Below are 54727 nucleotides of genomic sequence, written 5' to 3'. Positions count from 1 at the left end.
CCGGCCGCGGATACGACGAGCAGCGCACCGCCGAACGCGCCGCGCAGGCGCGCCGGCTGCGCGACCTCGCGGGCCTCGCCGACTGAGCCCCGCCGACCGGTCCGCTGCGCCCGCGGCACCGGTGCGCCCGGAGCACCGGCGCACCGGCGCTCCCGGTCGGCCTAGAAGCCGTGCCGGGAGCCGCCGTCCACCGGGAGCATGACGCCGGTCAGGTACGACGCCGCCGGCGAGAGCAGGAACGCCGCCGTGCGGCCGAACTCCTCCGGAGTGCCGTAGCGGCGCAGCGGGATGCGGGACTCGTTGGAGGCGCGGGCCGCCTCCGCGTCACCGGACAGCGCGTCCAGCTCGCGCACGCGGTCCGTGTCGATCCGGGCCGGCAGCAGGCCCACCACCCGGATGCCGCGCGGCCCCAGCTCGTCCGCCAGGGACTTCGCGAAGCCCGCCAGCCCCGGGCGCAGCCCGTTCGAGATCGTCAGCCCGGGGATCGGCTCGTGCACCGATCCGGACAGCACGAAGCCGATGACCCCGCCGTCGCCCAGTTCGGCGGCGGCCTCGCGGGCCAGCCGGACCGCTCCGAGGAACACCGACTCGAACGCCGCCGCCCACTGCTCGTCCGTGTTGTCCGCGGCGAAGCCGGGCGCCGGGCCGCCCACGCTCACCAGTACGCCGTCGAACCGCCCGAAGTGTTTCCGCGCGGCCTCGACCAGCCGCCGCGCCGACTGCGGGTCGGAGTTGTCCGCCGCGACACCCACCGCGTTCGGGCCGAGCTTCGCCGCGGCCTCCGCCGCACGCTCGGGGTCCCGGCCGCTCAGCACCACCTTCGCGCCGTCGGCGGTCAGTTCGCGTGCGGAGGCGTAGCCCAGCCCCCGGGTCGCCCCGGTGACGACGTAGACACGGTCCTTCAGTCCAAGATCCATGCCCTACACGCTAACGGGCGCGGCTCCGCTCTCCGCGGCGGCCTGCGCGGCAGCCGCCTCCCGGTCGCGCTTCTCCCGGCGCACCAGCACCAGCCACCCCACCGGCACGCCCGCCGCGAACAGCCACCACTGGACCGCGTACGCCATGTGCGCGCCGATGGAGTCGTGGTCCGGGGCGCCCACCGGCTCGGGGCTGCCGTCCGGCGGGACCGGCCCGGTCAGCTCGACGTACCCGCCGAGCACCGTCCGGCCCAGCGCCTGTGCCTGCTGCCCGCTGTTGATCAGCATGACCTGGCGGTCCGGGAGGCCCTTGCGGTCCTTGATGCCGCTGCCGCCGCTGGTCTCGTCCGCCTTGAGCCGTCCGGTGACGGTGACCTGTCCGGCGGGCGGGGCCGGCACCGGGGGGTAGCCGCGCGGGTCGCCGCCGCCTTCCACCCAGCCCCGGTTCACCAGCACGGCCCGGCCGTCCGCCAGGACCAGCGGGGTCAGCACGTGGAAGCCGACCCTGTCGTCCTGGTTGGTCCGCATCCGGACCACGACCTCGTGCGCGGCGTCGTAGGTGCCGGTGGCGGTGACGGCCCGCCAGTAGTCGGCGCGGGGGACCTCGTGCCCGGGGGAGGTGAGCCGTGTCACCGGGACGGGCGCGGCGTCCAGGTTCGCCGCGATCAGTTCGTTCTGTGCGACCCGGCGCTCATGGCGGTGGAACTGCCAGAACCCCAGCTTGACCATCGCGGGGATGAGGACGAGGGCGACGAGGGTGAGGCACACCCACTGCCGGGTCAGCACGAAACGGTACACATCCCCGACGGTACCCCCAGCGCCGGGGACGGTTGCGCGCGGGTCTCGAACCGGCCCCGCGCCCGGGTGTCAGACGCGGTCGACGATGCCCACCTTCCCTTCCGAGCGGGCGCAGTGCGCCCCGCAGTACCAGGAGCCCTCGACCTCGACGCCCTGTCCGATGATCTGGACCCGGCAGTGCTCGCAGATGGGCGCCATCCGGTGGATCGCGCAGGAGAAGCAGTCGAAGACGTGCACCGCGCCCTGCGCGTGCACCTCGAAGGACATGCCGTAGTCGTTTCCGCAGACCTCACAACGTGCCATGCGCCACAGAGTGGGACCGCGGGCCCCGGCGGGCCAGCGGGCGCCGGGCGAGTCGGCCGCGGCTCACCCGTCTGCCGGAGCCACGTCCCGCAGCAGCTGGGTGAAGGCGGCCTCGTCGACGACCGGGGTGCCGTAGGACTGCGCCCTGGCCACCTTCGAGGTGGCCGAGTCGGGGTCGTTGGTCACCAGCAGGCTGGTGAGCCGGGACACGCTCGACGCCACGTGCAGCCCGGCCTCGACCGCACGGTCCTCCAGCAGCTCCCGTTCCACCGAGGTGTCGCCCGAGAAGGCGATCCGCATGCCCTGCTTGAGCGGGCCGCCGTCGGTGAACCGCCCCGGGTTCGGGTACGGGCACGGCGGCCGCTTCCGGGAGGGCCGCCAGCTGTTCCGGCCCGCCGCGTACCCGGCCTGGTAGCCGATCCGGGGCGCCGCCGGGGAGTCCGTCCACTCCGTCAGCGGCCGGCATTCCAGCAGCGGCAGCCGTACGCCGTCCCGCGCGGCCGCGTGCAGCGACGGACGGAACGCCTCCGCCAGCACCCGGGCGTCGTCGAGTGCGTGGTGCGCACGCTGCTGCACCACCCCGTAGTGGGCGGCGAGCGACTCCAGCTTGTGGTTGGGCAGGGGCAGGTTCAGCTCCTTCGACAGGGCGATGGTGCAGAGCCGCTGGCGGACCGGCGCGGCCGACTCGGCCCGCGCGTACTCCCGGGCGATCATCTGCCAGTCGAAGATGGCGTTGTGCGCGACGAGCACGCGGTCGGCGAGCCGGCCGGCGAACTCGTCGGCGATCTCCCGGAAGAGCGGGGCTCCGTCCAGCACCTCGCTCGTCAGCCCGTGGATCCACACCGGCCCCGGATCCCGCTGCGGGTTGACCAGCGTGTACCAGTGGTCCTCCACGTTGCCCTGCGCGTCGAGCCGGTAGACGGCGGCGGACACTATCCGGTCGTCGCGAGCGAGTCCGGTGGTCTCCACGTCGACGACCGCGTACCCCTGCGGGTACGCGGTCGGCCACGTCGTCTCTGCGGTCGTACGGTCGTCGAGCATGGTCACAGAGGATACGGGCCCGGACCGACAGCCGTTGCCCCGTTGTCCTCCCCGCCCAGCTCCGCCACCAGTTCCCCGGCGCTCACCAGGTCGATGGACCCGGGCAGTTCGGCGGTCCCCGGAAACAGCCGGTACGCCGTCCCCGAAGCCGCCCGGGGGGCCACCCCGGGGTGCACCAGGGCGAGGAACACCCGCTTGCCGGCGGCCGCTTCGGCGACCGCCGCGTCGGCGTCCCGGTGCGCCCACCGTTCCTCCGGATCGGCGAGCGCACCGATCCTGGCGGCGAAGGCCGCCACGTCCTCGTCCGGGCGGCGGCGGTGCAGCCACAGCTCGTCGAACATCCCCGGCTCGGTGGTCCGGCGCAGGACGGTCACCTCGCGGGAGCGGGCCGCCGCACGCCACACGGTCAGGTCCCAGAGGGTGGCCCGGGTCCCGGAGCCGAAGTGCGCCCACAGGTCGGAAGCGACCGCGCCCAGCCGGCTGCCGTGCGACCGCACGCTCTGGAACCCGGCGGCGGGCGGAAGGTGGACGTCGGCCCACAGGGCGCGCCGGGCCCCCAGGTCCACGACCATCGGCATGCACACCCGCGAGTCACCCGCCAGGTCGAAGCGCTGTCGCACGGTGCGCGGATCGTAGGAGCTGTCGCGCGGGCCGTCCGCGGGCAGGGCAATGAAGCCCGCGAAGGCGTCGGGCAGCTCGTCGAAGGGCACGTTGTTGTAGCTGAACACCAGGGGGACGGCGAAGGCGTCACCGTGCCGCGCGAGTGCGGCCAGGTCCAGGTCCACGTACTCGGTGGCCCCGTCGGGTGCCGGCGCCGAGGTGAGGTCGCCCGAGTGCACGGCCGCCGCACCGTCCGGGCCGTGGGTGAGCTCGGTGTAGTCGCACAGGCCGGTGAAGTTCCAGTCGCCGTCGAAGAAGGCGACCGAGAGGTCGAGGTCGGTGCGGGTGCCCGCGGGCTCCGTCCAGTGCAGGAACAGCCGCAGCACCTCGCCCTCGGGCAGGGCCTGCGTGCTGCCCCGGCCCACGGCCACCAGGGCCTTGGCGGCGGTGCGCTCGGCGAAGGGCACGGTGAGCTCCGCCAGCCCCCGTTCGAGGACGGCCAGGTCGTACGGTTCGCCGTCGGTGTCCGCGAACCGGCGCAGTACCTCGCCCTCCAGCAGCGCCACGACGGAGGCGACGAGCGGAGCGGGCAGCGGCGGGCGCTCTTCGGCCACCGACAGGGCGGAGGCGACCCGGCCGCGCGGGAAGAACACCCGGCGGGAACCGGTGCGGTCCTCGCCGCGCACCCGCAGGGCGCCGAGCGCGGACAGCAGCGGACCGGCGCCCACCGCGGGCAGGCCGCGGGCCAGCGCCTTCTCCAGCTCGGGGACGAGCGGGTCCGCCCCGTGCAGGCGGAGCAGGTGGTCGAGGCGGCGCACCAGCTCGCCGGGGCGCTGCCCGGCCAGCGCGCAGGCCTCGCCGAGGCGTCGCTCGGAGAGGGCCTGCTCCAGCCGTCCGGCCCAGGTGGCGGGCCGGATCCGGTCGCCGTGCAGGCGCACCGCGTCCGGATGCGCGGTGGCGGCATCCACCAGCGCGGCCCCGAAGGGGGTGGCGGGTGTCACCTTCGTGTCGCGCAGGACGGCGAAGGCCAGCGCGGCCCGCGGGTGCCGTGCGTACCGCTCGAAGGGGTGCAGGACCTCGGCCGCCCGCTTCCACGCCGTCGGATGCCGCAGCAGGTCCTCTACGAGGTGCTGCGCGGGCAACGCGTCGAGCACGCCGAGCAGTTCCCGGCGCAGCGGCCGGCCGATCCCCGTGAACCGCGGCAGCGGCAGCAGCCCGGCGTCCCCGCCGGACACCACGGCGAGCAGCCGCAGTACATCGGTGGCGGTGGTCAGCCGTGAGGCGAGCAGTGGCCGCGCGGCGTCCTGGGTCCGCCACCCGGCCAGCAGGGTGCCGAGTACGAGCGCCTTGGTCTCCCTCACGGGAATCTCCGTGGGCAGCCAGTCCAGCGCGGCCGGGGCCCGGTGGAGCAGCAGGGCCAGATCATCCCGGTCCTCGGGCGAGAGCGGGGTCTGCCGGGCGAGCAGCGAGGAGACCACCCGCGCGCAGTCGGCCGGCAGGTCGGTGCCGAGCCGGAGCAGCCGCAGCGGGCCCGCGGGCAGACCGCCCCCGGCCGTGTTCCCGGCCCTGTCCCCGGACGTGTTCCCCGCCCTGTCCCCGGCCTTGTCCTTGGCCCTGGCCTTGCGGGTGGCGCGGTCGTCCGGACGCAGGAAGGGGTCGGCGGGGTCGACGCGCCGGTGGCAGACAGGGCAGCCGGTGTAGTCGGCGCCGTCCCAGCAGGCACGGCAGACGAGGTGGGCGCAGGGGGCGACGGGGTGGACCGTGCCGGTCTCTCCGCACAGCACGCACGGCTGCGCGGGCGCCTGGAGCAGCAGGGCGAAGACCCGGTCGACGTACCAGCGTTCCGTGTCGCGCGGGATCGAGAAGGGGAAGCGGCGGAAGAGCGGCCTGTGTACGCGGTCGGAGCCCATCAGCCCGTCCACCAGGGCCAGCAGCCGCAGCCGCTCCTCGGCGAGGTCGGTCGGCGCGAGCGCGCCGAGCGCGGCGTGGAGTTCCGGGCTCAGGGCATGGCCGCGCTCCAGGAGTTCGCCCTCCAGGGGCCGCACGCCCTCGCGGCCCGGCGAGGCGGCGGCCGGCGGCTGGTCGACGTAGACCTTCTGCAGCCGGCGCAGCAGGACGGACTCGATGGCAGACACAGCTGTGATTCCCCTCCGCAAGCGAAAACGGGGGCGGAGAGTCGGCGCGCGGGATTCTTTTTCAACCAAAAGGAGTGAGAAGGATGCACGCCGGGGAGCCGCCCCCGTCCTCCTGATCCCATCACGGCGGCACGGCCCCGGGCAACCCGAATATCCGCTGGTCCGGGCTATCTGCCGGGGTCCGCGAGCAGGGCCGACACGAGGGCGCGCACGGACAGCAGGAAGATCCGCTCCGGGTCGGCCGGGCGGGACAGGGCCCGGGACAGGGCCGGGTCGCCGGGCACGGCGGCCGGGTCCCACACCTCGCCCTCGGCCGGGTACTGGGCGGGGGAGCGCTCCCGGTTCCGCTCCACCAGGACGAAGCCGACGATCTGGAACTGGACGGCGCGCACGGTGTCCGCCGCCCGCGCCCCGCGCAGCCCGGCCGCGTGCACCTCGTGCACCAGGGCCTGCTGGGCCGGGAGGAACATCCGCTCGGTAAGGCCGCGCTCGTGGACCATCGCGATCAGGTGCGGACGGGCGCGCAGCTCGCGGCGCAGGCCACGGGCCACCGAGACGATCCGGTCGGCGGGGGTGCGGCCGGCCGGGCGGACCGCGCCCATCTCCCGTACGGTCCGCTCCACGAGGGCGTCCAGCAGCTGCTCGCGGTTGCCCACGTGCCAGTAGATGGAGGTCACCGCCGTGCCGAGGCCGGCGGCCAGCTTGCGCATGGTCAGCGCCCCGGGTCCGTGCTGCCGGACCAGGCCGGCGGCCGCGTCGAGGATCTCCTCGCGGGTCAGTGCACCCCTCGTCATCGCCCCCCACCAATCTGTTGATCCGTCAGTTCTTGTCCATGCAGCCCTCTTTACCCCTCATCGGCTGTCGGTGTAACTGTGTTACAGAACCGACGACGAAGGGTGGTCCACCCATGGCACGCGTACGGTACGGCGCGCGGACCGAAGCCGAGACGGCGGCCTCGCGCGAGAAGAGCTCCTCCCTCCCCGACATCTGGTCCACGGGCGTGGTCGCGGTCTGGGAGACCGACCCCGACGTGGTGGCGGCCGTCCTCCCGCCACCGCTCAAGCCCACCGGGCAGCCCCTGGTCCGCGTCAACATCAGCAAGGTCGACCTGCCCGGCTATCCGCTCGGCGCCGGCTCGGTCGCCGTCGCCGCCCACCACGGGGGAGTGGACGGCTGGTACCCGCTGGTCATGCCGATGACCCACGAGCGGGCACTGACCGGAGGCCGCGAGGTGTTCGGCGAACCGAAGAAGCTCGGCGAGGTCACCGTCGAACGCCAGGGCCTCACCGTCAGCGCCGCCCTCGCCCGGCACGGCATCGCCTTCGTGGAGGTCCGCGGCGCCGTCGACCGGGAGCTCCCGCTCCCGGAGCCCGTGCGGAAGACCGACTTCTACTTCAAGTTCCTGCCCGCCGTGGACGGTTCGGGCTTCGACGGCGACCCCGTCCTGGTGCACTGCACCCGTAACGAGAAGGTCCGCAAACTGGAGCGGATCACCGGCGACGTGGTCCTCCGCGAATCCATGTACGACCCGGTCGCCGACCTCCCGGTGCGCCGCCTCGTCGAGATCACCATCGGCGAGAAGACCACCGACCAGAAGGGCCGCGTCGTCGAACGCGTCAGCGCCCAGGCCCTCCTCCCGTACGTCCACCAGCGCTACGACGACCCGCAACAGGCCTTTGACGGCCCGCCCGAGGGGAGCGTGTGACATGCGGCTCGAACCCGGACAGGTGGCCGTCGTCACCGGCGCGGCGAGCGGCATCGGCCTCGCCATGGCCCGCCGCTTCGCCGCCGAGGGCCTGCGCGTCGTCCTCGCCGACGTCGAGGAGGGTGCCCTCGCCAAGGCCGCCGGCGAACTCTCCGCGGACGGCGCCGAGGTCCTCGCCCGCACCGTCGACGTTTCCGAACGCGACAGCGTGATGGCCCTCGCCGACGCCGCGTACGAGGCCTTCGGCGCCGTCCACGTGCTGTGCAACAACGCAGGGGTCGGCTCCGGAGCCGAGGGCCGGATGTGGGAGCACGAACCCAACGACTGGAAGTGGGCCTTCGCCGTCAACGTGTGGGGCGTCTTCCACGGCATCCAGGCGTTCGTCCCCCGCATGATCGAGGGCGGCGCCCCCGGCCACGTCGTCAACACCTCCTCCGGCGACGGCGGCATCGCCCCGCTGCCCACCGCCTCCGTGTACGCCGTCACCAAATCGGCCGTGGTCACCATGACCGAGTCCCTGTACGCCCACCTCAAGGCCGAGGGCGCGGCCATCGGCGCCGGCGTCCTCTTCCCCGGCCCGCACATGCTGCGCACCGGCCTGTGGGAGTCGCACCGCAACCGGCCCGACCGCTACGCCAAGCAGCGCCCGCGCAGGACCCCGTACCGCACCCTCGACCAGTACGAGGCGGCGATGAAGCAGGCCGGGCACGAGGTGCTCTTCACCCCGGTCGAGGAGGTCGCCGAGCACGTGGTCGAGGGCATCCGCGCCGACCGCTTCTGGATGCTGCCGGCCAGCGAGCACAGCGACCGGCAGATCCGCGCCCGGTCGCAGTCCATGCTCGACCGCTCCAACCCCGCCTACCTGGAGAGCTTCATCCTCGACTGAGGGGCCTGCCATGCCTGACGAGACGCACGAAGACACGTACGAAGACACGCACGAGGCCACGTACGAAGACCCGTACCTGATCATCTCCTCCGACTGCCACGCGGGCCTGCCCACCGAGCGGTACCGCCCCTACCTCGACTCCCGTTTCCACGCCGCCTTCGACGAGTTCCTCGGCGAGCGGGACGCCCGGCGCGAAGAGGCGACCCGGCTGGGCATCCGCAACGAGGCCTTCGCCGCCAAGTGGTTCCACGACAACGAAGAGGGCCTCAAGGGCGGCTGGGACACCGCGCAGCGACTCAAGGAACTGGACGGCGACGGGGTGGCCGCCGAGGTCGTCTTCCCCGACGCGGACGCCGTCGACAGCCAGACCGCCGCCCCGTTCGGGGTGGGCCTGGGCCTCTCCGGCGACCAGGACCCCGAGCTCGGCATGGCGGGAGCACAGGCGCACAACCGCTGGCTCGCCGAGTTCGTCGGACAGAATCCCGAGCGGCACTGCGGGGTGGCCCTGCTGCCCATCACCGGGGAGCCGGACAAGGTCGTCGCCGAGATCCACCGGGCCAAGGAGTCCGGGCTCGGCGCGCTGATGATCCCCTCCATGTGGGTGGACCGGGCGCCCTACCACGACCGGCGCTACGACCCGGTGTGGGCGGCCGCCGCGGAGACGGCCATGCCGATCGTCACCCACTCCGGGGCCGCGCCCCGCCACGAGTACGGCGACCACCTCGGCATCTACGTCTCCGAGGTCACCTGGTGGCCGGCCCGCCCGCTGTGGTTCCTGCTCTGGTCGGGGGTCTTCGAGCGGCACCCCGGCCTGAGGTTCGGGATCGCCGAGTCCGGCTGCTGGTGGCTGCCCAACCAGCTGTGGTTCATGGACCGCCTCTACCTCGGTGCCCACGGCGGCAAGAAGCTCTCCCCGTTCGCGGAGCTCAAGCGCCCGCCGAGCGAGTACCTGGACCGGCAGGTGTTCGTCTGCGCCACCAACACCAAACGGCGCGAGCTCGCCCAGCGCTACGAGATCGGCGTCGACAACATCCTGTGGGGCTCCGACTTCCCGCACCCCGAGGGCACCTGGCCCAACACCCGCACCTGGCTGAGGAACACCTTCCACGACATCCCGGTCGCCGAGACCCGCCGGATGCTGGGCCTGGCAGCGGCCGAGGTGTTCGGCTTCGACACCGGGAGGCTCGCCCCCATCGCCCGCCGTATCGGCCCCACCCCGGCGGAACTCGGCCAGTCACCCGACCAGGCCGCCGTAGAGGCGTCCTGGGCCCGCTCCCGCGAGGTCGGCAGGCACTGGCTGACCGATCACGACTTCCCGGTCCTGGGGGTGGACGCATGAGCGGCAACGGCACGGCGGAGGACCGCTACACGGTCATCTCGGCGGACTGCCACGCGGGCGCCGACCTCCTCGACTACCGGCCGTACCTGGAGAAGAAGCACCACGACGACTTCGACGCCTGGGCGGCCACGTACGTCAACCCGTACGAGGACCTCCTCGCGGACACGGCGGACCGCAACTGGAACTCGGCGCGGCGGCTCGCCGAACTGGAGGCGGACGGCATCGTCGCGGAAGTGGTCTTCCCGAACACCATCCCGCCGTTCTTCCCCAAGGCCTCGCTGATGGCGCAGCCGCCGACCCGGGAGGAGTACGAGCAGCGCTGGGCCGGCCTCCAGGCGCACAACCGCTGGATGGCGGAGTTCTGCGCGGACGCGCCGGGCCGGCGGGCGGGGGTCGCGCAGATCCTCCTCAACGACGTGGACGCGGCGGTCGCCGAGATCCGCCGCACCCGCGAGGCCGGCCTGACCGGGGGCATCCTGCTGCCCGGCGTCCCGCCCGGCTCGCCGGTGCCCGAGCTGTACTCCGCCGCCTACGACCCCATCTGGGCGGTCTGCGCGGAGCTCGACGTCCCGGTCAACCACCACGGCGGCTCGGCGTCCCCGCCGCTGGGCGACGAACCGGCCGCGCGGGCCGTCTTCATGGTGGAGACCACGTGGTTCTCGCACCGTGCCCTGTGGCACCTCATCTTCGGCGGCGCCTTCCGCCGCCACCCGGCGCTCAAGCTGGTCCTGACCGAGCAGGGCTCCGGCTGGATCCCGGGCGTCCTGGAGATGCTGGACTACTACCACGGCCGCCTGGTGGGCGCGGCGACGCGGGCCGCGACCGCCGAGTCGAAGTTCGGCGCGGGGCTGGCGGACGCGATGGGCAAGGGGCCGAGCGAGGTCTGGCGCGACAACTGCTTCGTCGGCGCCAGCTTCATGCGCCCGCACGAGGTCCCGCTGCGGGACCGGATCGGCCTCGACAAGATCATGTGGGGCAGCGACTACCCGCACGACGAGGGCACCACCCCGTTCTCCCGCGAGGGCCTGCGCATCGCGTACGCGGGCCTCCCGCGGGAGGAGGTGGCGGCCATGGTCGGCGGCAACGCGGCCCGCGTCTACGGCTTCGACCTGGCCCTGCTCGACGCCTTGGCGGCGAAGCACGGCCCGACGGTGGCGGAGATCGCGGAACCCTTGGCGGCGGTGCCGCCGGAGGCCACCAGCCCGGCGTTCGCCCCGGGGGGCTCGGTCCGGGTCTGGTGACCTGAGGGTCCCGCCGGGCGGATCAGAAGGGGCTCAGCCACTTGATCCGCTCGGGCGGGATCCGCCCCAGGCCCTCGACCTGGATCTTCGGGCTGAGCGCGACGGTCAGCCCGTCCAGGCCGGCGAGCGGGGTCAGGTCGTAGTAGCTCCCTGGGCCGGACAGGGTCAGCTGTGTGAGCTCGGGGAGCTCTCGGAGCGCATCCAGGCCCTCCGGGCACTGACAGCCGCCGAAGCTCAGCGACTTCAGTTGGGGCTGGCCTAGCAAAGACGCCGGATCCAAGACCGGGTGCTCCAGCACGCTGAGGGTGCGGAGCCCGGGAAGCGGCGGGAGCGCGGCCAGGTCTTCCAAGAGGGCGGGCCTCTTGATGGTCAGGTGGTCCAGTTGAGACCAGGGCTCCAGGGAGTCGAGCCGGAGCTCGGATGTGACCAGCACGAGCGCCTTGAGCGTCCGCGGGGCGGGTAACTCCGACACGCGCTGCACGCCGGTCGGCGTGGAGACCGTCAGCCAGTCGAGTAGGCGCAACTCGGCCAGAGGCGACAGATCGAGCCCTGCGCGCAGGTCATTGAGCACCAAGGTCTGGAGTCGGGGAAGTGCCGTGAGGGATCCCAGCTCGGACAGTTCTGGGCAGCTGTAGAGGCCTAGGTATTGCAACCCTTCGTGAACGGTCAGTGCCCTGAGGTCCGCCATCCCGCTGCGGATGAGCACAAGGTCCGTCAGGTATCGGCCACCCAGGCAGTCCGGGATTCCCTCCGTGTCGCTGATTTGCAGGTTCCCTATGTGAGGAAGCCGGGCCAGGGCAGCCATCTGCGAAGGAGTGCGCACTTGCAGCATGACATGGCCGAGATCGGCATCGGCCAGTACCTTGTCGGCGTACTCCCCGGTATCGAACTTGTGCCAGCTGCGCCCGATTTCCCACTGCGCGGATGTGCGGCCGTCGTGACGGAAGCGCGCGAGCACCTGCAGCGCCCGCGGCCCGCCGACCTCCACGGCCGTTCGCATGCACCCTGACGCTTCCCCTTCCGACAGACCGCCAGGCCCGGGCAGCAACTCCAGTACTAGCTCCCCGGCCTTCGCCAGCTCCTCCGCCTGCTCCGGCGTGCGTGGCGGCAGCAGGTCGGACGTGCGGGACTGAATGCCCGAGCGGAGTGCAGGATCCAGCTCTGTGGCATGCTCCAGGCAGGCCGCAGCCAGCAGGACCAGCCGGTTCCGGGCGCCCTTGACCTTGTCCGCCCGCTTCAGCAAGCCCCGCAGGATGCGGGTGCGTTCGTCCGGACGGGCATGGCCGACGGCCATGCGGACCACGTCGTCCCAGGTGTCGTCGTGCGCGTTCTTCACCAGGACGCCGAAGTCCCGCGACTCCACCGCCGCCTTCGCGCCCAGGTAGTCCTGGAATGTGCGGTGGACGAAGTCCACCGAGCCCTTCACCGGCTCGCGCAGCAGCCCGCTGCGGATCAGCAGGTGCGTGAAGACCTGCTCCGCGTCGCCCTGGTCCTTCACCTGGGGCATCGCGTCCAGCCACTCCGCCACCAGTTCGACGGCTTCCTCGCGGGACGCCTCCACCTGGCCGTTGCGGATCAGCCAGTAGGCGAACCGCTGTAGCAGCAGAATCTGTTCGTCCCGGGTGAGGTAGACGCCCTCGACTCCGCCGATCTCCCGCTCCGTGTCCCGCCGGACCAGCAGCATGTCCAGCGCCGCGTCGTACAGCTCCTTGCGGGCGCGGGGCAGCTGCATCCGCCGGTCCCGGTTCAGGGCGCAGAGCAGGGCGCACATCAGGGGGTTGGTGGCCAGCCGGCCGAGGTCGCGGCGGGCGGAGACCGCCTCCACGAGCGACGCCTCGTACGCGTCCAGGTCCTCGCCCGGGCACTCCGCCCGGGCAGCCCGGTGCCAGTGCGTGATGAACGCCCCGATGTCCTCACGCTCCATCGGCAAGAGCGAGTGCGCAGTGAAGCCCTGCCCGGCGAGCCAGTCCTCCGGCACCGCCGACGGCCGGGTGGTAACTACGTACCGGGCTTCGGGGAAAGCCGAGACCAGTGAGCGGAGCCAGTGCTCCGTCCGGGTGCGCAGCCGCTGCGGGACCTCGTCCACGCCGTCCACCAGGACCAGCGCCCGGCCGCTCAGCATGAGGTCCTCGATCCAGCCGGCCGGGGCCGACAGGGGTACGCCCGAGGCCCGGAGGAAGGCCTCCGGCATCGGCAGGGCCTCCGCCGTGGTGAACGACCGCAGCCGCAGCACGAACGGCACGCAGCGGCTCCACGGCCCGTCCGCCTGCCCGGCCGCGTTCAACGCCAGCCACTGCAGCAGCGTGCTCTTGCCCGAGCCCGCCGGGCCCCGCAGCAGCACCCGGTCCGCGGTGCCGAGCGCATGCTCCGCCTTGACGGTCGTACGGTGCATCCCCGGCTCGCCCGGCAGCAGCTGCTGCTCGCCGCTCACGCTGAGGCTGATGTACGCAAGGTCCAGCGGCCACTCCTCCCGGGCCCGGGCCGTGGTCAGCCCGAAGAGCTGCAGTCGGCCATGCGCCTCGGCGACGTACGCCGCGTACCGCTCCTCGAAGGCGTGCGCCGCCCCGTCCCCGCGGTCCGCCAGCCGGTCCACCGCCCGGGCCAGCTCGCCCGTGCGGCGGACGAGCTCCACGTCGGCCCGGGCGCCGAACCCCGGCAGCGTGGTCAGGTACTCCACCGCGTGCACGCAGCACAGCCGGATCAGGTCCCGGCAGGCCGCCTCGGCCGGTCCGCTCAGGCCCGCCGCGGCGGGGACCGGCAGGCCGGCCGCCAGGGCCGCCGGGTCCAGGTCCGCCGCGAAGAGGGCGTCGGCGTCCACCGGGCCCAGCCCGGCGAAGGCGTCGGCCGCCGCGTCCAGTGCCGCGAGGCGCTCGTGCTCCGGCAGCCGCGCCGCCGCCCCGCCCAGCCGGTCCGCCAGTGCCGCGGCGAGGCGGCGCAGCTCTTGCTCGCCCAGCGCGGCCGGGCGCCGCCACGGCGGGGCGGGCCGTGCCGGATCGGCCGTCAGGCCCGCGCCCGGGGCGCGGCCCAGTTTCGCCCGCGCGAAGGCCGTCGCCGCCGCTCCCGCGGCCCGTAGGACCGCCGTCTCGATACCCGTCATGCGCCCTCCCCTTGTACCCGCGGTAACCCGCACGGATACTGATCGGTAACAACCCCTAGCGGCACCCCGGAACCCGCCCCTAAGGTGCGCCCATGCCAAACCTGCCCGATGTCGTGCTGTGGTCCATACCCGCGTTCGTCCTGCTCACCGTCATCGAGATGGTGAGCTACCGGCTCCATCCCGACGACGATGCCGCCGGATATGACAAAAAGGACGCGGTCACCAGCCTCACCATGGGGATCGGCAGCATCGGGTTCGACCTGCTGTGGAAGATCCCGGTCGTCGCCGTCTTCACGGCCGTCTACGAACTCACCCCGCTGCGCGTGCCGTTCCTGTGGTGGACCGCCCTGCTGATGCTGCTCGCCCAGGACTTCCTCTACTACTGGCAGCACCGCCTGCACCACGTCATCCGCATCCTGTGGGCCTGCCACGTGGTGCACCACAGCAGCCGCAACTTCAACCTCACCACCGCCCTGCGCCAGCCCTGGACCAGCGCCACCACCTGGTGGTTCTACCTGCCGATGGTCGCCCTCGGCGTGCACCCGGCCGCGATCCCGTTCTGCTACGGGATCAACCTCGTCTACCAGTTCTGGGTCCACACCGAGCGCATCGGCAAGCTGCCCCGGCCCTACGAGTACGTCTTCAACACCCCCTCCCACCACCGCGTCCACCACGCCTCCCAGGGCGGCTACCTGGACCGCAACTTCGGCGGGATCCTGATCATCTGGGACCGGATGTTCGGGTCCTGGGTGGGGGAGGGCGACAAGCCGGTCTACGGGCTCACCAAGAACATCAACACCCACAACCCGCTGCGGGTGGCCACCCACGAGTACGCGGCCATCGCCCGGGACGTCCGTGCCGCCCGCTCCTGGCGCGAACGCGCCGGCCGGGTCTTCCGCGGCCCCGGCTGGCAGCCCGCCCCCGCCCCCGCCTCCACTCCCGCCCCCGTAGCCGAGAGCGCCCCCGCACCCGCTCCCTCCGAGAGCGCCGCATGACCGCCGCCGCCCGCCGCGTCCCCTCCTGGGCCGCCGGCCGCACCCCTGCCGGCCTGGCGGCCGCCCGCCGCCGCGGCCGGCTCGGCCGGGCCGCCCTCGTCGGCTTCGCCGTCGCCTCCGCCGGCGACCTCGGCTCGCTGCTGGCCGGCTGGGACGGGGGGCACGTCCTCTTCAAGCCCCTGCTGATGCCCCTGCTCATCGGCTACGTACTCACCCTCGGCGCGCCCCGCCTGCTGGTGGCGGCGCTGGCCTTCGGGTGGGGCGGGGACATGGCGCTGCTCTTCGACGCCGACGCCGCCTTCCTCGTCGGCATGAGCTCCTTCGCCCTGGGGCACGTCTGCTACCTGGTGCTCTTCGCGAAGCGGCCCGCGCCCCCGGTCCTCGGCGCGGCGTACCTCCTCGCGCTCATCGGCACGATCTCGCTGCTCTGGGGCGACCTGCCCGCCGAGCTCCGGATCCCGGTGGCCGGCTACAGCCTGCTGCTCACCTGTATGGCCTTCCGGTCGAGCGCGCTCGGTGTCCGGGCCGCGTCCGGCGGTGCGCTGTTCCTGCTCTCCGACACCCTCATCGCCACCGGTGTCGCGGAATGGCCGCAGCTGCCCCGCCCCGACTTCTGGATCATGCTGACCTATCTGGCCGCGCAGTACCTGCTGGCCACGGGCGTCCTGGCCGCGGGACGGACAGCAGGACGGACCGCGGGACGGACCTCGGGAGGGACCGCGCCCGGACAGGCGTACGGTAGGGAAGTCATACAAGACTGAACTACCTGAGCCGGAGGACTGCACCACCATGCGCGCCACCGTCATCCACGCCCCTCACGACATCCGCGTGGAGGAGGTGCCCGATGCCGCGATCCGGCAGCCCGAGGACGCCGTCGTCCGCGTCCTCCGCGCCTGCATCTGCGGCAGCGACCTGTGGGCCTACCGCGGCGAGTCCGAGCGGCAGCCCGGCCAGCGGATCGGCCACGAGTTCCTCGGTGTGGTCGAGGAGACCGGCTCCGCGGTCTCCGGCCTGCGCACCGGGGACCTGGTCGTCGCCCCGTTCATGTGGTCCGACGGCAACTGCGACTACTGCTCCGAGGACCTGTACACCTCCTGCGTGCGCGGCGGCTTCTGGGGCTCGGTCGGCCACGACGGCGGCCAGGGCGAGGCCGTCCGGGTGCCGCACGCCGACGGCACCCTGGTGAAGCTGCCCTCCGAGGCCGTCTCCGACGGCCGTCTGCTGACCGGGCTGCTCGCGCTCTCCGACGTCATGGGCACCGGCCACCACGCGGCCCTGGGCGCCGGCGTCCGTCCCGGCTCCACCGTCGCGGTGGTCGGCGACGGCGCGGTCGGCCTGTGCGGCGTCCTGGCCGCCAAGCGGCTCGGCGCCGAGCGGATCATCGCCCTGGGCCGGCACGCCGCCCGTACCGACATCGCCCGGCTGTTCGGCGCCACCGATGTGGTCGCCGAGCGCGGGGAGGCCGCCGAGGCGGCGGTCCGCGAGCTGACCCGCGGGCAGGGCGCGCACTCCGTCATCGAGGCCGTGGGTACGGAGATGTCCATGCGCACCGCCGTCAGCATCACCCGCGACGGCGGGGCCATCGGCTACGTGGGCGTGCCGCACGGCAGCGGCACCGGCCTCGACCTGGGGGTGATGTTCGACAGGAACATCACCCTGCGCGGCGGTGTGGCCCCGGTCCGCGCCTACATACCGGAGCTCCTGGAGGACGTCCTCGCGGGCACCATCGACCCGGCGCCGGTGTTCGACCGGGAGGTGGGCCTGGACGAGGTTCCGGACGGGTACCGTGCCATGGACGACCGCAGTGCGCTGAAGGTCCTCATCACGCCGTGACGCACGGAACGCCGTGACGCACGGGACGCCGTGACGTGAACGGGGCGGGGCCGGGCGGGATGTTCCCCGCCCGGCCCCGCCGGTGTTCCGTGGATCCCGCGGCCCCCTGACCGACGGATCCGCGCCGCCCGCTACTTGACGGCGTTGAGCGCGTTGACCTGGCCGTGGCCGTAGTAGGCCGTCTGGCCCCACTTGCTCTGGCAGGTGGTGGCGTCGATCAGGTTGCCCAGGTTGTCGTAGACCTTGTCCGGGCAGGTGAGCTTGTCGGCCTGGGACTTCAGCATGCGCTGCAGCTGGGCCGGGGTGGCGCCCGGGTGGGCGCTCTTGAGCAGCGCGGCGACGCCCGCGACCTGCGGCGAGGCCATCGAGGTGCCCTGCTTGTAGCCGTAGCCGCCGCCCGGCACGGTGGACAGCACCCGTCCGTTGTTGTCGGGGGTGCCGGGCGTCTGCCACTTGTCGCCGCCGGGCGCGGCCACATCCACCACGCCCAGGCCGTAGCTGGAGTAGTAGGACTTCAGGCCCTTGCTGCCGGTGGCCGAGACGGTGACCACGCCGGGAAGCTGCGTGGGCACGTCCAGGCAGACCTTCGGGTCGATGGTCCGCGGCACCGGTGTGGTGTCGTTGGGGCTGCTGTCGTCGAGGATCGACTCGCCCGCCAGGTCGTGGTTGGAGTTGCCGGCCGAGGCGACGTGCAGGACGCCCTTCTTCTCGGCGTACCGGGTGGCCCGGGTGAGGGCCTCGACCAGGGCGCCCTGGTCGGCGTCCGCCTTGCAGTTGTAGAGCCAGGGGTCGACGTAGTAGCTGTTGTTCGTCACCTCGATCCCCTTCTCGGCGGCGAACATGAAGCCGCAGACGACCGCCTCGGTGTAGAAGAGGCTGGTGCCGGGCTCGCTCACCTTGATGCCGGCGACCTTCACGCCCGGCGCGACACCGCTGATGCCTATGTCGTTGCGGGCGGCCGCGATGGTGCCGGCCACGTGGGTGCCGTGGTCGCTGCCGTCGGCGTACGGACGCCAGGCGCCCTCGGAGGTATCGGCGACGCCGCCCACACAGTTGGCCGACTGCTCGCGTGAGAAGTTCGGGGCCAGATCGGGGTGGGTGTCGTCAACACCCGTGTCGATGACACCCACGGTGACGTCCCGGCTGCCATCGTTGATCTTGTGCGCCTGGTCGGCCTTGATCGCCCGGAGGTCCCACTGGTTGGCCTCGAGCGGCTCCTCGCCCGGCGCGGCGGCCGCCGCGGCCTTGGCGGCGTCGGCCGCGCTCAGCTTCTGCGTGGTGCCCTCGTCGGTGGTCTGCACCGGGGTCAGCGGGGCCGTACGGGTGGCGCCGACCGACACGAAGAGGCTCCGCTGGGCCCGCAGCTGCTTGGCGAAGTCGGGGTTCTGGGAATGCGCGACGACGACGCCGATCTGCTCATACGCCGTCACCACCGTTCCGCCGGCCCGCTCGATGGCCTTCTTGGCCTGCTTGGCCGTCCCGTACGCGGTCAGGTTCGCCACGTACGAGAGCTTCGGACCGGTGGCCGGTGCGGCCGTCACGCCCGAGCCGTCCGCGGGGGCCGCGGAAGCGGACACCGCCGGGAGGAAGGCGAGCGAGGCCGTGAGGGCCAGGCCGACCGGTACCGCGAGGGCGCGCGAGCGGCCGGATCCCAGATGAGCCATGGGTTCTCCACATCATCCGTGAAAAAGCCGTCCTGACGCGGGTTGCGTCGGACGGGTTCATGACAGGTGAACCTAGCTGTCGCGTTCGTGTTTGCGCCATCAGTTCGACGAAGAGTTCCTGCGGAAGTTCCGGATGTCACAGCGGGCGGTGAACCGCGCCGGTCCGGGTTCCGTGCCGTTGCACAGGGGGGATCAGCACCCTCAGCCCCCTCACGGAGGTCGTTTTGTCAGCCGTTCCCACCGCATCCGCTTCGCAAGGAGAACCTCCCGTGACCACCGAAGCAGCGCCGCCCCCAGGCGGCCCGGACACCCAGTCGGCGGCCCTCCCGGCCGAGCGCTTCGCCGCCGTCCAGGCCGGCCCCGAATTCGGCGAACTGCGCCGCACCTACCGCTCCTTCGCGTTCCCCCTCACCGCGGCCTTCATCGCCTGGTACCTGCTCTACGTGCTGCTGTCCAACTACGCGGGCGGCTTCATGGGGACCAAGCTGTTCGGCAACGTCAACGTCGCACTGGTGCTCGGCCTCGGCCAGTTCGCCACCACCTTCCTCATCGCCTGGTGGTACTCACGGCACGCCGCGACCAAGCTCGACCCGCGGGCGCAGGCCATCAAGCAGCGCATGGAGGCCGGGGAATGAGCGCCGCACACGCTTACCATCTGGCCGCCGGCGGGGCCTCCGAACACCGGCCGCTGATCATCACCCTCTTCGGGCTGTTCGTGGTCGCCACGCTGATCATCACGGTCTGGGCGGGCCGTCAGACCCGCGGCGCCGCCGACTTCTACGCCGGCGGCCGCCAGTTCACCGGCTTCCAGAACGGCCTGGCCATCTCCGGCGACTACATGTCCGCCGCGTCCTTCCTCGGCATCGCCGGCGCCATCGCCCTGTTCGGCTACGACGGCTTCCTCTACTCCATCGGCTTCCTGGTCGCCTGGCTGGTCGCGCTCCTGCTGGTCGCCGAGCCGCTGCGCAACTCCGGCCGCTACACCATGGGCGACGTCCTCGCCTACCGGATGCGCCAGCGGCCCGTCCGGACCGCGGCGGGCACCTCCACCATCGTGGTCTCGATCTTCTACCTGCTCGCCCAGATGGCCGGCGCCGGCGTACTGGTCTCCCTGCTGCTCGGGATCAAGAGCGACGGAGGCAAGGTCGCGATCGTCGCCCTGGTCGGCGTCCTGATGATCGTCTACGTCTCCATCGGCGGCATGAAGGGCACCACCTGGGTCCAGATGGTCAAGGCGGTCCTGCTGATCGCGGGCGCCCTGCTGATCACCCTCATGGTGCTGTGGAAGTTCAACTTCAACGTGTCCGACCTGCTCGGCGAGGCCGCCGCGAACAGCGGCAAGGGGTCCGCCTTCCTGGAACCCGGCCAGAAGTACGGCGCCACCGGGACCTCCAAGCTGGACTTCACCTCCCTCGGCCTCGCCCTGGTGCTGGGCACCGCAGGCCTCCCGCACATCCTGATCCGCTTCTACACCGTGCCGACCGCCAAGGCCGCCCGTAAGTCCGTCAACTGGGCCATCGGCATCATCGGCGCCTTCTACCTGATGACCATCGCCCTCGGCTTCGGCGCCGCCGCGCTGCTCAACCGGGCCGACATCATCGCCTCCAACCCCTCCGGCAACACCGCCGCCCCGCTGCTCGCCCAGGAGATCGGCGGCGGCCCCGACTCCACCGGCGGCGCCATCCTGCTCGCCGTGATCTCCGCCGTCGCCTTCGCGACCATCCTCGCCGTGGTGGCCGGCCTCACCCTGGCCTCCTCCTCGTCCTTCGCGCACGACATCTACGTCAACGTGATCCGCAAGGGGCAGGCCACCGAGAAGGAGGAGGTACGGGCGGCCCGCTGGTCCACCGTGGTCATCGGCGCGGCCGCCATCGGCCTGGGAGCCCTGGCCCGCGACATCAACGTGGCCGGCCTGGTGGCCCTCGCCTTCGCCGTCGCGGCCTCCGCCAACCTGCCGACGATCCTGTACAGCCTCTTCTGGAAGCGGTTCACCACCCGGGGCGCCCTCTGGTCGATCTACGGTGGCCTGATCTCGTCCGTGGTGCTGGTGCTGTTCTCGCCGGTGGTGTCCGGCAACCCCAAGAGCTCCATGTTCAAGGGCATGGACTTCCACTGGTTCCCGCTGGAGAACCCCGGAATCATCTCGATCCCCCTGGGCTTCCTGCTCGGCTGGCTGGGCACGGTCCTGTCCAAGGAGCAGGCCGACCCCCAGAAGTACGCGGAACTCGAGGTCCGGTCGCTGACGGGAACAGGGGCGCACTGAGATCCTCCGAACACCGAGCGTGGCCGCGTCGTACGGAAGTACGACGCGGCCGCGTTACGTCTCGTTCATTCGGCGACGTCAACAAGCCACAGGGGTCGCGTAGTCTCGATCTCATCGGATACCTGCCGGGACACCCCGGAACGCCCTCACACCGGACAGGGGAGGAGGCCCACAGTGCTTCTCGACACCTACGGCCGCGTTGCCACTGACCTGCGCGTCTCGCTCACCGACCGGTGCAACCTGAGGTGCACGTACTGCATGCCCGAAGAGGGCCTGCAGTGGCTGGGCAAGTCCGACCTGCTCACCGACGACGAGATCGTCCGGCTGATAGAGATAGCCGTGACCTCCCTCGGCGTGACCGAGGTCCGCTTCACCGGCGGCGAGCCGCTGCTCCGCCCCGGCCTCGTCGGCATCGTCGAGCGCTGCGCGGCCCTGGAGCCCCGCCCCCGGATGTCCCTCACCACCAACGGCATCGGCCTCAAGAGGACCGCCGCCGCCCTCAAGGCGGCCGGCCTGGACCGGGTCAACGTCTCCCTCGACACGCTGCGGCCCGAGGTCTTCAAGACCCTCACCCGGCGGGACCGGCACAAGGACGTCGTCGAGGGCATGGCCGCCGCCCGGGACGCCGGACTCACCCCGGTCAAGATCAACGCCGTGCTGATGCCCGGCCTCAACGACGACGAGGCCCCCGACCTGCTCGCCTGGGCCATCGACCAGGGCTACGAGCTCCGCTTCATCGAGCAGATGCCGCTGGACGCCCAGCACGGCTGGAAGCGCAGCGGAATGATCACTGCCGGTGACATCCTGCAGTCGCTGCGTACCCGGTTCGAGCTGACCGAGGAGGGCCAGGAGGCCCGCGGCGCGGCCCCGGCGGAGCGCTGGATCGTCGACGGCGGCCCCGCCACCGTCGGTGTCATCGCCTCGGTCACCCGGCCGTTCTGCCGCGCCTGTGACCGCACCCGCCTCACCGCCGACGGCCAGGTCCGTACGTGTCTGTTCGCCACGGAGGAGTCCGACCTGCGGGGTGCGCTGCGCTCGGGCGCCCCGGACGAGGAGATCGCCGACCTCTGGAAGAAGGCGATGTGGGGCAAGAAGGCCGGTTCCGGTCTGGACGACCCGTCCTTCCTCCAGCCCGCCCGCCCCATGTCGGCGATCGGCGGCTGAGCGCTCCTCCGGCGGCTGACCGCTCCTCCGGCGGCAGCCGCGGCCCCGCCCCTGCCGGCGCTACGCCCCCTCCGGGTCCTGCCACTCGTCGAACTTCACCACGTCCTTGAGGAAGCCGCGCACGCCCAGGAACTGGGACAGGTGCTCGCGGTGCTCCTCGCACGCCAGCCAGGTCTTGCGGCGCTCCGGGGTGTGCAGCTTCGGGTTGTTCCAGGCAAGGACCCAGACGGCCGCGTCGCGGCAGCCCTTGGCGGAGCAGATCGGGGTGGTCGGTTCGTCGGCGAAGAGGTTCACGCCCCCACCCTAGAAGACGACGGCGAGACGACATGACGACGCCGGGCAGCCACGGGGGGAGCTGCCCGGCGTCGATACGTCGCTCCGACGGGGGATGCGGAGCGCGTAGGCAGTATGTCACGCAGGACCCGGTGCGGTGCACCGGAACTTCATGATTGATCTGAGCTTTTCTTGAGGTTTCCCGCGTCCAGCGCCGGACGCACGGGTGAGGAGATGAAGTTCGAGGGCAGCGTCGGGGTGCTCTCCCGCCCCGCGTTCGCGATGACCACCGCCACGTACGGCAGCAGCGCGCCCAAGACGAGCGTCACCACCGCCACATGGCGCTCCACGTTCCACAGGACCACGGTGAGTATCACCGAGACGGTCCTGATCGCCATCGAGATCACGTAGCGGCGCTGCCGCCCCCGTACGTCCTCCTGGAGCCCCATCCGGGCGCCGGTGATCCGGAAGACCTCGGCTTCGTTCCGCTTCTTCACCCCTCCACGGTACGCCCGGCCCGTCCCGCCGGGGAGAGCGGGGCCTCCGAACGGGGGCGCCCGAAATGCGTGGTTCGCCGATCGGCTCGAAACTGGGCGCACGTGTGCACATCGCGCCCCCGAGGAGGCGACATGAGCTGGTTGTGGGCGATCATCGTCGGATTCGTGCTGGGTCTCATAGCCCGGGCCATCCTGCCCGGGAAGCAGCACCAGCCGCTGTGGCTGACGACCCTGTTCGGCATCGTCGGTGCCATCCTCGGCAACGCCGTCGCCGGCTGGATCGGGGTGCGCGACACCGCCGGCATCGACTGGACCCGGCACCTGCTGCAGCTCGCCGGGGCCGTGCTCATCGTCGGACTCGGCGACATGGTCTACATGTCCCTCCGCGGCAGGCGCACCGCCTAGGCGGGTCCTGGCCCGCGCAGGGCGGACGCACGGCGAAGGGGCCGGTACGGACGGATCGTCCGCACCGGCCCCTCGCCGTACGTCACCTCGGGCCGGGCCGGAAGTGTGTCACCTCCGGCCGTGGCCGGCCCCGGTCAGATGCCGGTGACCTCCACCGCGGCCAGGTTCTTCTTGCCGCGGCGCAGCACCAGCCAGCGCCCGTGCAGCAGGTCCTCCTTGGCGGGGACCGCGTCCTCGGCGGTGATCTTCACGTTGTTCACGTACGCGCCGCCCTCCTTCACGGTGCGCCGCGCGGCCGACTTGCTGGCCACCAGGCCCGTCTCGGCGAACAGGTCCACCACCGGCACCAGCCCGTCGGCCTGGGCCCGCGGCAGCTCGGACAGGGCCGCGGCCAGCGTGGCCTCGTCCAGCTCCGTCAGGTCACCCTGCCCGAACAGTGCCCGGGAGGCGTTGATCACGGCGGCGCACTGGCCGGCGCCGTGCACCAGCGTGGTCAGCTCCTCGGCGAGGGCCCGCTGCGCGGCCCGCATCTGCGGCCGCTCGGCGGTCTGCGCCTCCAGCTCCTCCAGCTCCGCGACGGACTTGAAGGACAGGATCCGCATGTACGTCGAGATGTCCCGGTCGTCCACGTTCAGCCAGAACTGGTAGAACGCGTACGGCGTGGTCATCTCCGGGTCGAGCCAGACGGCGCCACTCTCGGTCTTGCCGAACTTGGTGCCGTCCGCCTTCACCATCAGCGGGGTCGCCATCGCGTGCACCTCGGCCTGCGGCTCCACCTTGTGGATCAGGTCGAGGCCGGCCACCAGGTTGCCCCACTGGTCCGAGCCGCCCTGCTGCAGGGTGCAGCCGTGCCGCCGGTACAGCTCCAGGAAGTCCATGCCCTGCAGCAGCTGGTAGCTGAACTCCGTGTAGCTGATGCCCTGGTCGGACTCCAGCCGGCGGGCGACCGAGTCCTTCGTCAGCATCTTGTTGACGCGGAAGTGCTTGCCGATGTCCCGCAGGAACTCGATGGCGGACATGCCGCCGGTCCAGTCCAGGTTGTTCACCAGGGTGGCCGCGTTCTCGCCCTCGAAGGACAGGAACGGCTCGATCTGCGCACGCAGCCGGTTCACCCAGTTCGCGACCGTCTCCGGGTCGTTCAGGGTGCGCTCGGCGGTCGGCCGCGGGTCACCGATCTGCCCGGTGGCCCCGCCGACCAGCGCCAGCGGCCGGTTCCCGGCCTGCTGGAGCCGGCGCATGGTGAGCACCTGCACCAGGTGCCCCACGTGCAGCGAGGCCGCGGTCGGGTCGAAGCCGCAATAGAACGTGACCGGACCGTCCGCGAACGCCTTGCGCAGGGCCTCTTCGTCGGTGGACTGCGAGAACAGCCCGCGCCACTTGAGTTCGTCGACGATGTCAGTCACGGTCGTGACTCTCCTTGAAGGATGGAGTGAGTAGGGGTGCGGATGAGGGTTCCCGCACATTCTAGGTGGTCAGACGCCCTGGCTTACCGAACTCATGTTGAAATCGGGGATACGCAGAGCGGGCATCGCGGCCCTGGTGAACCAGTCGCTCCATTCGCGCGGCAGGGTCTTCTCGGTCCGCCCGGCCTCGGCGGCCCGGGACAGCAGGTCCACCGGCGACTCGTTGAACCGGAAGTTGTTCACCTCCCCGGTCACCTCGCCGTTCTCCACCAGGTACACGCCGTCCCGGGTCAGCCCGGTCAGCAGCAGCGTGGCCGGATCCACCTCGCGGATGTACCAGAGGCAGGTCAGCAGCAGACCCCGCTCGGTGGCGGCGACCATCTCCTCCAGGGACTTCGTCCCGCCCGCGTCGAGGATGAGGTTGCCGAAGCCGGGGGCGACCGGGAGCCCGGTGAGGTCCGCGGTGTGCCGGGTGGTGGTCAGCCGGCTGAGCTCGCCGTCCTTGATCCAGTCGGTGGCGGGCACCGGCAGACCGTTGTCGAAGACCGACGCGTCGTCGCCCGAGCTGTGCGCGATCACGAACGGCGACGTCTCCAGCCCCGGCGCCGCCGGGTCGCTGCGCAGGGTCAGCGGGAGCCGGGACAGCTTCTCGCCGAGCCGGGTGCCCCCGCCGGGCTTGGAGAACACCGTCCGGCCCTCCACCGCGTCCCGGGCCGCCGCCGACCACATCTGGTAGATCAGCAGGTCCGCCACGGCGGTCGGGGGGAGCAGGGTCTCGTACCGGCCGGCCGGCAGCTCGGTCCGCCGCTCCGCCCAGCCCAGCCGTACGGCCAGCTCCGCGTCCAGCGCGGTCGGGTCGACGTCGCGGAAGTCCCGGGTGGAGCGGCCCGCCCAGGCCGAGCGCGGCCGGCCGTCCGCGGCCGGCGCCTTGGCGTTGACCTCCAGGGTGCCGTTGGGCTGGTCGTGCCGGAGCCGGAGCCCGGTGGAGGTGCCGACGTAGCTGGAGACCAGCTCGTGGTTGGCGAAGCCGTACAGCTCGCGGCCGCCCGCGCGGGCGGCCGCGAACGCCTCGCCGAGCGCCGGCGCGAACGCCGCGAACACCGCCGAGGAGGTCTCGGCCGGGGCGTCCGTGAAGTCCGGGGACGCCGGGGTGCCGGTGACCAGCGGCTGCGCGTCCTCGGCCGGGCCGGCCGTGCGGGCGGCCGCCTCGGCGGCGCGGACCAGCGGCTCCAGGTCGGCGGCCGTGACGGCGCCGCGGGAGACGACCCCCGAGGCCGTTCCCTCCTTGCCGTCCACGGTGGCGATCACCGTCAGGGTGCGGCCGCGGGTCACCCCGTTGGTGGTGAGCGCGTTGCCCGCCCAGCGCAGGTTCGCGGTGGACTCCTCGTCGGCGATGACGACGCAGCCGTCGGCCGTGGACAGCTCCAGGGCCCGCTCGACGATCTCGTGCGGCTTGGTGTGGTTCGGTGCCATCAGCGTCCGGCCTCCTGCGTGGTGTTCAAGATGTTGACGCCGCGGAACAGCGCGGACGGGCAGCCGTGCGAGACCGCCGCGACCTGGCCCGGCTGGGCCTTGCCGCAGTTGAAGGCACCGCCCAGCACGTACGTCTGCGGACCGCCGACGGCCTCCATCGACCCCCAGAAATCGGTGGTCGTGGCCTGGTAGGCGACATCGCGCAGCTGGCCGGCCAGCCGTCCGTTCTCGATCCGGAAGAACCGCTGCCCGGTGAACTGGAAGTTGTAGCGCTGCATGTCGATCGACCAGGAGCGGTCGCCGACCACGTAGATCCCGCGCTCCACCCCGCCGATCAGGTCCTCGGTGGACAGCCCGCCCGGGTCCGGCTGCAGCGACACGTTCGCCATCCGCTGCACCGGCACGTGGCCGGGGGAGTCGGCGAAGGCGCAGCCGTTGGACCGCCCGAGGCCCGTCAGCTTCGCGATCCGCCGGTCCAGCTGGTAGCCGACCAGGGTGCCGTTCTTCACCAGGTCCCAGCTCTGCGCCTGGACGCCCTCGTCGTCGTACCCGACGGTGGCCAGGCCGTGCTCGGCGGTCCGGTCACCCGTCACGTTCATGATCGGGGAGCCGTACTTCAGCTTGCCCAGCTGGTCGAAGGTGGCGAAGGAGGTGCCCGCGTACGCCGCCTCGTAGCCCAGCGCCCGGTCGAGCTCGGTGGCGTGGCCGATGGACTCGTGGATGGTCAGCCACAGGTTCGAGGGGTCGACGACCAGGTCGTACCGGCCGGCCTCGACGCTCGGCGCGCGCATCTTCTCGGCGAGCAGCTCCGGGATCCGCTCCAGTTCGCCGTTCCAGTCCCAGCCGGTCCCGGTCAGGTACTCCCAGCCGCGCCCCGCCGGCGGGGCGATGGTCCGCATGGAGTCGAACTCGCCGGTCTTGTCGTCCACGGCCACCGCGGTGAGCTGCGGGTGGATCCGCACCCGCTGCTGGGTGGTCACCGTGCCGGCCGTGTCGGCGTAGAACTTGTTCTCGTGCACGGCGAGCAGCGAGGCGTCCACGTGGGCCACCCCGTCGGCCGCCAGCAGCCGCGAGCTCCAGTCGGCGAGCAGGGCCGCCTTCTCCTCGTCGGGCACCGCGAACGGGTCCACGTCGTAGGCGGAGACCCACGTCCGGTCCGCGTGCACCGGCTCCCCGGCCAGCTCCACCCGCTCCTCGGACCCCGCCGCCTTGATCACCTTGGCGGACAGCTGGGCCATCGCCACTGCCTGCGAGGCGACCCGGGCCGCGCCGTCCATGGTGAGGTCCACGCCCGAGGCGAAGCCCCAGCTGCCACCGTGCACGACCCGGACCGCGAGCCCGAGGTCGGTGGTGTCGGAGCCGCCGGAGGGCTTGGCGTCGCGCAGCCGCCAGGAGGCGCTGCGGATCCGCTCCAGCCGGAAGTCGGCATGCTCGGCGCCCAGCGCGCGGGCCCGGGCGAGCGCCGCGTCGGCGAGCGCCCGCAGGGGCAGCGCGGTGAAGGCCGCGTCGATGGAATGGGGCACGGAAGTCCTCCCAGGTCGGGAATGGTCGCTCCGATCATGTCGCGCCCGGACCCCCCGTGCCTACCACTTTCTGTAGGGACTCGACAGAGCCCGTCCCGAGGCCCTGTCGATGCCCGAGTCCTCGAACGGGGGAGCGGCCCGCTAGGTTTTCGGTAACCAGACCGCTAGCGAAAGGGTGATCCGTTGAGCCGCTCGGTTCTCGTCACCGGAGGAAACCGGGGCATCGGCCTCGCCATCGCCCGCGCCTTCGCCGATGCCGGCGACAAGGTCGCGATCACGTACCGGTCGGGGGAGCCCCCGGCCGAGCTCGCCGAGCTGGGCGTGCTGGCCGTCCGTTGCGACATCACCGACTCCGAGCAGGTGGAGAGCGCCTACAAGGAGATCGAGGAGAAGCACGGCGCGGTCGAGGTGCTGGTGGCCAACGCCGGCATCACCAAGGACACGCTGCTGATGCGCATGTCCGAGGACGACTTCACCTCCGTCCTGGACACCAACCTCACCGGCACCTTCCGCGTGGTCAAGCGCGCCAACCGGGGCATGCTCCGGGCCAAGAAGGGCCGCGTCGTCCTGATCTCCTCGGTCGTCGGCCTGCTCGGCTCGGCCGGCCAGGCGAACTACGCGGCCTCCAAGGCCGCCCTCGTCGGCTTCGCCCGCTCCCTCTCGCGCGAGCTGGGCTCCCGTAACATCACCTTCAACGTTGTGGCCCCGGGCTTCGTGGACACCGACATGACGAAGGTGCTCACCGACGAGCAGCGCGCCGGCATCGTGTCGCAGGTCCCGCTGGGCCGCTACGCGCAGCCGGAGGAGGTCGCCGCCGCGGTGCGCTTCCTCGCGTCCGACGACGCCTCGTACATCACAGGAGCCGTCATTCCCGTTGACGGCGGATTGGGCATGGGTCACTGATCGACATGAGCGGAATTCTCGACGGCAAGCGCGTCCTGATCACCGGTGTGCTGATGGAGTCCTCCATCGCCTTCCACACCGCGAAGCTGGCCCAGGAGCAGGGCGCCGAGGTCATCCTCACCGCTTTCCCGCGGCCCACCCTGACCGAGCGCATCGCCAAGAAGCTGCCCAAGCCCGCCAAGGTCATCGAGCTCGACGTGACCAACGACGAGCACCTGGGCCGCCTGGAGCAGCTGGTCCGCGACGAGCTCGGCGGCCTCGACGGCGTCGTCCACTCGATCGGTTTCGCCCCGCAGGACGCGCTCGGCGGCAACTTCCTGAACACGCCGTTCGAGTCGGTCTCCACGGCCATGCACGTCTCGGCGTTCTCGCTGAAGTCCCTCACCATGGCCTGCAAGCCGCTGTTCCCGGCGGAGGGCGCGGCCGTCGTCGGCCTCACCTTCGACGCGCAGTTCGCCTGGCCGCAGTACGACTGGATGGGCCCGGCCAAGGCCGCGCTGGAGGCCACCAGCCGCTACCTCGCCCGCGACCTGGGCAAGGAGAACGTCCGCTGCAACCTGGTCTCCGCGGGCCCGATCGGCTCGATGGCCGCGAAGTCCATCCCGGGCTTCTCCGAGCTGGCCGACGTGTGGAACGACCGTTCCCCGCTGGCGTGGGACATGGCCGACCCGGAGCCGGCCGGCCGCGGTGTCGTCGCCCTGCTCTCGGACTGGTTCCCGAAGACCACCGGCGAGATCGTGCACGTCGACGGCGGCGTGCACATGATGGGCGCCTGACGCCTGACGCCTGACGCCTGACGCCTGACGCCTGACGCCTGACGCCTGACGTCTGGCCGTCGGATCCGCCCGGGTGCTCTGTCGCCCGTACGGGTCAACCCCGCGCACAGCGGTGAAGGGCCGCACCTCCTCCGGGAGGTGCGGCCCTTCGCGTTGCGGCGGTGCCGGGACGGATCCGGGCCGCCTCCGCCGAGTCGATAAAAGGGGTGAATGCCTGCAGACTGACCGGGCCGGGGTCTTCCCGGCGCGCTGCGGGGAGGAGGCGAGGGAGTGCGTGCGAGGCGGAGCCGGACGGTCCCCCTGCTGTTCACCTCGGTCGTCCTGACCGGTCTCCTGATCCCGGGGGCGCTCGCGCAGCCCCCCGCCGCCGATCCCGCGCGCGGCGCCGGCGGAGGCCGCGCGGCCCCGGGCGCCGTGGAGCAGCCGCTGCAGGCCGACGCGGCCACGGTGAACGTGGCCGAACTGCCGGTGGAGCCCCCCGCCCAGCCCGCCCGTCCCCCGGCCGGGGAGCTCTTCGGCGCCGACTGCCGTACCACCATCACCGGCTCGTCCGTCACTGCGTACTGCCACAACCCCTACCCGGAGACCGACCTGGTCCGGCTGCACGTCGAGTGCGACCGCTGGTGGGACCTGGACGGGGACAGCGCCGGGGTGGCCGTCGAGCCGGCCGCCTGGCTGGAGCTGACCGGCCGGTGCTGGAAGGAGGTCCGCTCGGCCTGGGTCAGCCACCGGCGCGGCTGAGCGCCGCCCCCTGCCGAAGCCCTGCCCGCGCGGCGTTCCCGCCTGCCGAAACCCCTGCCGGCCGGCGCTACCGCCCGCCGAGGCAGACGAACGGGTAACCGGCCGCCTCCGAGGCCGCGGTGTCCGCGTCCCCGCGCCGGATCGCCTCGATCAGCCGCCCGTGGTCCAGGTGCGACTCCGGGGTGAGCTCCGTGCCCACGTCCCCGCGCAGCCAGTCCCGTATCAGGTCGCCCAGGTCGGCGTACAGCTCGATCAGCACCTCGTTGCCGGAGGCGGTGACCACCGCCATGTGCAGGGCGTGGTCCGCCGCGATGAACCGCTCCGCGTCCCCGGACTCCCACGCCTCCTCGCGCCGGGCCAACAGCGCGTCGAGCGCTGCGAGGTCCCGCTCGGTGCGCCGCTCCGCCGCGAGCCGGGCCGCCGAGGACTCCAGGGTCGACCGCAGCTCCGCGATGTGCCGCGGGTCCGCCGCCGCGAACCGCCGGTGCATCACCCCGGCCAGCTCGCTGGTGGCGAGGACATAGGTGCCGGAGCCCTGCCGGATGTCGAGCAGGCCGTTGTGCGCCAGCGCGCGGACCGCCTCGCGGACCGTGTTGCGGGCCACCCCCAGCAGCTCCACCAGTTCCGGTTCGGTGGGGATGCGGCTTCCGACCGGCCACTCGCCCGAGGTGATCTGGTTCCGCAGCTGCGCGATCACCTGGTCGACGAGCGCGGAGCGCCGGGGCGAGGTCAACGGCATGAGTGGGTTCCCCCTTCGTGGTCGACGTCCCAGCCTCCGAGGCTGGACAACCAATCATCCCATGATTCTATGATGGTTCAATGCACGACGAAAAGACGACCCTCGACCGGCCCTCCGCGGCCCCGGCCGGCCCCGCGGCCACCCCCATCGCACCCGCGGACGGCCCGGCTCGGCCCGCCTGGCTCGGTCCGGTCCTCGTCGCCGGCCTCGTGCTCGCCGCACTCAACCTGCGGCCCGCCATCACCAGCCTCGGCGCCCTGTTCGAGGAGACCCGCACCGGCCTCCACATGAGCGGCACCGTCGCCGGCCTCATCACCTCGGTGCCGGCCCTCTGCTTCGCCGTCTTCGGCATCACCGCGCCCCGGCTCTCCCGCCGTTACGGCGTGGCTGGCGTGGTCTGCGCCGGCATGGTCATGGTCGCCACCGGCCTGCTGATCCGCCCCTTCATGAACGGCGCGGCCGGCTTCCTCGCCTTCAGCGCCCTCACCCTGGCCGGGATCGCCCTCACCAACGTGCTGCTCCCGGTGATCGTCAAGCGCTGGTTCCCGGACCGGGCGGGCACCATGACCGGCCTCTACTCCATGGCCATGGCCGCCGGCACCTCCCTGGCCGCCGCCACCACCGTTCCCATGACCGAGGACCTGCTCGGCGGCAGCTGGCGCGCCGGCCTGCTGGTCTGGGCCGCGTTCGCGGTGCTCGCCGTCCTGCCCTGGCTGGCCGTGGTCCGCGCCGACCGCCGCGACCGGGCGGCCGGAGCCGGTGCCGCCCCGGCGGGCGGCGGCGCCACCGCCCCGGCGACCGGCCCGCAGGTCGTTCGCAGCCGTACCGCCTGGGCCCTGGCCGGCTACTTCGGCCTCCAGGCCACCAATGCGTACATCACCATGGGCTGGCTCCCGCAGATCTTCCGCGACGCCGGGGTCCCGGCCGGTACGGCGGGCGTCCTGCTCGCCATCGCCATGGTGATGGGCGTCCCGCTCGCCTTCGTCATCCCCGGCCTGGCCGGCCGACTGAAGCACCAGGGCCCCATCGCCGTCACCCTCAGCCTGTTCGGCTTCGCCGCATACGTCGGCCTGTACATCGCCCCCGCCGCCGGGGCCTGGGCCTGGGCCCTCATGCTCGGCCTCTGCAACTGCGCCTTCCCGCTGGTCATCGCGATGATCGGACTGCGCGCCAGGTCCGCGGCGGGCGTGGTCAGGCTCTCCGCCTTCGCCCAGTCCGCCGGATACCTCATATCCATCCCCGGGCCGCTGCTCATCGGCACCCTCTACCAGCACAGCGGCGGCTGGGACCTTCCGCTCGCGCTGATGGCCGGGCTGCTCGTGCCGCAGATCGTGCTCGGGGTCCTGGCCGGCCGGGACCGCACGATCGAGGACGAATGCGGCATGCGAGACTGATGGGCATGCCCGTCCTCGAACCGAACCCGCAGAACAGCCACAAGAAGCTCGGCCTCGTGCTCGGCGCGATGCTCGGCATCACCGTGCTCATCGCCGTCATCGCGACCATCGCCGCACCCTGAGCGCCCCTGCACGACCCTGAGCACCCCCCGGGGTGGGGTTAACCCCCCATCCCCTAGGGGGTCCGACTCAGGGTGAACTCGGGTGCGTCCCCGATGGGAACCGCCGCCGTGGATCCGTAGATTCACAGATGAAGGCGCGCGACAGCACGCGCGCACGGCGGGGGACACCCAGGAGGCGGCGATGGCGGCAACGACCCGGCCGGCCCGCGGCAACGGCGCGCAGGCCCGGCTCACCTGGTGGGGCATGGCCCTGCCCGCCCTGGCCTTCTCCCTCCTCGTCCTGCTGCTCCTCGGCGGACCGGCCGAGGCGGGCACCGCCTCCGGACCCTCCGACGCCTCCGTGCTCGGGCTGCTCGCGCAGGAGATCCTCCGCCTCCTCGGCTGACCGCCGCCGACCCCGCCGGCCCGCCCGACGGACCTCCCCGCCAGGCCGTCCGGGACACCCGCCGGGGACACTGCCGGGGGCGCTCCGGAGCGCATCCGCCCCTGGCGGGTGAGCTCCTTCAACACCCTGCGCCCCACCCCCGGTTTCGTGCGAAGCTGGGTCCCATGAGCGCCGACACACCCCGCAGGATCGTCCTCCTCCGGCACGCCAAGGCCGACTGGCCGCAGGTCGCCGACCACGACCGGCCGCTGGCCGACCGGGGCCGCCAGGAGGCCGCGGCCGTCGGACTGAAGCTGGCCGAGCTGGACATCGACTTCGACCTGGCCCTCTGCTCCACCGCCACCCGGACCCGGGAGACGTGGAAGATCGCCGCCCAGCACCTGTCGCACCGCCCGAAGACCGTCCACGAGGAGCGGCTCTACGAGGCGTCGCTCGGCGAGCTCATCGCCCTGCTGAACGAGACCCCCGAAGAGGTCTCCGACCTCCTGGTCATCGGCCACAACCCCGGGATGCACGCCCTCGCCGACGCCCTGGCCGGACGCGCCGAGGGCGACACCCTGCAGCGGCTGACCCTGCGCGGTTTCCCGCCCGCCTCCCTGGCCGTCCTCGCCTTCACCGGCTCGTGGAAGTCCGTGGAGCACGGCGTCGGCACACTGGCCGGCTTCTGGACCCCGCAGGACCACTGACGGAAGCCCGGACCGCCCCTGGGGCGTCCGGGCTTCCGCTGTGTCCGGCAGCCGCAGGCCGCCCGCGGCTCAGCGCACCGTGACGGACGGTGCGGCCGCGGTCCGGGCCTCCCAGAGCTCCGGGTAGAAGTACCGGTGCACCGCCGCCCGCAGATGCCGCACCCCGCTGCTGCCCCCGGTCCCCGGCAGCCCGCCGATCTGCCGTTCCACGAGCAGCGCGTGGCACGCCCGCCACTCCGTCCAGATCTCGTCGTGGTCGACGAGCGCCTCCAGCAGCTCGGCCAGTTCGGCCCGCTCCGCCGGCTCTCCCTCGCCGTGGAGCACCGCGAGCCGCTCGTACGCCACCCCGCGGTCCTCGGCCGTCCCCACCGGGAGGCCGGCCTTCTCCACCAGCGACAGGAACGCCTCCCACAGCGTCGGCTCCGCCAGCCGCCGCACCAGCCGCTCCCGCTCCTCCCGTCCCAGCCCCGCCCGCATCCGCGCCCCGTGCTCCCCGCGCACCCAGTCGGCGCCGGACAGCGCCGCGATCTCCAGGTACTGCGCGGACTGCGCGCCGCTGCTGCGGCCGAGCGCCCCGCGGAAGGCGTGGAACTCCCGCGGCGGCATCCCGCGCAGCGGACGCATCCCGGAGATCAGGGCCCGGGTGATCCCCACGCACCGCACGAGCCGGGCCCGCGCCGCCCGCGGATCTCCCTGCAGGATCCGGTCCCGGGCGTCGGCCAGCTCGGCCAGCAGCTGACCGAACCACAGCTCCTGGACCTGGTGCACGGTGATGAACAGCCGCTCGTCGTGCACCCCGTCGGCCAGCGGAACCTGCAGCGTCAGCAGTTCGGGCAGCCGCAGGTAGTCGGAGTAGGTGACCGTGTCCGGCTCAGACATCCGAGTCCTCCGGCGCGCGCAGACCGTACGCGGCGAACGCGTCCGTCACCCCGGGCAGGTCGAACGCGCCCGCCTGGGCGCAGAGCCGCAGGGTGGAACGGGAGACGGTCTGGATGCGGTCGGCGCCCGCGTTCCCGCCGTAGCTGTCCGCGATCACCGCCTCGACGCGTTCGTCGTCCAGGCCGGCCAGGCGCAGCGACACCCGTACCGGCTCCACGTCCCAGTCCAGCGCCGCGCGGATCATCGCGGGCAGCGCCCGGGCCGCGAGGACGCGGCGGCGCCCGTCGAGCCGGGCCCACAGCTCCAGGAAGAAGGCGGAGAAGAAGCGGTGGTGGCGGCCCTCGTCCTTGGCGTGGTCGCGCATCAGCTCGCGGACCGTGCTCACCACGGTCGGGTCCTGCGGCACCTCGTTGAGCACCGCCGTGATCAGCGTCTCGAACACCACCGCCTGCAACTGCCCGGCCAGCACCGGGTCCTCGGGCAGCAGCCGCCGCCCGCTGTCCTGCAGCGCCGTGACGAAGCCGCCGTAGTCGACCCCGGGCACGGCGATGCCGGTGACGGCGGCGATCTGGTCGGCCAGGTCGAGGCTGTAGAGAGCGTGATAGCCCTCGTCGCAGTAGACCTTGAAGGCGTCCATCCGCAGGGCGGTCGGGAAGTGCATGCCGGTGTTGCCGTTGGCGACGGGCTCGGCTGCCCCGTTGACCACCCGGGTCTCCAGGTGGGTGGTCGAGTGCAGGAACTGGTAGAGGTGCCGTACGGATATCTCGCGGGCCCGTTCCGGGGCCAGCGCCTTCACCTCGGGGTGGGACAGGTGCGGCACCAGGGCGTCCGGGAAGAAGACCCGGCCCTGCTCGGCTTCGGCGTGGAAGATCCGCCGTACTCCGCCGCGCACGCCGGCGGTCTCGTACCAGCGGTCCAGGGGGCCCGGGGCGGTGCTCATGGACGGCTTCCGTTCGGTGAGGAGGGGGAGGGGGAGGAGGGGGAGGAGAGGGAGGGGGACGGCGCGGAGAGGTGCGCGGCGATCCGGCGGACCGCCTCGGCGACGAGGGGAGCACCGACGGCATGACACAGCCGGAACCAGCCGGGCTCCGGCGAGCGGAACGCCCCGCCGGGCAGGATGCTGACCCTGGCCGTCTCGAACAGCGCGGCCCAAAGCCGCTGTTCGGCCTCGAACCCCCTGCCGGGCAGCCACGCCCGGAGGTCCAGCCATACGGAGAACCCCGCGTCTGCGGGGGCGTACGGAATCCCGTGGGCGTCCAGCAGGGAGCAGAGGTGCGTGTACGAGGCGGCCAGCCGCCGCCGGCCGGCTGTGAGGAAGGAGGCGGTCCAGGCCGGGTCGGCCAGCAGCTCCGCGAGGGTGTCCTGGGTGGCGGTGGAGACGGGCGCGAAGTAGGCCAGTGCCCGTGCCGCGGACCGTACGAGCGGGTCACGGGTGTGCAGGACGCCGGTCTTCAGACCGGGCAGCCCGAAGTCCTTGGCGAAGCCCCAGACGACATGGGTGCGGTCGGCCCAGTCCGGGTTGACGGCAGGGTCGGCGGCGCTGGTGAACTCCTGCTCGCCGAAGACCGAGTGGGCGTAGATCTCGTCGGAGATCACGTCGACGTCGTGTTCGCGGGCCACCCGCAGCAGCTCGGCGAGCACCTCGGGCGGGTGCGTCTCGCCGATCGGGTTGGACGGCGAGGAGAGCGCGACGGCACGCACCGTGATGCCCTCCGCGCGGGCCTCCTTCAGGGCCCGGTCCACGGCGTCGGCCGTCAGCCGGAAGCCGTCGGCGGGGGACAGCGGCGCGGGCAGCATCCGGGCGCCGGACCGCCCGCCCAGGTCGGTGTCGAAGGCCCCGTAGTACGGCGAGGGCACCACGATCGCCTCGCCCGGGTCGCACAGCACGGAGGCGATGGCGTCCAGGGCCCCGGTCGCACCGCTGATCACGACCAGGTCCTCCGGGTCGAGCGGGGTCCGGCAGGTCGCGGAGAGCAGCGCGGCCACGCGCTCGCGCAGTACGTCGGTGCCGTGCAGGGGCGCGTAGCGGGCGGTGGCCTCCGTCAGCGGGGGCAGTGCCGCCAGCCGGTCCCGGAGCAGGTCCCAGAGCAGGCGGTTCTCCGCGGTGCCCAGGTTGAGGTAGCCGTCGGGGCGCGAAGCGGCGTCGTAGGGCTCGGCCTCGGCGCGGAAGTGGGCGTCGGCGATGGCCGGAGTATCGGCGAGCAGCCGGGCGGCCTGGTGTGAAACGCGGGACGGGCGGGTCATCGGTATCTCCCGGCGGCAGGGGCGGTGCCGGCGGCGGCCGGGGCGCCGGCAGGGGCGGGTACAGGGGCGGGGGCCTGGGCGGCTCCGGTGAACAGGCCCGGGTTCACGCCGAGGCCCATCGAGGCGTCGATGACGGCCCCGTGCAGGGCTGCGGAGTACTCGCCCGCCAGCCAGCGGACCTGCTCGGCTATTTCCTCGGAGCGGATCAGGCGGCCCTGCGGAAGCCGCGCGGTGAAGGCCGCGAGTTCCTCGGGGGAGAGCTTGTCCAGGGTGCTGGCCCGGAACATCGTGGTCTCGACGGCGCCCGGGCAGAGCGCGAAGACCTGGACCGGGGTGTGCACCAGCTCGGCGGCGAGGTGCCGGGTCAGATAGGTGAGTGCGGCCTTGCTCATCCCGTCGGCGGGGTGGAAGCCGGGGAACTGGGAGATCCCGCCGCCCACGCTGGAAATGTTGATGATCTTCCCGTAGCCGCGTTCCAGCATCCCGGGCACCAGCTGCTCGATGAGCCACAGCGGGCCCACCGCGTTGATCTGGAAGAACGCCGAGGCCATGTCGTGACGGGCGCCGTCCGCGTAGTGCTCGACGGACTTGGAGCCGACGGCGGCGTTGTTCACGAGGACGTCGACCGGGCCGGGTATGCGGTCCAGCAGCCGTTCGTGGTCCTCCCAGTCTCCCTGGTCGAAGGGGAAGGCCTCCACCTTGGCCCGGCCGGTGAGGGCGAGCTCCCGCACCAGCTCCTCGGCCCGATCACGACCATTGCGGTAGGTAAACCAGACCGTCCAGTCTGCCTCCCTGGCGAATCTTTCCACGCAAGCCCGGCCAATTCCGCCGGATCCCCCTGTGACGAGCACATTTCGGGTCAACTGCTTCCCCTTGAACGATCGAAGTGGACCGCCCTGCCATGACGACTGCGGCAGCAGGAGCACAGTATTTACCAGATCGATGTCCCCAGTAGGGTTGTATCAGCCTATGGACGTCCGAGAACTGCCTTGCATCTGCGAGGTTCGAGCGCTAGCTCCAGGTTGGCCTCAAGTGGCCTGAAACAAAAAAGCGCCCGCCGGATGTTCCGGCGGGCGCAGTCTGGATTATCAGGCCAGATCGGCTGCTTCCACTTCCTCCCGGGTGATCCCCAGCAGGTACAGCACGGCGTCGAGGAAGGGCACGTTCACGGCGGTGTGGGCCGCCTCCCGCACCACGGGCTTGGCGTTGAAGGCCACACCCAGGCCCGCGGCGTTCAGCATGTCCAGATCGTTGGCCCCGTCGCCGATCGCCACCGTCTGCGCCAGCGGCACACCCGCCTCCGCGGCGAACCGGCGCAGCAGCCGGGCCTTCCCGGCCCGGTCCACGATCTCGCCGGTGACCCGGCCGGTCAGCTTCCCGTCCACGATCTCCAGCGTGTTCGCCGAGGCGAAGTCCAGCCCGAGCCGCTCCTGCAGATCGTCCGTCACCTGCGTGAACCCGCCGGACACCACACCCACCTGGTAGCCGAGCCGCTTCAGCGTCCGCACCAGGGTGCGGGCGCCGGGCGTCAGCCGGACCTCGGACCGCACCTTGTCCACCACGGAGGCGTCCAGGCCCTCCAGCAGGGCCACCCGGGCGTGCAGCGACTGCTCGAAGTCCAGCTCGCCGCGCATCGCCCGGGCCGTCACCTCGGCCACCTGCTCCTCGCAGCCCGCGTGCGCCGCGAACAGCTCGATGACCTCGTCCTGGATCAGGGTGGAGTCCACGTCCATCACCACCAGCCGCTGCGCCCGCCGGTGCAGCCCGGCCGACACCACGGCCACGTCCACGCCGATCTGCGCGGCCTCGGTGGCCAGCGCGGTCCGCAGCGGCTCGGTCTCGGCACCCGACACGGCGAACTCCACCGCGGTCACCGGGTACTTGGCGAGACGGAAGATACGGTCGATGTTGCCGCCGGTCGAGGTGATCCGGGCGGCGATGGCGGCCGTCGACTCGGCGGTGAGGGGGTGGCCCAGTACGGTCACCAGGGAGCGCCCGCTGCCACGCGGCCGGTTGTCACCGGTGCCCGAGATGATCTCGGCCTGCAGCTTCAGGGACTCCGCCCAGCTGTGCACGGTGGCCCGCAGCTCGCCCTCGAAGCCGGCGGCCGGCTTGGTGACGAGGGCGCACAGCACGATGCGGCCACGGGTGACCACCTGCTCGATGTCGATCACGTCGACCGAGTAGGCGGCAAGGGTGTCGAACAGCCCGGCGGTGATCCCGGGACGGTCCTTGCCGAAGATCTTGACGAGGAGGGTGGGGACGTCGAAGGTCTGCGAAGCGCTCATGGTCCGCTCACCGTATCCCGTCCGCCCGCGGAGTGGTCACCCCGTCTCACCCCTCGTCGCCCGAGCCCCCACCCTTGGCCCACCCCTTGGCCCACACGCCCCGGTGCCATGCCCGGCACCTCCCCCTTTCCTGCCGCGCTCACCCCGCGAACCGGTCAGGACCGGGTCGTGGCGAACAGGTCAGGACCGGGTTGTGACCGTGACCTCCCCGGGATCCGTCGGGATCCGTCGGGATCCGTCGGGTTCCGCAGGCGACGGGGCCCGGGGCAGCGTTCCGGCAGGCTCCGCCGAGGGCCGGTCCGGCTCCGGCCCTGCCGGAACAGCCCTGCCCCGCCCGCGCGCCCACCGGTGGGGTTCCCAAGGGAGTGACGTCCGGGGCCGCTTCGGCGGTTGCAGCCGGGGCGCGGGACGCGAGAAGTCCCCTATCGCACTGTCCGGGTGTCTTTCGCCGGCGTCAACAAGGCCCGGATTCCACTTGTGCGCGCGGGCCTGGAATAGTTCCCCCGGATGTTCGCGATCCCTAGACTCCCTGACGCAGGGGGATCTCTCGGGGGACAACAAGTGGGGCTGGAGTGCCGGAACTCGTACTGGAATTGAACGGAAGGACCTGGACCCTCGACGCGTCCAGGTCGTACACACTGGGGCGCGACCCCCAGGGTGACGTGGTGATCGACGACGCCCGCGTCTCGTGGCGGCACGCCACCATCACCTGGAACGGCCGGGGTTGGGCGATCGAGGACCACGGCAGCACCAACGGCACCTATGTGCGCGGAACCAGGGTCCAGCACACCGAGATCACACCGGGCACGCCGGTGCACCTCGGCAACGCCAACGACGGCCCGCGGCTCGATTTCACCTCCGCCGCCGCGCCCGCCGCGGCCGCGGCCGCCGCCCCGCAGCAGCACCAGGCTGCGCACCAGGCCGCCGCCTGGCCCGGCGCCCAGCAGCAGGCCCCGCAGGCGCACGACGCGTACGCCCAGCAGGCGCCGCAGGCACACCAACAGCACCAGCACCAGCAGCAGCCGCAGGCCTACCAGCAGCCGCACGTGCCCCAGCAGCAGGGCCACCGCCCCGCCGCCCAGGGTCCGGCCGCCGGTGGCCACGGCGGCGGCTACGCCGACCGCAGCCCGACGACCTTCCACCAGATCGCCGTCGGCCGCGTGATGCGGATCGGTCGTGCGCTGGACAACGAGCTGGTCGTCTCCGACCTCCAGGTCTCGCGCCACCACGCGGAGTTCCGCGCCACCGGCGGACGCTTCGAGATCCACGACCTCGGCAGCCACAACGGCACCTACGTCAACGGCCAGGCGCTGCCGAAGTCCGGCAGCGCACAGCTCGGCCCGAACGACATCGTCGGCGTCGGCCACTCCACCTTCCGGATCGTCGGCGACCGCCTCGAGGAGTTCGTCGACACCGGTGACGTCTCCTTCTCGGCCCGCCACCTCACCGTCACCGTCGACGGCGGCAAGCAGATCCTCAAGGACGTCACCTTCGGCGTTCCGGAGAAGTCGCTGATCGGCGTCATCGGCCCGTCCGGCTCCGGCAAGTCGACGCTCCTCAAGGCGCTCACCGGCTACCGCCCCGCCGACCAGGGTGACGTCCTCTACGACAACCGCAACCTGTACAAGCAGTTCGCGGAGCTCCGCCAGCGCATCGGCCTGGTCCCGCAGGACGACATCCTGCACAAGGAGCTGAAGGTCGCGACGGCCCTCAAGTACGCGGCCAAGCTGCGCTTCCCCGGCGACACCGCCGAGTCCGAGCGTGCCGCCCGCATCGACGAGGTCCTGCGCGAGCTCAAGCTCGACATCCACAAGGACAAGAAGATCACCGCGCTCTCCGGCGGCCAGCGCAAGCGCGTCTCGGTGGCCCTGGAGCTGCTCACCAAGCCGTCGCTGATCTTCCTGGACGAGCCCACCTCCGGCCTCGACCCGGGCATGGACCGCGACGTCATGCAGCTGCTGCGCGGGCTCGCCGACGACGGCCGCACGGTCCTGGTGGTCACGCACTCCGTCGCCGAGCTGTCGCTCTGCGACAAGCTGCTGGTGATGGCCCCGGGCGGTTCGGTCGCGTATTTCGGCCCGCCGGACGAGGCGCTGAACTTCTTCGGCTACCAGACCTGGGCGGACGTGTTCTCGGCCTTCGAGAACTACCGCGACTACGACTGGGCCGGCCGCTGGAAGGGCTCGCAGCACTACCAGCTCTACGCCGCCGACCTGGACGCGCAGGCCCCGCAGTCGGTCACCATGCCCTCGCCGCAGCAGCTGAACCCGAAGAAGGCGCAGGGCTGGGGCGACCAGCTGTGGACCCTGATGCGCCGCTACGCCTCGGTGATCGCGTCCGACAAGGGCTTCATGGGCCTGATGCTGATCCTCCCCGCCGTGCTGGGCGTGGTCTCCATCGTGATCCCGGCCGACTTCGGCCTGGCCCCGCCGACGCCGCCGTCGAAGTTCAACGGCGACGCCGGCACGATCATGCTGATCCTCGTGATCGGCATGTGCTTCTCCGGTGCCGCCAATTCGGTCCGTGAGCTGATCAAGGAACGGGTCATCTACGAACGCGAGCGCGCGACCGGCCTCTCCCGGTCGGCGTACCTCATGTCGAAGGTGATCGTCCTCGGCCTCATCACGGCCATCCAGGGCGTGATCATCTGCGGTATCGGCTTCGCCCCGCGCGAGCTGCCCGCGGAGGGCCTGTTCATGAACCCGGCCGTCGAGCTCTGCCTTTCGGTGATCGTCCTCGGCTTCACCTCGATGATGTTCGGCCTGGTGATCTCCTCGCTGGTGAAGACCGCCGAGAAGACCATGCCGCTGCTGGTCATGTTCGCGATCGTCCAGGTCGTGTTCACCGGAATCCTCTTCCAGGTGTACGACTCCCCGGGCCTGGAGCAGTTCGCCTGGCTGATGCCGTCCCGCTGGGCCGTCGCCGCGGCCGGCACCACCCTGGACCTGGCCCACCTCATGCCGCCGTGGGACAAGAAGGACCCCAGCAACCTCGACCCGCTGTGGGAGGCCACGGCCGGCCAGTGGACGCTGGACATCATGGTCCTGCTGCTCATGGGTGTCGCCTGCGGTTTCGCGGTCGCGCGCCTGCTGCGCCGCCACGAGCCCGAGGTCATGCGCAAGTAAGACCCGTGCAGGCCCCCAGGGGCACGCACGACGCGCACCAACGCCGCAGGGCGGCACCCGGACTCCGGGTGCCGCCCTGCGGCGCGTGGGGGTGTGCGCGGCCGTGCGGCCGGTGCTGCGGCAGGAGCCGCAGGTGTCCAGTGCCCGTCAGTAGGCGCTGTTGACGTTGTCCATCGAGCCGTAGCGGTCGGCGGCGTAGTTGCACGCGGCGACGATGTTGGCGACCGGGTCGTACTGGTCGAACTTGGTGCCCTTGACGTGGTACGCCTTGAAGGTCGGGTAGATGACCTGCAGCAGACCCTTGCTGGGGATGCCGTTCTGGGCGTTGATGTCCCAGTTGTTGATCGCGCGCGGGTTGCCGCTGGACTCGCGCATGATGTTCTTGTGGATGCCGGCGTAGGTGCCGGGGATGCCTTCCTTCTTCATGATCCAGAGGGCTTCCTTGATCCAGCCGTCCAGGTTGTTCGCGAAGACCGGAGTGCGAACGGCGCCACGGCTGGCCGCCTCCTTCTCGGCGCGGGCCTTCTTCGCTGCGGCCTCGGCCTTGGCCTTGGCGTCGGCGTCCGCCTTGGCCTTGGCCTTCACGGCGAAGGCCTTCTGGGCGAGGGCCTGGTCGGCGAGGCTCTTGGTGTGGGCGGCGGCCACGACCTGCTCCATGGCGACCGGGGCCGTGCTGACGGCCCGGGCCTCCTCGACCCCACCGGGGACGAGGGAGAAGGCGAGGGCAGCGGTGCTGAGCGCGGCGACGCCGGCGATCGACATCTTGTGGGCCTTGGTCAGACGCTTGAGACCGGCATAGCTGGACGCAGACATGGAGCACACCTTTACGAAGAGCGGGGGGCCGCAGGAAAGCGCCACGCGGATCCGGGATCCAGCGGCGCTGTGCGACGGCAGCCATTCTTAGCGGCGGCAAAATCCTGTGGCAAAGGTGTGACGTACGAAGCCGGGTAGTGGATCAGGGGCCCCGACAAGCCCTGCCATTTCGCCATGAGTGCGGCTCTGAGCGGCCCTGATGGCGTCTTTACTCATCCACTACCGGCGTTCGTAAGTGATGTGGGTCCTATGCGCGGGCTCACATCGGACCCGTAACAGTCTCACCATGCGTTGCATCAGCAATGCAATCAGTGACTGTCCTCCTCCTGGAGTAGCAGGTGGACGTCCCCGAACTCGTGCCAGAGGCAGAGACGGGCCACCGCCTCGGCGTACCCGCGCTCCACCGCGGCCCTCCCGGCGACCGCCTCCAGCATCAGCAGATGCGAGGCCGCCGGCTCGTGCAGCCCGGTCAGCAGCCCGTCCACCACCCGCACCCCGCGCTCCGGAGTCACCACCAGGTCCGTCCAGCCCCGGGCCGCCCGGACCACCCCCGCGCGGTCGGCCGCCGACTCCAGCGCCCGCACCGCCGTGGTCCCCACGGCCAGCACCCGGCCCCCGCCCGCCCTGGCGGCGTTGACCAGGCGGGCCGTGGCCTCCGGCACCTCGAACCGTTCCGGGTACGGCGGCTCGTGCGCCTCCGCCGACGCCACCCCGGTGTGCAGGGTCAGCGGGGCGAACTGCACGCCCCGGCTCACCAGCCGCGCCACCAGCTCCGCGGTGAAGGGCCGCGCCGCACTCGGCATCTCCGCCGAGCCCGAACCGTCCGCGGCCGCCACCGCGAACACCGTCTGGTACGCCGACAGCGGCTGGTCCCGCTCCGTGTAGGCGTACCGGATCGGCCGCCCGTGCCGCCGCATCACCTCGTACACCCCGCGCGCACTCCCCGCCCCGTAGCCCCCCACTGCCCCGTACGCCCCCTCGATCCCGGCCGCTCCCCACGCCCGCGCCCACCACAGCCGGTCCGCCCCCGGCGCCAGCGGCTCCTCCAGCACCAGGCGCAGCCCGTCCGGCAGCTCCACCACCGCCCCCGCGGGGCCGCCGGGCCGCGGCCGGGTCGTGCCCGCGCCTCCCCCTGTCCCCCTCGGAAGGTGCCCCCACGGGTCCCGAAGCTCCACCGCCCACCGGCCGTCGTCCCCGCGCGTCGAGAAGTGGACGACGATCCGCTCCTCCCCGGCCGCGCCGGCCACCCGCCCGTCCACCGCGGCCGGCAGGGTCGCCGAGGTGTTCACCACCAGGACGTCCCCGGCCCGCAGCAACCCCGGCAGCTCGCGGAACCCGTGCAGCGAGACCTCCGTCCCCCGGGACACCAGCAGCCGTACGGAGTCCCGGCCCAAGCCCGGCCCCCGCTGCTCGGCCGGGACGCGGGCCGAAAGTTCCGGAGGTATGTCCCTTATATAGGGAGAGCGCACTATATGAGGAGACTGCTCCGTATAAGAGGGGTGCGCTCTCACTTCGAGCCCCCCGCCGCGAGCCCCTCCGCCGTGTACCGCCCGCTCGGCAGCCCCTCCTCCACCAGCCGCAGCAGCACCGGCGCCACCTCCTCGGGTGCCGGCAGCCCCGTGAGGTCCTCCCCGGGCTCCGCCGCCGCCATCATCCGCGTCGCCATCGACCCCGGATCCGCCCACCACACCCGCAGCCCCGGCTCCTCCACCGCCAGCGCCCCGGACAGCAGGTCCACCCCCGCCTTGGTCGCCCCGTACGCCCCCCACGTCGCGTACGCCACCACCGCCGCGTCCGAGCTGAGGTTGAGCACCGCAGCCCGGTCCGATGCCCGCAACAGCGGCAGCGCCTCCTGGACCAGACCCAGCGGCGCCACCAGGTTCACCTCCAGCGCGTGCCGGAACCCCTCCAGCGCGTGCTCCGCCAGCGGCACCAGCGGCTCCGCCCCCAGCACCGCCGCGTTGTTCACCAGCAGGTCCAGCCCGCCCAGCTGCCGCGCCGCCGCCACCAGCTCCGCCCGGTACGCCGCCGAGGACACGTCCCCGGCCACCGCCACCACCCGGCCCCCCGCACCCGGCCGGTCCGCGAGCTCCTTCAGGGCCCCCGCATCCCTCGCCCCCACCACCACGTCCCAGCCGCGCCCCGCCAGCTCCCCGGCCAGCGCCCGGCCCAGCCCCCGCGAAGCCCCCGTCACGATCGCCACCGCCATGGCCGCTCCCGCCTTCCTTCCGTTCTCCGGATCGATGCCCCCAACGTAGGAACCGGGCCGCCCCCGGCACCTCGGCCGCCGGGACCGGGCCGGCCCCGCCCTTCGCCCTACCACCGGCACCCGCAGGACCTAGTCCTCCAGCCCGATCCCGCAGGTCAGCCACCCCGGTACGGTGATCACATGCACAACGGACCGGAACGCACCGGCCTGGCCGCCGTCAGTGCCGCGCTGCTCGCCATGAGCCGCCGGCTCGAGGTCCGCGACGTCCTGCAGACGATCGTCGTCTCGGCCCGGGAGCTCCTCGGCGCGGAGTACGCCGCCCTCGGAGTCCCCGACGACCACGGCGGCTTCGCCCAGTTCGTGGTCGACGGCATCAGCGACGAGCAGTGGCGCCGGATCGGCCCGCTGCCCCGCCAGCACGGCATCCTCGCCTCGATGCTCCACTCGCCGGGCGTCGAGCGGCTGGCCGACGTACGGCAGGACCCCCGCTTCGAGGGCTGGCCCTCCGCACACCCCGAGATGTCCGACTTCCTCGGCCTGCCGATCCGCGACGGCGACGAGATCCTCGGCGCCCTCTTCCTCGCCAACAAGGTCTGCCCCCGCCCCGGCGGCTGCGGCTTCACCGAGGAGGACGAGACGGTCCTCGGCATCCTCGCCCAGCACGCCGCGATCGCCCTCACCAACGCCCGCCTCTACGAACGCAGCCGCGAGCTCACCATCGCCGAGGAGCGTTCCCGGCTGGCGCACGAGCTGCACGACGCGGTCGCCCAGAAGCTGTTCTCCCTCCGGCTCACCGCCCAGGCCGCCGCCGCCCTCGTCGACCGCGACCCGGCCCGCGCCAAGGAGGAACTGCACCAGGTCACCGTGCTCGCGGCCGAGGCCGCCGACGAGCTCCGCGCCGCCGTGGTCGAGCTCCGCCCCGCCGCCCTCGACGAGGACGGGCTCGTCGCCACCCTCCGCAACCAGGTCCGGGTCCTCGACCGTGCGCACCGGGCCCGGGTGGTCTTCACCAGCGAAGGCGTGAAGGCCCTGCCGCGCGCCCAGGAGGAAGCCCTGCTCCGGGTCGCGCAGGAGGCCCTGCACAACGCCCTGCGTCACGCCGACGCCGCGAAGGTGTCCGTCACCCTCTCCCGTGACGGCAGTGGCCGTGTCGTCCTCAAGGTCAGCGACGACGGCACCGGCTTCGACCCCACGGCGGTCCGGCGGTCCGGCCGCCACCTCGGACTGGTCTCCATGCGCGACCGTGCGAGCGGCGCCGGCGGCCGGCTCACCGTGCACTCGGAGCCCGGCGCGGGCACCACGATCGAGATGGAGGTCCCGGGTGTCTGACGACCGGAACAGCCACAGCGCCCAGAGCACCCACAGCACCCAGGCCAGCCAGGCCAGCCAGACCGGCCGGACGGGCCGGATCCAGGTCCTGCTGGTCGACGACCACCAGGTGGTACGGCGCGGACTGCGCACCTTCCTGGAGATCCAGGACGACATCGACGTGGTCGGCGAGGCGGCGGACGGACAGGCCGGCATCGACCGTGCCGAGGAACTCCGCCCGGACGTGATCCTGATGGACGTCAAGATGCCCGGCCTGGACGGCATCGACGCCCTGCGCCGGCTGCGCGAGCTGGAGAACCCGGCCCGCGTCCTGATCGTCACCAGCTTCACCGAGCAGCGGACCGTGGTCCCCGCACTCCGAGCGGGCGCGGCCGGATACGTCTACAAGGACATCGACCCCGACGCCCTGGCCGCCGCCATCCGCTCCGTCCACGCCGGCCACGTGCTGCTCCAGCACGAGGTCGCCCTCGCCCTGCTCTCCGAGGACGAGCAGCAGCCGCCCGCCCCGACCCGCGGCTCCACCCTCACCGACCGCGAACGCGAGGTCCTCGCGCTGATCGCCGACGGCCGCTCCAACCGGGAGATCGCCCGCGCGCTGGTGCTCTCCGAGAAGACCGTCAAGACCCACGTCTCGAACATCCTCATGAAGCTCGACCTGGCGGACCGCACCCAGGCCGCGCTCTGGGCCGTCCGGACCGGTAACGCTACGGACTGAGATTCATACCGTCGGGTGTATGTCGCCCACATGGCGTATCCGGGCCGGGGTTCCGGCGTTCTCCAAGGCGTGTCGCGGCGGACGGCCGCGGCGAACGCTCATGGAGGCTGTGAAAGTGAAGAACCTGAAGAAGGCCGCTGCCGTCACCGCGATCGCGGGCGGTCTGGTCGCCGCCGCCGCCGGTGTCTCCGCGGCCCACGGTGGCGCGCAGGCCGACGGCCAGGCCGTCGGTTCGCCCGGCGTCGCCTCCGGCAACCTGGTGCAGCTCCCTGTGCACGTACCGGTGAACGTGGTCGGCAACTCCGTCAGCGTGATCGGCCTGCTCAACGGCGCCTGGGGCAACACCGCCGTCAACGACTGACGCCTTCCCCCTCCGGGCCCGCCGCCCCCCGCGCGGCCGGCCGCCCGGCTCCGGCCCCGCCTCCCACGACTCTCCCCGGGAGGCGGGGCCGGTCCGTTCCCACCCGCGCCCGCCGCGGACCGGACGGCTAACCGCGCTGCTGCTCCTCCACGTACGCGTTGTACGCCGCCACCTGCGCCCGCCGGGCCACCCGCTCCACCGGCCGCAGCGCGAACGCCCGCGCCTGCATCTCCGAGGCCGACACCGCCCCGCCGTGCCCGTGCTCGTACGCCATGCCCACCAGCATCCCGATCCGCTGTGCCAGCTCCAGCACCCGGACGGCCCGCGGCGGGTACCCCGGAGCCAGCACCTCACGGCCCGCCTCCGCCCTCGCCCGGTACGCGTCCAGCGCGGCCTCCGCCACCGGACCCGAGGCCGCCACGTCCAGCCGGGTCAGCGTCACCGTCGCCTCCCGCAGCGCCTCCGCCAGCTCCCGCTCCGCCTCGCCCAGCGAAGGCACGTCCGCGGGCGGCGCCGCGCGCACCGGCAGACACTCCCACAGCACCGACACGTGCAGGTCACCCTCGGGCCCGGCCTCGGAAACCGCCGGCACCAGACCGAACGCGGCCCCCGTGCAGACCACCGCCTCCTCCGCCTCCAGCGCCTTCGCATTGAACTCCGGCGGACCGCTCAGCCCCAGGGGATGCCCAGGAGCCGGCAGAGCCACCCGCAGCCCCGACACCCCCATCGCCCGCAGCCGCCCCAGCGCCAGCGTCAGCCCCACCGGACCCGCCTCGCCCGGCAGCCCCGACACTCGGTGCACCGAGTCCCCGCCCACGATCGACAGCGCCGCCTCGTCGGGCGAGACCAGACCGGCCAGCAATGCGTTCCCCCAGGCGGCCAGCCGCCCTGAACGTGGTTCGATCAGCATCCCCCCACCTTACGGACCTCACGAGTGGCGTAGGTTTTCCCTGGGGCTGCGCCCACCGGCGCGGTGAGACCAAGACTGCAAGGGGAGACAACAACCTCATGAGCGACGTTCTGGAGCTGGTGGACGTATCCGTGGTCCGCGAGGGCCGGGCTCTGGTGGACCAGATCTCCTGGTCGGTCAAGGAGGGAGAGCGCTGGGTGATCCTCGGGCCGAACGGCGCCGGGAAGACCACCCTGCTCAACGTCGCCTCCAGCTACCTCTACCCCACCAAGGGCACCAGCACCATCCTCGGCTCCACCCTCGGCAAGGTGGACGTCTTCGAGCTGCGCCCCCGCATCGGCATGGCCGGCATCGCCATGGCCGACAAGCTCCCCAAGCGCCAGACGGTCCTGCAGACCGTCCTCACCGCCGCCTACGGCATGACGGCCACCTGGCACGAGGAGTACGAGGAGGTCGACGAGCAGCGCGCCCGCGCCTTCCTCGACCGCCTCGGCATGACCCCCTACCTCGACCGCAAGTTCGGCACCCTCTCCGAGGGCGAGCGCAAGCGCACCCTGATCGCCCGCGCCCTGATGACCGACCCCGAGCTGCTGCTCCTCGACGAGCCCGCGGCCGGCCTCGACCTCGGCGGCCGCGAGGACCTCGTACGCCGCCTCGGCCGGCTCGCCCGCGACCCGCTGGCCCCCTCCATGATCATGGTCACCCACCACGTCGAGGAGATCGCGCCCGGCTTCACCCACGTCCTCATGATCCGCCAGGGCAAGGTCGTCACCGCCGGCCCCATCGACCTCGAACTGACCTCCCGCAACCTCTCGCTGTGCTTCGGGCTCCCGCTGGTCGTCGAGCGCAACGAGCACGACCGCTGGACCGCCCAGGGCCTGCCGCTGCGCTGACGGCCCCGGCGCCACCGCACAGATGCCGGCACACACGTGCCGGCACACCGGCGCCGACACGTCAGAAACCGTCCCGCGCACGCCAGTTCACCCTGCCCGGGACCCTCGTACCCTGTCCCGACCGCGCCCGCCCGACCTACCATGACCATGTGGACATCGACGCATGGGTGTGGTGGCTCGTCGGCGCGGTCGGACTCGGCATCCCGCTGGTCCTCACCGCCATGCCGGAATTCGGTATGTTCGCGGCCGGCGCCGTCGCCGCCGCGATCACGGCCGCCCTCGGCGGCGGCATCGTCGCGCAGGTCCTCGTCTTCGTGATCGTGTCGGTCGCGCTCCTGGCCGTCGTCCGTCCGATCGCCAACCGGCACCGCGACCAACGCCCCCAGCACCGCAGCGGGATCGACGCGCTGAAGGGCCGGAGCGCCGTCGTCCTGGAACGGGTCGACGGGAGCGGCGGGCGCATCAAACTCGCCGGCGAGGTCTGGTCCGCCCGCAGCCTCGACTCGGGGCTCAGCTACGAACCCGGCCAGCAGGTCGACGTGGTCGAGATCGACGGCGCCACCGCCGTCGTCATGTAACAGACAGCCAGAAGGGCACGGGGAACCGCATGCAACCGATCATCATCGTCCTGGTCATTCTGGTGGTGCTGGTCTTCATCGCACTGGTCAAGACGATCCAGGTGATCCCGCAGGCCAGCGCCGCCATCGTCGAGCGGTTCGGCCGCTACACCCGCACCCTCAACGCGGGCCTCAACATCGTCGTCCCGTTCATCGACTCGATCCGCAACCGGATCGACCTCCGCGAACAGGTCGTCCCGTTCCCGCCGCAGCCGGTGATCACCCAGGACAACCTGGTCGTCAACATCGACACCGTCATCTACTACCAGGTGACCGACGCCCGCGCCGCCACCTACGAAGTCGCCAGCTACATCCAGGCCATCGAGCAGCTCACCGTCACCACCCTCCGCAACATCATCGGCGGCATGGACCTGGAGCGGACCCTCACCTCCCGCGAGGAGATCAACGCGGCCCTGCGCGGAGTGCTCGACGAGGCCACCGGCAAGTGGGGCATCCGCGTCAACCGCGTCGAACTCAAGGCCATCGACCCGCCGACCTCCATCCAGGACTCGATGGAGAAGCAGATGCGCGCCGACCGCGACAAGCGCGCCTCCATCCTCCAGGCCGAGGGCGTCCGCCAGTCCGAGATCCTCAAGGCCGAGGGCGAGAAGCAGTCCGCCATCCTCCGCGCCGAGGGTGAGGCCAAGGCCGCCGCCCTGCGCGCCGAGGGCGAGGCCCAGGCCGTCCGCACGGTCTTCGAGGCGATCCACGCCGGCGACCCGGACCAGAAGCTGCTCTCCTACCAGTACCTCCAGATGCTCCCGAAGATCGCCGAAGGCGACGCCAACAAGCTCTGGATCGTGCCCAGCGAGATCGGCGACGCCCTCAAGGGCCTCTCCGGCGCCATCGGCAACTTCGGCCCCACGGGCGGCGGTTCTGCCTCACTGCCCAAGCAGGCCGGCGCGAACGGCGACAACGGCGGGCGACGCGAACAGCCCCCCATCGACTGACCCGCCCACCGGCTCCGGGATGATCGGTGAGGCCCCTCGACCCTCACGGCGGGGAGGCGACTCACTGATCCGAAGGAGATGGCATTGTCCATCCACGACTCCCTCTGGGAATCAGTCGCGGTCTTCGCCGCCGGCATCGGCGCCGGCACGATCAACACCATCGTCGGTTCCGGCACCCTGATCACCTTCCCGGTCCTGCTCGCCACCGGGCTCCCGCCGGTCACCGCCAACGTCTCCAACACCCTGGGCCTGGTCCCCGGATCCATAAGCGGAGCCATCGGCTACCGCAAGGAACTCCAGGGCCAGGGCCGCCGGGTGCGCCGCCTGGCCGTCACCACCCTCATCGGCGGACTCGCCGGCGCGATCCTGCTCACCACCCTGCCCAGCGAGTCCTTCGACACCATCGTCCCGGTCCTCATCGGACTCGCCCTGGTCCTCGTCATCTTCCAGCCCAGGCTCGCCAAGGCCCTCCGCGAACGCCAGGAGAACACCGGCGCCGGCAAGGGCGACCCCGACGGAGGCCCGGCCCTGCACGCCGGCATGCTGCTCGCCAGTGCCTACGGCGGCTACTTCGGCGCCGCCCAGGGCGTGCTCTACATCGGCCTGATGGGCCTTCTCCTCCACGACGACCTGCAGCGGATCAACGCCGTCAAGAACGTGCTCGCCGCCCTCGTCAACGGCATCGCCGCCCTCTTCTTCCTGTTCGTCGCCGACTTCGACTGGACCGCCGTCCTGCTCATCGCCGTCGGCTCCACCCTCGGCGGCCAGATCGGCGCCAAGATCGGCCGCCGCCTCCCGCCGACCGCGCTCCGCGCCGTCATCGTCGTCGTCGGCCTCGTCGCCATCGCCCAGCTCCTCCTCCGCTGACCCGACGCCCGCACGAAATGGGCCCGCCCCGCAGGAGCGGAACGGGCCCACGACAGAGGAGACGCGAAGGTCAGGCGGACTGGGGGAGCCACTCGGGCAGGGCGTCCCGGCCGCCCAGCCCCAGCGCGGCGACCAGCGCGTCCGCCGGAGTCGGCACGAACGGTTTGCGCAACAGCGGCATCCCCGCCTCCTCCGGAGTCCGCGCCGCCTTGCGGTGGTTGTCCTCCGCGCACGACGCCACCGTGTTCAGCCAGGTGTCCCCGCCGCCCTGCGCCTTCGGCAGCACGTGGTCCACGGTGGTCGCCCGCTTCCCGCAGTACGCGCACCGGTGCTGGTCCCGGACCAGCACCCCCCTCCGCGACCACGGAGCATGTCTTCGGAAGGGCACCCGCACGTACCTGCACAGCCTGATCACCCGGGGCATCGGCAGATCCACCGCGGCCGCACGCACACGGAGTTCGGGATGCGACTGCTCGACGACGGCCTTGTCCTGCAGCACCAGAACGACGGCCCGGTTCAGCGTCACCGTCGACAGCGGCTCGAAGCTCGCGTTCAGCACCAGCGTGTCCCGCATCTCGCCCACCTCCCGTGTGCAGGCCCGCACCCCTTTGGCAGCAAGGCCCGGCACCACTCTGGACGCGCACGCCACGCGGGACAACGCATTAAAAATGCCCGGTCCCGGTCGCCTTTAGACCAGGACCGGGCAAACTCCCGGCGAACGATCAGCCCGCGGCCGGAGCCTCGTACTCACCGACCAGCTGCGCGCGTCCGAGCGTGTGGAAGCGCAGATTGAACCCGACGGCCGCGGGAGACGCGTCCGCGTCCGGCCCCAGCGTCTCCTGGTCCACCGCGTAGACGGTGAACACGTACCGGTGCCGCTCCCCGGCCGGCGGAGCCGCCCCGCCGAAGTCCTTCGAGCCGTAGTCGTTCCGCGCGTGCACCGCGCCGGGCGGCAGGCCCCCGAATTTCCCGCTGCCCGCCCCGGCCGGCAGCTCGGTCACCGACGCCGGGATGTCGAACAGCACCCAGTGCCAGAACCCGCTGCCCGTCGGCGCGTCCGGATCGAAGCACGTCACGGCGAAGCTCTTGGTCCCCTCCGGGAACCCCTCCCACCGCAAGTGCGGGGACACGTCCCCGCCCGACTTCACCTGCGCGTCCCCGAGATCGGCACCCGGCGCCAGATCGGCACTGGCCAACGCGAACTCGTGCACCGGCGGGTGGAAAGCGTGCGGAAGGGGCGCCCTGCCCTGCTCACTCACTACGGAACCTCCTGGTCGGGGACCTGTCCTCCGCCGAGCCTAGAACCAGTTGCGCTGCGAACCGACCGACGCGATCCACTGGTTCAGGTACGCCGCCCAGTCGGTGCCCTGGTAGGACTGCAGACCCACCTGGAAGCAGCGGTACGTGTCACTGCCCTCGGAGAACAGCCCCGGCTTCTTGTCCATCTCCAGGACCACGTCCATCTCGCGCCCGTCGGAGATGAAGGTCAGCTCGACCTGGTTCAGCCCCCGGTACTGCTGCGGCGGCAGGAACTCGATCTCCTGGTAGAACGGCAGCTGCTGCCGGGTACCCCGGATGTGCCCGCGCTCCATGTCCGCGCTGCGGAACCGGAAGCCCAGCTGCCCGAACGCGTCCAGGATCGCCTGCTGCGCCGGCACCGGGTGCACGTTGATCGGGTCCAGGTCGCCGGCGTCCACCGCCCGCGCGATCTCCAGCTCGGTGCTCACCCCGATGTTCATACCGTGCAGGTGCTGCCCGGCGAAGTGGGTGATCGGCGTCTCCCAGGGGATCTCCAGCCCGAACGGCACCACGTGCTGCGCCCCGGCCTGCACCGTGAAGGCCCCGCCGAGCCGCTGCTTGGTGAAGACGATGTCCTGCTTGTACTCCTGGTCACCGCCCTCGACCTCGACCTTGGCCTGCAGCCCGACGGACACCCCTTCGATCTGCTGATCGACGGACCCGCCCTGGATCCGCACCTCACCCTGCACGATCCCGCCCGGCACCACGTTCGGCTCGGTGATGACCGTGTCCACCGAGGCCCCGCCCGCACCCAGGCTCGCCAGCAGCTTCCTGAACCCCATCGACTCTCTCCCTGCGCTTGCGCTCTATATGTGCGACTACCTCTTACTTACGCGGAACCTTAGAGCCCGGTTGCAGCTCCGCGGAGTCCACTACGCTCGACCGGATGAGCGCGCGCCCCGACCGTACGCCCCTGACCCGCGACTTCTACGACCGTCCGGTCCTCACCGTCGCCCCGGACCTGCTCGGGCGGATCCTGGTCCGGCGCACTCCGGAGGGCCCCATCGAGCTGCGCATCACCGAGGTGGAGGCGTACGAGGGCCAGGCGGACCCGGGCTCCCATGCCTTCCGGGGCCGCACCGCCCGGAACGCCACCATGTTCGGCCCGCCCGGACACGCGTACGTTTACTTCATCTATGGCATGTGGTTCAGCCTGAACCTGGTGTGCGGTCCGAAGGACACCGCGAGCGGCGTCCTGCTGCGGGCGGGGGAGATCACGGTGGGCGCCGACCTGGCCGCCAAACGTCGACTTTCCGCCAAACGCCCGAGGGAACTGGCCAAAGGCCCGGCCCGCCTGGCCGCCGCCCTGGACGTGGACCGCTCCCTCGACGGGACGGACCTCTGTGCGGGGCCCGACTCCCCTCTCTCCCTCCTCGCCGGCACCCCCACCCCGTCCGACCTGGTGAGCAACGGACCACGCACCGGAGTCAGCGGAGACGGCGCCCACCACCCCTACCGGTTCTGGATCACTCACGACCCGACCGTCAGCCCCTATCGCGCCCATTCGCCACGCCGCCGCTCAACTTGACCCGGCATTGGCAGCCGCGTAATGTAGCCCGAGCCGCTTGAGACGGGGCACTGCTATCAGCAGACCCAAAGCGGCCAACCACTACCTACGATTCACCCTGACGGGGTCGATTTCGGCATGCCCGAATTCGAAGTCGGCGGCTCGATTATGAACCGCAAGGGAAATCCGCTAGCGTAGCGGTCGCCGGAAGGGAAAGAGCGAAAGCGAATCCCGGAAAGCAGCCGAGGAAATCGGAACCGAAAAGGTCTGATAGAGTCGGCACCGCCGGAAGGGAAAAGCGCGAAAGTGCCGGAACCGGAAAGCGCCGAGGAAATCGGGTCCGAAAAGATCTGATAGAGTCGGAAACGCAAGAACGAAGGAAGCGCCCGGAGGAAAGCCCGAGAGGGTAAGTACAAAGGA

General features: G+C 72.0%; 54 protein-coding genes (1 of these 54 cut by a window edge). 28 read left to right on the top strand and 26 right to left on the bottom strand.

Annotated features, from left to right (window positions below):
• Positions 1-86: the 3' portion of an enoyl-CoA hydratase/isomerase family protein gene (locus ACGFQ9_RS33105; protein WP_393579044.1), read on the top strand. It extends 694 nt beyond the left edge of the window; the window shows 86 of its 780 coding nt (coding positions 695-780); the start codon falls outside the window, past its left edge; the stop codon is at positions 84-86.
• Positions 87-161: 75 nt separating this feature from the next.
• Here ACGFQ9_RS33105 and ACGFQ9_RS33100 read toward each other — a convergent pair whose 3' ends face one another.
• From ACGFQ9_RS33100 to ACGFQ9_RS33075, 6 genes are all read right to left on the bottom strand, one after another.
• Positions 162-917 (bottom strand): SDR family oxidoreductase, encoded by a 756-nt coding sequence (locus tag ACGFQ9_RS33100; RefSeq protein ID WP_393579042.1) that lies wholly within the window; start codon positions 915-917, stop codon positions 162-164.
• Positions 918-920: 3 nt separating this feature from the next.
• Complete coding sequence (locus ACGFQ9_RS33095) at positions 921-1715, bottom strand: SURF1 family protein (RefSeq protein ID WP_393579041.1); 795 nt, start codon at positions 1713-1715, stop codon at positions 921-923.
• Between the two features lie 69 nt (positions 1716-1784).
• A complete protein-coding gene (locus tag ACGFQ9_RS33090; RefSeq protein WP_365112359.1) occupies positions 1785-2018 on the bottom strand; it encodes a hypothetical protein in 234 nt (77 codons plus the stop codon).
• A 63-nt stretch (positions 2019-2081) separates the two neighbouring features.
• Positions 2082-3065, bottom strand: coding sequence for a DEDDh family exonuclease (locus tag ACGFQ9_RS33085; RefSeq protein ID WP_393579039.1), 984 nt, complete (start codon positions 3063-3065; stop codon positions 2082-2084).
• Positions 3062-5794 carry an MXAN_6230/SCO0854 family RING domain-containing protein gene (locus ACGFQ9_RS33080; RefSeq protein ID WP_393579037.1) on the bottom strand — a complete coding sequence of 911 codons (2733 nt, stop codon included), beginning with the start codon at positions 5792-5794 and terminating at the stop codon, positions 3062-3064. Before ACGFQ9_RS33080 ends, ACGFQ9_RS33085 begins: the two co-directional genes overlap by 4 nt.
• A 167-nt stretch (positions 5795-5961) precedes the next feature.
• Positions 5962-6588, bottom strand: coding sequence for a TetR/AcrR family transcriptional regulator (locus ACGFQ9_RS33075; protein ID WP_393579036.1), 627 nt, complete (start codon positions 6586-6588; stop codon positions 5962-5964).
• 113 nt (positions 6589-6701) lie between these two features.
• On the opposite strand from ACGFQ9_RS33075, the gene ACGFQ9_RS33070 reads away from it, so the two are divergent.
• Genes ACGFQ9_RS33070 through ACGFQ9_RS33055 form a run of 4 tightly spaced genes read left to right on the top strand, consistent with a single transcriptional unit; the run spans position 6702 to position 10965 of the window.
• Positions 6702-7499 (top strand): acetoacetate decarboxylase family protein, encoded by a 798-nt coding sequence (locus tag ACGFQ9_RS33070; RefSeq protein WP_393579035.1) that lies wholly within the window; start codon positions 6702-6704, stop codon positions 7497-7499.
• A gap of 1 nt (position 7500) precedes the next feature.
• On the top strand, positions 7501-8385 hold the full coding sequence (locus tag ACGFQ9_RS33065) for an SDR family NAD(P)-dependent oxidoreductase (protein WP_393579034.1): 885 nt from the start codon (positions 7501-7503) through the stop codon (positions 8383-8385).
• 10 nt (positions 8386-8395) lie between these two features.
• Positions 8396-9724 carry an amidohydrolase family protein gene (locus tag ACGFQ9_RS33060; RefSeq protein WP_393579032.1) on the top strand — a complete coding sequence of 443 codons (1329 nt, stop codon included), beginning with the start codon at positions 8396-8398 and terminating at the stop codon, positions 9722-9724.
• Positions 9721-10965, top strand: a complete 1245-nt coding sequence (locus ACGFQ9_RS33055) for an amidohydrolase family protein (protein WP_393579030.1) — start codon at positions 9721-9723, stop codon at positions 10963-10965. Before ACGFQ9_RS33060 ends, ACGFQ9_RS33055 begins: the two co-directional genes overlap by 4 nt.
• Before the next feature lie 22 nt (positions 10966-10987).
• Here the strand turns inward: ACGFQ9_RS33055 and ACGFQ9_RS33050 are convergent, their stop codons facing one another.
• Positions 10988-14062: an NACHT domain-containing protein gene (locus tag ACGFQ9_RS33050; protein WP_393579028.1), complete on the bottom strand. Its 3075-nt coding sequence runs from the start codon at positions 14060-14062 to the stop codon at positions 10988-10990.
• Positions 14063-14154: 92 nt separating this feature from the next.
• On the opposite strand from ACGFQ9_RS33050, the gene ACGFQ9_RS33045 reads away from it, so the two are divergent.
• Genes ACGFQ9_RS33045 through ACGFQ9_RS33035 form a run of 3 tightly spaced genes read left to right on the top strand, consistent with a single transcriptional unit; the run spans position 14155 to position 16890 of the window.
• The gene (locus tag ACGFQ9_RS33045) at positions 14155-15057 is read left to right on the top strand and encodes a sterol desaturase family protein (RefSeq protein ID WP_393579026.1); all 903 of its coding nucleotides are present in this window, start codon (positions 14155-14157) and stop codon (positions 15055-15057) included.
• The gene (locus tag ACGFQ9_RS33040; protein WP_393579024.1) at positions 15054-15818 is read left to right on the top strand and encodes a lysoplasmalogenase; all 765 of its coding nucleotides are present in this window, start codon (positions 15054-15056) and stop codon (positions 15816-15818) included. The genes ACGFQ9_RS33045 and ACGFQ9_RS33040 overlap by 4 nt, the downstream gene beginning before the upstream one ends.
• A 28-nt stretch (positions 15819-15846) precedes the next feature.
• The gene (locus ACGFQ9_RS33035; RefSeq protein ID WP_393579023.1) at positions 15847-16890 is read left to right on the top strand and encodes a zinc-dependent alcohol dehydrogenase family protein; all 1044 of its coding nucleotides are present in this window, start codon (positions 15847-15849) and stop codon (positions 16888-16890) included.
• Between the two features lie 131 nt (positions 16891-17021).
• On the opposite strand, the gene ACGFQ9_RS33030 is transcribed toward ACGFQ9_RS33035, so the two are convergent.
• Positions 17022-18554, bottom strand: coding sequence for a S8 family serine peptidase (locus ACGFQ9_RS33030; RefSeq protein ID WP_393579022.1), 1533 nt, complete (start codon positions 18552-18554; stop codon positions 17022-17024).
• 269 nt (positions 18555-18823) lie between these two features.
• On the opposite strand from ACGFQ9_RS33030, the gene ACGFQ9_RS33025 reads away from it, so the two are divergent.
• From ACGFQ9_RS33025 to moaA, 3 genes are all read left to right on the top strand, one after another.
• The gene (locus ACGFQ9_RS33025; protein WP_393579021.1) at positions 18824-19189 is read left to right on the top strand and encodes a DUF485 domain-containing protein; all 366 of its coding nucleotides are present in this window, start codon (positions 18824-18826) and stop codon (positions 19187-19189) included.
• The gene (locus ACGFQ9_RS33020; RefSeq protein WP_393579019.1) at positions 19186-20817 is read left to right on the top strand and encodes a cation acetate symporter; all 1632 of its coding nucleotides are present in this window, start codon (positions 19186-19188) and stop codon (positions 20815-20817) included. The genes ACGFQ9_RS33025 and ACGFQ9_RS33020 overlap by 4 nt, the downstream gene beginning before the upstream one ends.
• Before the next feature lie 174 nt (positions 20818-20991).
• Positions 20992-21981, top strand: coding sequence for a GTP 3',8-cyclase MoaA (gene moaA, locus ACGFQ9_RS33015; RefSeq protein WP_393579017.1), 990 nt, complete (start codon positions 20992-20994; stop codon positions 21979-21981).
• A gap of 60 nt (positions 21982-22041) precedes the next feature.
• On the opposite strand, the gene ACGFQ9_RS33010 is transcribed toward moaA, so the two are convergent.
• Positions 22042-22275: a hypothetical protein gene (locus ACGFQ9_RS33010; protein ID WP_393579016.1), complete on the bottom strand. Its 234-nt coding sequence runs from the start codon at positions 22273-22275 to the stop codon at positions 22042-22044.
• Between the two features lie 149 nt (positions 22276-22424).
• Positions 22425-22703, bottom strand: coding sequence for a DUF3099 domain-containing protein (locus ACGFQ9_RS33005; RefSeq protein ID WP_393579198.1), 279 nt, complete (start codon positions 22701-22703; stop codon positions 22425-22427).
• 180 nt (positions 22704-22883) lie between these two features.
• Between ACGFQ9_RS33005 and ACGFQ9_RS33000 the strand changes: the two genes are divergently transcribed.
• Positions 22884-23156 (top strand): GlsB/YeaQ/YmgE family stress response membrane protein, encoded by a 273-nt coding sequence (locus ACGFQ9_RS33000; protein WP_393579015.1) that lies wholly within the window; start codon positions 22884-22886, stop codon positions 23154-23156.
• 134 nt (positions 23157-23290) lie between these two features.
• Here the strand turns inward: ACGFQ9_RS33000 and tyrS are convergent, their stop codons facing one another.
• The 3 genes from tyrS to ACGFQ9_RS32985 form a co-directional block, all read right to left on the bottom strand.
• On the bottom strand, positions 23291-24559 hold the full coding sequence (gene tyrS, locus ACGFQ9_RS32995; protein WP_393579013.1) for a tyrosine--tRNA ligase: 1269 nt from the start codon (positions 24557-24559) through the stop codon (positions 23291-23293).
• A 69-nt stretch (positions 24560-24628) separates the two neighbouring features.
• Positions 24629-26032 carry a metallopeptidase TldD-related protein gene (locus ACGFQ9_RS32990; RefSeq protein ID WP_393579011.1) on the bottom strand — a complete coding sequence of 468 codons (1404 nt, stop codon included), beginning with the start codon at positions 26030-26032 and terminating at the stop codon, positions 24629-24631.
• Complete coding sequence (locus tag ACGFQ9_RS32985) at positions 26032-27555, bottom strand: TldD/PmbA family protein (protein ID WP_393579010.1); 1524 nt, start codon at positions 27553-27555, stop codon at positions 26032-26034. The genes ACGFQ9_RS32990 and ACGFQ9_RS32985 overlap by 1 nt, the downstream gene beginning before the upstream one ends.
• 183 nt (positions 27556-27738) lie before the next feature.
• Between ACGFQ9_RS32985 and fabG the strand changes: the two genes are divergently transcribed.
• From fabG to ACGFQ9_RS32970, 3 genes are all read left to right on the top strand, one after another.
• Positions 27739-28458: a 3-oxoacyl-[acyl-carrier-protein] reductase gene (gene fabG, locus ACGFQ9_RS32980; protein WP_393579008.1), complete on the top strand. Its 720-nt coding sequence runs from the start codon at positions 27739-27741 to the stop codon at positions 28456-28458.
• Positions 28459-28463: 5 nt separating this feature from the next.
• Positions 28464-29234: an enoyl-ACP reductase FabI gene (gene fabI, locus ACGFQ9_RS32975; RefSeq protein ID WP_393579006.1), complete on the top strand. Its 771-nt coding sequence runs from the start codon at positions 28464-28466 to the stop codon at positions 29232-29234.
• A gap of 270 nt (positions 29235-29504) precedes the next feature.
• Positions 29505-29975, top strand: coding sequence for a hypothetical protein (locus ACGFQ9_RS32970; RefSeq protein ID WP_393579005.1), 471 nt, complete (start codon positions 29505-29507; stop codon positions 29973-29975).
• A 67-nt stretch (positions 29976-30042) separates the two neighbouring features.
• Here the strand turns inward: ACGFQ9_RS32970 and ACGFQ9_RS32965 are convergent, their stop codons facing one another.
• Complete coding sequence (locus ACGFQ9_RS32965) at positions 30043-30714, bottom strand: FadR/GntR family transcriptional regulator (RefSeq protein ID WP_393579004.1); 672 nt, start codon at positions 30712-30714, stop codon at positions 30043-30045.
• 80 nt (positions 30715-30794) lie between these two features.
• Here ACGFQ9_RS32965 and ACGFQ9_RS32960 point away from each other — a divergent pair, with 80 nt between their 5' ends.
• The 4 genes from ACGFQ9_RS32960 to ACGFQ9_RS32945 all read left to right on the top strand — a co-directional run bounded on the left by ACGFQ9_RS32960 (position 30795) and on the right by ACGFQ9_RS32945 (position 33301).
• Positions 30795-32108 carry a CynX/NimT family MFS transporter gene (locus tag ACGFQ9_RS32960; protein WP_393579002.1) on the top strand — a complete coding sequence of 438 codons (1314 nt, stop codon included), beginning with the start codon at positions 30795-30797 and terminating at the stop codon, positions 32106-32108.
• A 5-nt stretch (positions 32109-32113) separates the two neighbouring features.
• A complete protein-coding gene (locus ACGFQ9_RS32955) occupies positions 32114-32230 on the top strand; it encodes an SGM_5486 family transporter-associated protein (RefSeq protein WP_393579000.1) in 117 nt (38 codons plus the stop codon).
• 181 nt (positions 32231-32411) lie between these two features.
• Positions 32412-32615 carry a hypothetical protein gene (locus ACGFQ9_RS32950; RefSeq protein ID WP_393578998.1) on the top strand — a complete coding sequence of 68 codons (204 nt, stop codon included), beginning with the start codon at positions 32412-32414 and terminating at the stop codon, positions 32613-32615.
• Between the two features lie 164 nt (positions 32616-32779).
• Positions 32780-33301, top strand: a complete 522-nt coding sequence (locus ACGFQ9_RS32945) for a SixA phosphatase family protein (protein WP_393578997.1) — start codon at positions 32780-32782, stop codon at positions 33299-33301.
• A gap of 69 nt (positions 33302-33370) precedes the next feature.
• Here the strand turns inward: ACGFQ9_RS32945 and ACGFQ9_RS32940 are convergent, their stop codons facing one another.
• From ACGFQ9_RS32940 to serB, 5 genes are all read right to left on the bottom strand, one after another.
• Positions 33371-34180, bottom strand: a complete 810-nt coding sequence (locus ACGFQ9_RS32940) for a tryptophan 2,3-dioxygenase family protein (RefSeq protein WP_393578995.1) — start codon at positions 34178-34180, stop codon at positions 33371-33373.
• Positions 34173-35120 (bottom strand): diiron oxygenase, encoded by a 948-nt coding sequence (locus ACGFQ9_RS32935; RefSeq protein ID WP_393578994.1) that lies wholly within the window; start codon positions 35118-35120, stop codon positions 34173-34175. The genes ACGFQ9_RS32940 and ACGFQ9_RS32935 overlap by 8 nt, the downstream gene beginning before the upstream one ends.
• On the bottom strand, positions 35117-36424 hold the full coding sequence (locus ACGFQ9_RS32930) for an aminotransferase class I/II-fold pyridoxal phosphate-dependent enzyme (protein ID WP_393578992.1): 1308 nt from the start codon (positions 36422-36424) through the stop codon (positions 35117-35119). Before ACGFQ9_RS32930 ends, ACGFQ9_RS32935 begins: the two co-directional genes overlap by 4 nt.
• On the bottom strand, positions 36421-37275 hold the full coding sequence (locus tag ACGFQ9_RS32925; protein ID WP_393579196.1) for an SDR family NAD(P)-dependent oxidoreductase: 855 nt from the start codon (positions 37273-37275) through the stop codon (positions 36421-36423). Before ACGFQ9_RS32925 ends, ACGFQ9_RS32930 begins: the two co-directional genes overlap by 4 nt.
• Before the next feature lie 237 nt (positions 37276-37512).
• Entirely contained in the window at positions 37513-38712 is a 1200-nt protein-coding gene (gene serB / locus ACGFQ9_RS32920; protein ID WP_393578991.1) for a phosphoserine phosphatase SerB, read from the bottom strand.
• Between the two features lie 593 nt (positions 38713-39305).
• Here serB and ACGFQ9_RS32915 point away from each other — a divergent pair.
• Positions 39306-41837 carry an FHA domain-containing protein gene (locus tag ACGFQ9_RS32915; protein WP_393578989.1) on the top strand — a complete coding sequence of 844 codons (2532 nt, stop codon included), beginning with the start codon at positions 39306-39308 and terminating at the stop codon, positions 41835-41837.
• A 147-nt stretch (positions 41838-41984) separates the two neighbouring features.
• Here the strand turns inward: ACGFQ9_RS32915 and ACGFQ9_RS32910 are convergent, their stop codons facing one another.
• From ACGFQ9_RS32910 to ACGFQ9_RS32900, 3 genes are all read right to left on the bottom strand, one after another.
• Entirely contained in the window at positions 41985-42650 is a 666-nt protein-coding gene (locus ACGFQ9_RS32910) for a transglycosylase SLT domain-containing protein (protein ID WP_393578986.1), read from the bottom strand.
• Positions 42651-42958: 308 nt separating this feature from the next.
• On the bottom strand, positions 42959-44119 hold the full coding sequence (locus ACGFQ9_RS32905; protein ID WP_393578984.1) for an S-adenosylmethionine:tRNA ribosyltransferase-isomerase: 1161 nt from the start codon (positions 44117-44119) through the stop codon (positions 42959-42961).
• 38 nt (positions 44120-44157) lie between these two features.
• Positions 44158-44859: an SDR family NAD(P)-dependent oxidoreductase gene (locus ACGFQ9_RS32900; RefSeq protein ID WP_393578983.1), complete on the bottom strand. Its 702-nt coding sequence runs from the start codon at positions 44857-44859 to the stop codon at positions 44158-44160.
• 180 nt (positions 44860-45039) lie between these two features.
• Here ACGFQ9_RS32900 and ACGFQ9_RS32895 point away from each other — a divergent pair, with 180 nt between their 5' ends.
• The 3 genes from ACGFQ9_RS32895 (at position 45040) to ACGFQ9_RS32885 (ending at position 47264) form a co-directional block, all read left to right on the top strand.
• Positions 45040-46188 carry a GAF domain-containing sensor histidine kinase gene (locus tag ACGFQ9_RS32895; protein ID WP_393578981.1) on the top strand — a complete coding sequence of 383 codons (1149 nt, stop codon included), beginning with the start codon at positions 45040-45042 and terminating at the stop codon, positions 46186-46188.
• 79 nt (positions 46189-46267) lie between these two features.
• Complete coding sequence (locus ACGFQ9_RS32890; protein ID WP_393579194.1) at positions 46268-46903, top strand: response regulator; 636 nt, start codon at positions 46268-46270, stop codon at positions 46901-46903.
• Positions 46904-47018: 115 nt separating this feature from the next.
• Positions 47019-47264, top strand: a complete 246-nt coding sequence (locus ACGFQ9_RS32885) for a chaplin (RefSeq protein ID WP_393578979.1) — start codon at positions 47019-47021, stop codon at positions 47262-47264.
• Between the two features lie 127 nt (positions 47265-47391).
• Here ACGFQ9_RS32885 and ACGFQ9_RS32880 read toward each other — a convergent pair whose 3' ends face one another.
• Complete coding sequence (locus tag ACGFQ9_RS32880; RefSeq protein ID WP_393578978.1) at positions 47392-48174, bottom strand: hypothetical protein; 783 nt, start codon at positions 48172-48174, stop codon at positions 47392-47394.
• A 98-nt stretch (positions 48175-48272) separates the two neighbouring features.
• Here ACGFQ9_RS32880 and ACGFQ9_RS32875 point away from each other — a divergent pair, with 98 nt between their 5' ends.
• The 4 genes from ACGFQ9_RS32875 to ACGFQ9_RS32860 all read left to right on the top strand — a co-directional run bounded on the left by ACGFQ9_RS32875 (position 48273) and on the right by ACGFQ9_RS32860 (position 51501).
• A complete protein-coding gene (locus ACGFQ9_RS32875; RefSeq protein WP_393578976.1) occupies positions 48273-49067 on the top strand; it encodes an ABC transporter ATP-binding protein in 795 nt (264 codons plus the stop codon).
• Between the two features lie 149 nt (positions 49068-49216).
• On the top strand, positions 49217-49645 hold the full coding sequence (locus ACGFQ9_RS32870; RefSeq protein WP_393578975.1) for an NfeD family protein: 429 nt from the start codon (positions 49217-49219) through the stop codon (positions 49643-49645).
• Between the two features lie 29 nt (positions 49646-49674).
• Entirely contained in the window at positions 49675-50634 is a 960-nt protein-coding gene (locus ACGFQ9_RS32865) for an SPFH domain-containing protein (RefSeq protein ID WP_393578974.1), read from the top strand.
• A gap of 78 nt (positions 50635-50712) precedes the next feature.
• Complete coding sequence (locus tag ACGFQ9_RS32860; RefSeq protein ID WP_393578972.1) at positions 50713-51501, top strand: sulfite exporter TauE/SafE family protein; 789 nt, start codon at positions 50713-50715, stop codon at positions 51499-51501.
• Positions 51502-51571: 70 nt separating this feature from the next.
• Here ACGFQ9_RS32860 and ACGFQ9_RS32855 read toward each other — a convergent pair whose 3' ends face one another.
• The 3 genes from ACGFQ9_RS32855 to ACGFQ9_RS32845 all read right to left on the bottom strand — a co-directional run bounded on the left by ACGFQ9_RS32855 (position 51572) and on the right by ACGFQ9_RS32845 (position 53582).
• Complete coding sequence (locus ACGFQ9_RS32855) at positions 51572-52075, bottom strand: HNH endonuclease (protein ID WP_393578971.1); 504 nt, start codon at positions 52073-52075, stop codon at positions 51572-51574.
• Between the two features lie 148 nt (positions 52076-52223).
• Complete coding sequence (locus ACGFQ9_RS32850; RefSeq protein WP_393578970.1) at positions 52224-52760, bottom strand: YbhB/YbcL family Raf kinase inhibitor-like protein; 537 nt, start codon at positions 52758-52760, stop codon at positions 52224-52226.
• A 39-nt stretch (positions 52761-52799) separates the two neighbouring features.
• Entirely contained in the window at positions 52800-53582 is a 783-nt protein-coding gene (locus ACGFQ9_RS32845) for a sporulation protein (RefSeq protein ID WP_393578968.1), read from the bottom strand.
• 104 nt (positions 53583-53686) lie between these two features.
• Here ACGFQ9_RS32845 and ACGFQ9_RS32840 point away from each other — a divergent pair, with 104 nt between their 5' ends.
• Positions 53687-54328, top strand: coding sequence for a DNA-3-methyladenine glycosylase (locus ACGFQ9_RS32840; protein WP_393578967.1), 642 nt, complete (start codon positions 53687-53689; stop codon positions 54326-54328).
• Positions 54329-54727: the final 399 nt, after the last annotated feature.

It is taken from the genome of Streptomyces sp. NPDC048603, assembly GCF_043199475.1.
Classification (GTDB): Bacteria; Actinomycetota; Actinomycetes; order Streptomycetales; family Streptomycetaceae; genus Streptomyces.
Note: the sequence above shows the minus strand (reverse complement) of the source record. Positions and strands in the feature narration are given on the sequence as shown.

What these genes read in the sequence shown, in the direction of transcription:
- ACGFQ9_RS33100 (WP_393579042.1), bottom strand. Translation starts at nt 917, where the DNA reads ATGGATCTTGGACTGAAGGACCGTGTCTACGTCGTCACCGGGGCGACC.
- ACGFQ9_RS33090 (WP_365112359.1), bottom strand. Translation starts at nt 2,018, where the DNA reads ATGGCACGTTGTGAGGTCTGCGGAAACGACTACGGCATGTCCTTCGAG.
- ACGFQ9_RS33075 (WP_393579036.1), bottom strand. Translation starts at nt 6,588, where the DNA reads ATGACGAGGGGTGCACTGACCCGCGAGGAGATCCTCGACGCGGCCGCC.
- ACGFQ9_RS33070 (WP_393579035.1), top strand. Translation starts at nt 6,702, where the DNA reads ATGGCACGCGTACGGTACGGCGCGCGGACCGAAGCCGAGACGGCGGCC.
- ACGFQ9_RS33065 (WP_393579034.1), top strand. Translation starts at nt 7,501, where the DNA reads ATGCGGCTCGAACCCGGACAGGTGGCCGTCGTCACCGGCGCGGCGAGC.
- ACGFQ9_RS33060 (WP_393579032.1), top strand. Translation starts at nt 8,396, where the DNA reads ATGCCTGACGAGACGCACGAAGACACGTACGAAGACACGCACGAGGCC.
- ACGFQ9_RS33055 (WP_393579030.1), top strand. Translation starts at nt 9,721, where the DNA reads ATGAGCGGCAACGGCACGGCGGAGGACCGCTACACGGTCATCTCGGCG.
- ACGFQ9_RS33050 (WP_393579028.1), bottom strand. Translation starts at nt 14,062, where the DNA reads ATGACGGGTATCGAGACGGCGGTCCTACGGGCCGCGGGAGCGGCGGCG.
- ACGFQ9_RS33045 (WP_393579026.1), top strand. Translation starts at nt 14,155, where the DNA reads ATGCCAAACCTGCCCGATGTCGTGCTGTGGTCCATACCCGCGTTCGTC.
- ACGFQ9_RS33040 (WP_393579024.1), top strand. Translation starts at nt 15,054, where the DNA reads ATGACCGCCGCCGCCCGCCGCGTCCCCTCCTGGGCCGCCGGCCGCACC.
- ACGFQ9_RS33035 (WP_393579023.1), top strand. Translation starts at nt 15,847, where the DNA reads ATGCGCGCCACCGTCATCCACGCCCCTCACGACATCCGCGTGGAGGAG.
- ACGFQ9_RS33030 (WP_393579022.1), bottom strand. Translation starts at nt 18,554, where the DNA reads ATGGCTCATCTGGGATCCGGCCGCTCGCGCGCCCTCGCGGTACCGGTC.
- ACGFQ9_RS33020 (WP_393579019.1), top strand. Translation starts at nt 19,186, where the DNA reads ATGAGCGCCGCACACGCTTACCATCTGGCCGCCGGCGGGGCCTCCGAA.
- ACGFQ9_RS33005 (WP_393579198.1), bottom strand. Translation starts at nt 22,703, where the DNA reads ATGGGGCTCCAGGAGGACGTACGGGGGCGGCAGCGCCGCTACGTGATC.
- ACGFQ9_RS33000 (WP_393579015.1), top strand. Translation starts at nt 22,884, where the DNA reads ATGAGCTGGTTGTGGGCGATCATCGTCGGATTCGTGCTGGGTCTCATA.
- ACGFQ9_RS32990 (WP_393579011.1), bottom strand. Translation starts at nt 26,032, where the DNA reads ATGGCACCGAACCACACCAAGCCGCACGAGATCGTCGAGCGGGCCCTG.
- fabI (WP_393579006.1), top strand. Translation starts at nt 28,464, where the DNA reads ATGAGCGGAATTCTCGACGGCAAGCGCGTCCTGATCACCGGTGTGCTG.
- ACGFQ9_RS32965 (WP_393579004.1), bottom strand. Translation starts at nt 30,714, where the DNA reads ATGCCGTTGACCTCGCCCCGGCGCTCCGCGCTCGTCGACCAGGTGATC.
- ACGFQ9_RS32960 (WP_393579002.1), top strand. Translation starts at nt 30,795, where the DNA reads ATGCACGACGAAAAGACGACCCTCGACCGGCCCTCCGCGGCCCCGGCC.
- ACGFQ9_RS32955 (WP_393579000.1), top strand. Translation starts at nt 32,114, where the DNA reads ATGCCCGTCCTCGAACCGAACCCGCAGAACAGCCACAAGAAGCTCGGC.
- ACGFQ9_RS32950 (WP_393578998.1), top strand. Translation starts at nt 32,412, where the DNA reads ATGGCGGCAACGACCCGGCCGGCCCGCGGCAACGGCGCGCAGGCCCGG.
- ACGFQ9_RS32945 (WP_393578997.1), top strand. Translation starts at nt 32,780, where the DNA reads ATGAGCGCCGACACACCCCGCAGGATCGTCCTCCTCCGGCACGCCAAG.
- ACGFQ9_RS32940 (WP_393578995.1), bottom strand. Translation starts at nt 34,180, where the DNA reads ATGTCTGAGCCGGACACGGTCACCTACTCCGACTACCTGCGGCTGCCC.
- ACGFQ9_RS32935 (WP_393578994.1), bottom strand. Translation starts at nt 35,120, where the DNA reads ATGAGCACCGCCCCGGGCCCCCTGGACCGCTGGTACGAGACCGCCGGC.
- ACGFQ9_RS32930 (WP_393578992.1), bottom strand. Translation starts at nt 36,424, where the DNA reads ATGACCCGCCCGTCCCGCGTTTCACACCAGGCCGCCCGGCTGCTCGCC.
- serB (WP_393578991.1), bottom strand. Translation starts at nt 38,712, where the DNA reads ATGAGCGCTTCGCAGACCTTCGACGTCCCCACCCTCCTCGTCAAGATC.
- ACGFQ9_RS32910 (WP_393578986.1), bottom strand. Translation starts at nt 42,650, where the DNA reads ATGTCTGCGTCCAGCTATGCCGGTCTCAAGCGTCTGACCAAGGCCCAC.
- ACGFQ9_RS32900 (WP_393578983.1), bottom strand. Translation starts at nt 44,859, where the DNA reads ATGGCGGTGGCGATCGTGACGGGGGCTTCGCGGGGGCTGGGCCGGGCG.
- ACGFQ9_RS32895 (WP_393578981.1), top strand. Translation starts at nt 45,040, where the DNA reads ATGCACAACGGACCGGAACGCACCGGCCTGGCCGCCGTCAGTGCCGCG.
- ACGFQ9_RS32880 (WP_393578978.1), bottom strand. Translation starts at nt 48,174, where the DNA reads ATGCTGATCGAACCACGTTCAGGGCGGCTGGCCGCCTGGGGGAACGCA.
- ACGFQ9_RS32875 (WP_393578976.1), top strand. Translation starts at nt 48,273, where the DNA reads ATGAGCGACGTTCTGGAGCTGGTGGACGTATCCGTGGTCCGCGAGGGC.
- ACGFQ9_RS32865 (WP_393578974.1), top strand. Translation starts at nt 49,675, where the DNA reads ATGCAACCGATCATCATCGTCCTGGTCATTCTGGTGGTGCTGGTCTTC.
- ACGFQ9_RS32860 (WP_393578972.1), top strand. Translation starts at nt 50,713, where the DNA reads ATGGCATTGTCCATCCACGACTCCCTCTGGGAATCAGTCGCGGTCTTC.
- ACGFQ9_RS32855 (WP_393578971.1), bottom strand. Translation starts at nt 52,075, where the DNA reads ATGCGGGACACGCTGGTGCTGAACGCGAGCTTCGAGCCGCTGTCGACG.
- ACGFQ9_RS32845 (WP_393578968.1), bottom strand. Translation starts at nt 53,582, where the DNA reads ATGGGGTTCAGGAAGCTGCTGGCGAGCCTGGGTGCGGGCGGGGCCTCG.
- ACGFQ9_RS32840 (WP_393578967.1), top strand. Translation starts at nt 53,687, where the DNA reads ATGAGCGCGCGCCCCGACCGTACGCCCCTGACCCGCGACTTCTACGAC.